The 56464-nt window shown below is 61.5% G+C and carries 55 protein-coding genes and 1 riboswitch (1 of these 56 cut by a window edge); of the genes, 38 read left to right on the plus strand and 17 right to left on the minus strand.

The genetic code is table 11. From position 1 onward, the window contains the following. Positions 1 to 105 precede the first annotated feature (105 nt). From ACRDT3_RS11565 to ACRDT3_RS11580, 4 genes are all read right to left on the minus strand, one after another. Entirely contained in the window at positions 106 to 1164 is a 1059-nt protein-coding gene (locus ACRDT3_RS11565; RefSeq protein ID WP_431493114.1) for a PQQ-dependent sugar dehydrogenase, read from the minus strand. 7 nt (positions 1165 to 1171) lie between these two features. Next, positions 1172 to 1762 (minus strand): dihydrofolate reductase family protein, encoded by a 591-nt coding sequence (locus tag ACRDT3_RS11570; RefSeq protein ID WP_431493115.1) that lies wholly within the window; start codon positions 1760 to 1762, stop codon positions 1172 to 1174. A 70-nt stretch (positions 1763 to 1832) separates the two neighbouring features. Continuing rightward, positions 1833 to 2255 carry a PaaI family thioesterase gene (locus ACRDT3_RS11575; RefSeq protein WP_431493116.1) on the minus strand — a complete coding sequence of 141 codons (423 nt, stop codon included), beginning with the start codon at positions 2253 to 2255 and terminating at the stop codon, positions 1833 to 1835. Positions 2256 to 2270: 15 nt separating this feature from the next. Further along, on the minus strand, positions 2271 to 3878 hold the full coding sequence (locus tag ACRDT3_RS11580) for an AMP-binding protein (RefSeq protein ID WP_431493117.1): 1608 nt from the start codon (positions 3876 to 3878) through the stop codon (positions 2271 to 2273). 377 nt (positions 3879 to 4255) lie between these two features. Continuing rightward, positions 4256 to 4372, plus strand: a riboswitch (SAM riboswitch). A gap of 94 nt (positions 4373 to 4466) precedes the next feature. Between ACRDT3_RS11580 and ACRDT3_RS11585 the strand changes: the two genes are divergently transcribed. Then, positions 4467 to 4967, plus strand: coding sequence for a flavin reductase family protein (locus tag ACRDT3_RS11585; RefSeq protein WP_431493118.1), 501 nt, complete (start codon positions 4467 to 4469; stop codon positions 4965 to 4967). Between the two features lie 66 nt (positions 4968 to 5033). Here ACRDT3_RS11585 and ACRDT3_RS11590 read toward each other — a convergent pair whose 3' ends face one another. Further along, positions 5034 to 5210 (minus strand): hypothetical protein, encoded by a 177-nt coding sequence (locus tag ACRDT3_RS11590; RefSeq protein WP_431493119.1) that lies wholly within the window; start codon positions 5208 to 5210, stop codon positions 5034 to 5036. A gap of 828 nt (positions 5211 to 6038) precedes the next feature. Here ACRDT3_RS11590 and dnaB point away from each other — a divergent pair. From dnaB to ACRDT3_RS11605, 3 genes are all read left to right on the plus strand, one after another. Beyond that, on the plus strand, positions 6039 to 7394 hold the full coding sequence (dnaB, locus tag ACRDT3_RS11595; protein ID WP_105656572.1) for a replicative DNA helicase: 1356 nt from the start codon (positions 6039 to 6041) through the stop codon (positions 7392 to 7394). A gap of 61 nt (positions 7395 to 7455) precedes the next feature. Further along, a complete protein-coding gene (locus tag ACRDT3_RS11600; RefSeq protein WP_431493120.1) occupies positions 7456 to 8199 on the plus strand; it encodes a ZIP family metal transporter in 744 nt (247 codons plus the stop codon). Positions 8200 to 8222: 23 nt separating this feature from the next. Further along, positions 8223 to 9605 carry an MFS transporter gene (locus tag ACRDT3_RS11605; RefSeq protein ID WP_431493121.1) on the plus strand — a complete coding sequence of 461 codons (1383 nt, stop codon included), beginning with the start codon at positions 8223 to 8225 and terminating at the stop codon, positions 9603 to 9605. Between the two features lie 28 nt (positions 9606 to 9633). Here ACRDT3_RS11605 and ACRDT3_RS11610 read toward each other — a convergent pair whose 3' ends face one another. After that, positions 9634 to 10806, minus strand: coding sequence for a hypothetical protein (locus tag ACRDT3_RS11610; RefSeq protein ID WP_431493122.1), 1173 nt, complete (start codon positions 10804 to 10806; stop codon positions 9634 to 9636). A gap of 159 nt (positions 10807 to 10965) precedes the next feature. On the opposite strand from ACRDT3_RS11610, the gene ACRDT3_RS11615 reads away from it, so the two are divergent. Beyond that, complete coding sequence (locus tag ACRDT3_RS11615; protein WP_431493123.1) at positions 10966 to 11154, plus strand: hypothetical protein; 189 nt, start codon at positions 10966 to 10968, stop codon at positions 11152 to 11154. Between the two features lie 9 nt (positions 11155 to 11163). On the opposite strand, the gene ACRDT3_RS11620 is transcribed toward ACRDT3_RS11615, so the two are convergent. Together ACRDT3_RS11620 and ACRDT3_RS11625 are read right to left on the minus strand one after the other, a co-directional pair. After that, positions 11164 to 11496, minus strand: coding sequence for a GNAT family N-acetyltransferase (locus tag ACRDT3_RS11620; protein ID WP_431493124.1), 333 nt, complete (start codon positions 11494 to 11496; stop codon positions 11164 to 11166). Positions 11497 to 11513: 17 nt separating this feature from the next. Then, positions 11514 to 12515, minus strand: a complete 1002-nt coding sequence (locus ACRDT3_RS11625; RefSeq protein WP_431493125.1) for a pirin family protein — start codon at positions 12513 to 12515, stop codon at positions 11514 to 11516. 170 nt (positions 12516 to 12685) lie between these two features. Here ACRDT3_RS11625 and ACRDT3_RS11630 point away from each other — a divergent pair, with 170 nt between their 5' ends. The 3 genes from ACRDT3_RS11630 (at position 12686) to ACRDT3_RS11640 (ending at position 13989) form a co-directional block, all read left to right on the plus strand. Next, entirely contained in the window at positions 12686 to 13147 is a 462-nt protein-coding gene (locus ACRDT3_RS11630) for a MarR family winged helix-turn-helix transcriptional regulator (protein WP_431493126.1), read from the plus strand. An 86-nt stretch (positions 13148 to 13233) separates the two neighbouring features. Then, on the plus strand, positions 13234 to 13491 hold the full coding sequence (locus ACRDT3_RS11635; protein WP_431493127.1) for a hypothetical protein: 258 nt from the start codon (positions 13234 to 13236) through the stop codon (positions 13489 to 13491). Between the two features lie 57 nt (positions 13492 to 13548). Then, complete coding sequence (locus tag ACRDT3_RS11640) at positions 13549 to 13989, plus strand: SRPBCC family protein (RefSeq protein ID WP_166650752.1); 441 nt, start codon at positions 13549 to 13551, stop codon at positions 13987 to 13989. On the opposite strand, the gene ACRDT3_RS11645 is transcribed toward ACRDT3_RS11640, so the two are convergent. Both ACRDT3_RS11645 and ACRDT3_RS11650 read right to left on the minus strand, forming a co-directional pair. After that, positions 13986 to 14375: a nuclear transport factor 2 family protein gene (locus ACRDT3_RS11645; RefSeq protein WP_431493128.1), complete on the minus strand. Its 390-nt coding sequence runs from the start codon at positions 14373 to 14375 to the stop codon at positions 13986 to 13988. The genes ACRDT3_RS11640 and ACRDT3_RS11645 overlap by 4 nt on opposite strands. A 29-nt stretch (positions 14376 to 14404) precedes the next feature. Next, entirely contained in the window at positions 14405 to 15169 is a 765-nt protein-coding gene (locus tag ACRDT3_RS11650; RefSeq protein ID WP_431493129.1) for an SDR family oxidoreductase, read from the minus strand. Positions 15170 to 15367: 198 nt separating this feature from the next. Between ACRDT3_RS11650 and ACRDT3_RS11655 the strand changes: the two genes are divergently transcribed. Both ACRDT3_RS11655 and ACRDT3_RS11660 read left to right on the plus strand, forming a co-directional pair. After that, positions 15368 to 16384: an AEC family transporter gene (locus tag ACRDT3_RS11655; protein WP_431493130.1), complete on the plus strand. Its 1017-nt coding sequence runs from the start codon at positions 15368 to 15370 to the stop codon at positions 16382 to 16384. 106 nt (positions 16385 to 16490) lie between these two features. After that, positions 16491 to 16826, plus strand: coding sequence for a LuxR family transcriptional regulator (locus ACRDT3_RS11660; protein WP_431493131.1), 336 nt, complete (start codon positions 16491 to 16493; stop codon positions 16824 to 16826). Positions 16827 to 16895: 69 nt separating this feature from the next. Here the strand turns inward: ACRDT3_RS11660 and ACRDT3_RS11665 are convergent, their stop codons facing one another. Next, on the minus strand, positions 16896 to 19163 hold the full coding sequence (locus ACRDT3_RS11665) for an ABC transporter permease (RefSeq protein WP_431493132.1): 2268 nt from the start codon (positions 19161 to 19163) through the stop codon (positions 16896 to 16898). A 174-nt stretch (positions 19164 to 19337) separates the two neighbouring features. Between ACRDT3_RS11665 and ACRDT3_RS11670 the strand changes: the two genes are divergently transcribed. Further along, entirely contained in the window at positions 19338 to 19991 is a 654-nt protein-coding gene (locus ACRDT3_RS11670; RefSeq protein ID WP_431493133.1) for a TetR/AcrR family transcriptional regulator, read from the plus strand. Between the two features lie 97 nt (positions 19992 to 20088). Here the strand turns inward: ACRDT3_RS11670 and ACRDT3_RS11675 are convergent, their stop codons facing one another. Further along, on the minus strand, positions 20089 to 20283 hold the full coding sequence (locus ACRDT3_RS11675) for a hypothetical protein (RefSeq protein WP_431493134.1): 195 nt from the start codon (positions 20281 to 20283) through the stop codon (positions 20089 to 20091). 322 nt (positions 20284 to 20605) lie between these two features. Here ACRDT3_RS11675 and uraD point away from each other — a divergent pair, with 322 nt between their 5' ends. The 22 genes from uraD (at position 20606) to galE (ending at position 45888) form a co-directional block, all read left to right on the plus strand. Further along, positions 20606 to 21100, plus strand: coding sequence for a 2-oxo-4-hydroxy-4-carboxy-5-ureidoimidazoline decarboxylase (gene uraD, locus ACRDT3_RS11680; protein ID WP_431493135.1), 495 nt, complete (start codon positions 20606 to 20608; stop codon positions 21098 to 21100). 66 nt (positions 21101 to 21166) lie between these two features. Beyond that, positions 21167 to 21523 carry a hydroxyisourate hydrolase gene (gene uraH, locus ACRDT3_RS11685; RefSeq protein WP_105656558.1) on the plus strand — a complete coding sequence of 119 codons (357 nt, stop codon included), beginning with the start codon at positions 21167 to 21169 and terminating at the stop codon, positions 21521 to 21523. 4 nt (positions 21524 to 21527) lie between these two features. After that, positions 21528 to 22451, plus strand: coding sequence for a factor-independent urate hydroxylase (gene pucL / locus ACRDT3_RS11690; RefSeq protein ID WP_431493136.1), 924 nt, complete (start codon positions 21528 to 21530; stop codon positions 22449 to 22451). Between the two features lie 75 nt (positions 22452 to 22526). Beyond that, positions 22527 to 24062 (plus strand): nucleobase:cation symporter-2 family protein, encoded by a 1536-nt coding sequence (locus tag ACRDT3_RS11695; RefSeq protein WP_431493137.1) that lies wholly within the window; start codon positions 22527 to 22529, stop codon positions 24060 to 24062. A gap of 472 nt (positions 24063 to 24534) precedes the next feature. Next, on the plus strand, positions 24535 to 27102 hold the full coding sequence (locus ACRDT3_RS11700) for a hypothetical protein (protein WP_431493138.1): 2568 nt from the start codon (positions 24535 to 24537) through the stop codon (positions 27100 to 27102). 31 nt (positions 27103 to 27133) lie between these two features. Further along, positions 27134 to 28120: a dipeptidase gene (locus tag ACRDT3_RS11705; RefSeq protein WP_431493139.1), complete on the plus strand. Its 987-nt coding sequence runs from the start codon at positions 27134 to 27136 to the stop codon at positions 28118 to 28120. Positions 28121 to 28134: 14 nt separating this feature from the next. Continuing rightward, a complete protein-coding gene (locus ACRDT3_RS11710) occupies positions 28135 to 28947 on the plus strand; it encodes an amino acid ABC transporter ATP-binding protein (protein WP_431493140.1) in 813 nt (270 codons plus the stop codon). Position 28948: 1 nt separating this feature from the next. After that, positions 28949 to 29593 carry an amino acid ABC transporter permease gene (locus ACRDT3_RS11715; protein WP_431493141.1) on the plus strand — a complete coding sequence of 215 codons (645 nt, stop codon included), beginning with the start codon at positions 28949 to 28951 and terminating at the stop codon, positions 29591 to 29593. Continuing rightward, on the plus strand, positions 29590 to 30375 hold the full coding sequence (locus tag ACRDT3_RS11720; RefSeq protein WP_431493142.1) for an amino acid ABC transporter permease: 786 nt from the start codon (positions 29590 to 29592) through the stop codon (positions 30373 to 30375). Before ACRDT3_RS11715 ends, ACRDT3_RS11720 begins: the two co-directional genes overlap by 4 nt. Further along, positions 30372 to 31229, plus strand: a complete 858-nt coding sequence (locus ACRDT3_RS11725) for a substrate-binding periplasmic protein (RefSeq protein WP_431493143.1) — start codon at positions 30372 to 30374, stop codon at positions 31227 to 31229. Before ACRDT3_RS11720 ends, ACRDT3_RS11725 begins: the two co-directional genes overlap by 4 nt. A gap of 70 nt (positions 31230 to 31299) precedes the next feature. Then, a complete protein-coding gene (locus ACRDT3_RS11730; protein WP_431493144.1) occupies positions 31300 to 32016 on the plus strand; it encodes an IclR family transcriptional regulator in 717 nt (238 codons plus the stop codon). A gap of 253 nt (positions 32017 to 32269) precedes the next feature. Beyond that, positions 32270 to 33328 carry a LacI family DNA-binding transcriptional regulator gene (locus tag ACRDT3_RS11735; RefSeq protein ID WP_431493145.1) on the plus strand — a complete coding sequence of 353 codons (1059 nt, stop codon included), beginning with the start codon at positions 32270 to 32272 and terminating at the stop codon, positions 33326 to 33328. Between the two features lie 168 nt (positions 33329 to 33496). Next, positions 33497 to 35110 carry a xylulokinase gene (locus ACRDT3_RS11740; RefSeq protein WP_431493146.1) on the plus strand — a complete coding sequence of 538 codons (1614 nt, stop codon included), beginning with the start codon at positions 33497 to 33499 and terminating at the stop codon, positions 35108 to 35110. A gap of 25 nt (positions 35111 to 35135) precedes the next feature. Further along, a complete protein-coding gene (locus ACRDT3_RS11745) occupies positions 35136 to 35852 on the plus strand; it encodes an L-ribulose-5-phosphate 4-epimerase (RefSeq protein WP_431493147.1) in 717 nt (238 codons plus the stop codon). A 7-nt stretch (positions 35853 to 35859) separates the two neighbouring features. Further along, positions 35860 to 37371: an L-arabinose isomerase gene (gene araA, locus ACRDT3_RS11750; RefSeq protein ID WP_431493148.1), complete on the plus strand. Its 1512-nt coding sequence runs from the start codon at positions 35860 to 35862 to the stop codon at positions 37369 to 37371. Positions 37372 to 37546: 175 nt separating this feature from the next. Then, positions 37547 to 38716: a multiple monosaccharide ABC transporter substrate-binding protein gene (chvE, locus tag ACRDT3_RS11755; RefSeq protein ID WP_431493149.1), complete on the plus strand. Its 1170-nt coding sequence runs from the start codon at positions 37547 to 37549 to the stop codon at positions 38714 to 38716. A 93-nt stretch (positions 38717 to 38809) separates the two neighbouring features. Beyond that, positions 38810 to 40348 (plus strand): multiple monosaccharide ABC transporter ATP-binding protein, encoded by a 1539-nt coding sequence (gene mmsA, locus ACRDT3_RS11760; protein WP_431493150.1) that lies wholly within the window; start codon positions 38810 to 38812, stop codon positions 40346 to 40348. Continuing rightward, on the plus strand, positions 40345 to 41526 hold the full coding sequence (mmsB, locus tag ACRDT3_RS11765; protein ID WP_431493151.1) for a multiple monosaccharide ABC transporter permease: 1182 nt from the start codon (positions 40345 to 40347) through the stop codon (positions 41524 to 41526). The genes mmsA and mmsB overlap by 4 nt, the downstream gene beginning before the upstream one ends. 95 nt (positions 41527 to 41621) lie before the next feature. Next, positions 41622 to 42563: an aldose 1-epimerase family protein gene (locus ACRDT3_RS11770; protein WP_431493152.1), complete on the plus strand. Its 942-nt coding sequence runs from the start codon at positions 41622 to 41624 to the stop codon at positions 42561 to 42563. Positions 42564 to 42626: 63 nt separating this feature from the next. Then, positions 42627 to 43736 carry a galactose-1-phosphate uridylyltransferase gene (gene galT / locus ACRDT3_RS11775; protein WP_431493153.1) on the plus strand — a complete coding sequence of 370 codons (1110 nt, stop codon included), beginning with the start codon at positions 42627 to 42629 and terminating at the stop codon, positions 43734 to 43736. Beyond that, positions 43733 to 44929: a galactokinase gene (galK, locus tag ACRDT3_RS11780; protein WP_431493154.1), complete on the plus strand. Its 1197-nt coding sequence runs from the start codon at positions 43733 to 43735 to the stop codon at positions 44927 to 44929. Before galT ends, galK begins: the two co-directional genes overlap by 4 nt. Beyond that, entirely contained in the window at positions 44926 to 45888 is a 963-nt protein-coding gene (galE, locus tag ACRDT3_RS11785) for a UDP-glucose 4-epimerase GalE (RefSeq protein ID WP_431493155.1), read from the plus strand. The genes galK and galE overlap by 4 nt, the downstream gene beginning before the upstream one ends. Before the next feature lie 34 nt (positions 45889 to 45922). On the opposite strand, the gene ACRDT3_RS11790 is transcribed toward galE, so the two are convergent. Further along, positions 45923 to 46951, minus strand: coding sequence for a Gfo/Idh/MocA family protein (locus ACRDT3_RS11790; protein WP_431493156.1), 1029 nt, complete (start codon positions 46949 to 46951; stop codon positions 45923 to 45925). Between the two features lie 107 nt (positions 46952 to 47058). After that, the gene (locus tag ACRDT3_RS11795; protein ID WP_431493157.1) at positions 47059 to 48702 is read right to left on the minus strand and encodes an amidohydrolase; all 1644 of its coding nucleotides are present in this window, start codon (positions 48700 to 48702) and stop codon (positions 47059 to 47061) included. Between the two features lie 111 nt (positions 48703 to 48813). Between ACRDT3_RS11795 and ACRDT3_RS11800 the strand changes: the two genes are divergently transcribed. From ACRDT3_RS11800 to ACRDT3_RS11810, 3 genes are all read left to right on the plus strand, one after another. After that, positions 48814 to 49479, plus strand: a complete 666-nt coding sequence (locus tag ACRDT3_RS11800; protein ID WP_431493158.1) for a TetR family transcriptional regulator — start codon at positions 48814 to 48816, stop codon at positions 49477 to 49479. A gap of 345 nt (positions 49480 to 49824) precedes the next feature. Then, positions 49825 to 51186, plus strand: coding sequence for an APC family permease (locus ACRDT3_RS11805; RefSeq protein ID WP_431493159.1), 1362 nt, complete (start codon positions 49825 to 49827; stop codon positions 51184 to 51186). A 57-nt stretch (positions 51187 to 51243) separates the two neighbouring features. Further along, the gene (locus ACRDT3_RS11810; RefSeq protein ID WP_431493160.1) at positions 51244 to 52119 is read left to right on the plus strand and encodes an alpha/beta hydrolase family protein; all 876 of its coding nucleotides are present in this window, start codon (positions 51244 to 51246) and stop codon (positions 52117 to 52119) included. A gap of 14 nt (positions 52120 to 52133) precedes the next feature. Here ACRDT3_RS11810 and ACRDT3_RS11815 read toward each other — a convergent pair whose 3' ends face one another. Then, on the minus strand, positions 52134 to 52928 hold the full coding sequence (locus ACRDT3_RS11815) for a carbon-nitrogen hydrolase family protein (protein ID WP_431493161.1): 795 nt from the start codon (positions 52926 to 52928) through the stop codon (positions 52134 to 52136). Between the two features lie 75 nt (positions 52929 to 53003). Further along, positions 53004 to 54032, minus strand: a complete 1029-nt coding sequence (locus ACRDT3_RS11820; RefSeq protein ID WP_431493162.1) for an aldo/keto reductase — start codon at positions 54030 to 54032, stop codon at positions 53004 to 53006. Between the two features lie 193 nt (positions 54033 to 54225). Between ACRDT3_RS11820 and ACRDT3_RS11825 the strand changes: the two genes are divergently transcribed. Continuing rightward, positions 54226 to 54822 carry a TetR family transcriptional regulator gene (locus ACRDT3_RS11825; protein ID WP_431493163.1) on the plus strand — a complete coding sequence of 199 codons (597 nt, stop codon included), beginning with the start codon at positions 54226 to 54228 and terminating at the stop codon, positions 54820 to 54822. A 13-nt stretch (positions 54823 to 54835) separates the two neighbouring features. Here ACRDT3_RS11825 and ACRDT3_RS11830 read toward each other — a convergent pair whose 3' ends face one another. Then, entirely contained in the window at positions 54836 to 55081 is a 246-nt protein-coding gene (locus ACRDT3_RS11830; RefSeq protein WP_431493164.1) for a hypothetical protein, read from the minus strand. Between the two features lie 315 nt (positions 55082 to 55396). Between ACRDT3_RS11830 and ACRDT3_RS11835 the strand changes: the two genes are divergently transcribed. Beyond that, on the plus strand, positions 55397 to 56464 hold the 5' portion of the coding sequence (locus tag ACRDT3_RS11835; RefSeq protein ID WP_431493165.1) for an ABC transporter ATP-binding protein. 786 nt of this gene lie beyond the right edge of the window; 1068 of the gene's 1854 nt are visible here — the first part of the coding sequence; it begins with the start codon at positions 55397 to 55399; its stop codon lies off the right edge, out of view.

The raw sequence follows: 56464 nt of genomic DNA on the forward strand, positions 1-56464 counted from the left end.
GGCCGGCACCACGGTGCCGGCCCTCCGCCTTTGCCGCGAGTGAGAACCAACTACGCGGATTCCTCGAGGCAGAATTCGCGCGCTTGCGAGTTGCAGATGCGCGGATTATCCAGTTGGCGAATGCGTTGCGACCTTGATGCGGACGATCTGATCATCTTGGGGAGTCGGATTGCCGCGGCCGTCGGTATTGTTGGTCAAGATCAGAAGGTCCCCATTCTCTGACAGCAACGCATCGCGCAGTCTTCCGTGTTCCCCCTTCAGCAGTTCCTCTTGGTCGGAGGGTGAATCCAGGCGGACGCTGCGCAATAGCTGTCCACGCAGATTCGACATGTACAAGGTGTCTTGGACAATCGCAATTCCACTTGGGCTCGCTTCGGACGGCGCCCATTGCGCGATCGGATCAATGTGCAGATCCGTAGTGCCTGCGGATCCCTCAACCAGCGGCCAGCCGTAATTCCCGCCGGCTTCGATAATGTTCAGCTCATCCCAGGTGTTCTGCCCGAACTCGCTGGCATACATCGTCCCATTCGAGCTCCAGGCCATGCCCTGTACGTTGCGATGCCCATAGCTGTAGACATAGGAACCTGCGAACGGATTATCTTCCGGGATGCTCCCATCCGGTGCCATGCGCAGAATCTTGCCGCCCAATTGATGAATGTCCTGGGCTTGCTCGGAATTCGCTGCGTCTCCGACGGAGGCATAGAGCATTCCATCAGGACCCACTGCCAGCCGTCCGCCATTATGAATGCTCGCCGACGGCAAAGCGTCGAGCAGTGTGCGCGGGGGCGAGAGCGAAAGGCTTCCAGGGGTGCCCTGCAGGGTGAACTGCTGGATGCGGTTACCCGAACCACCGGTGGAGTAGGCGTAGAGCTGGTCCGGGGCGAGGAAGGCCAGGCCGAGCAACCCGCCCTCGCCCTTCGCAGCAACGCCATCGAGCCGAGCCACTTCCCGGAGCTGCCCGGAATCCAAGATTTCCAGGATCCTCCCCGAATCCCTTTCACTGACCAGCAAGCTGCCTTGGGCATAGACCATTGACCAGGGTGCTTCCAGGCCAGTGGCCAGTGCAGCGGAGGAGCTTCCAGGCTGATCGCTGACGGTAGGTGTGGCGCATCCATTGAGCAGGATCATGCCAGCAAGTACCCAAGGCCCGAGGACGCGCCGCATGGTGTTGCTAGCTGTGCGCCGGGTGGTGGCGCGTCGGGCGATAGGTCAGTTCCTGTATTCGGCCATCCAGTAGCTTGGAATCGACAAGTTCCAGGTCATAGTCATCGACCCCTCCCAGGACGGGAGCGGAGCCGCTGTGCCCGGTCAGTACCGGGAAGATGGTCACCTGGATGAAGTCCACCAGTCCTGCCGCCAGCAAGGAGTGGTTCATTGCCAGGGAGCCGTGGGAGCGCAGCGGCACATCTGAGGTTTCCTTGAGCTGTGCGACGACTTCCAGTGCATCAGCGCGCTCCAGCGTGGGGTTTGGCCATGACAGCGGCTCTTCCAAGGTGGTGGAGATGACGGTGGCGGGCTTGTCGTGCAAAGCCACGCCCCACGCGTCTTCAACCTCGGGATTCATCTCGATTTCCGCCCAGAAGCGGCTGAATAGGCGGAAGGTGTTTGCCCCGAAAACCATGCGGCAAGCCGGAGTGTAGAGCGCGAGGCGATGGGCCAACAGCTCCGGCCCTTGCTTTCCCCAGTAGCCATCCCAATCGCCACCGGCGCTGCCGAAGCCGTCGAGGCTGCTGAACACATCGAAGGTATAGGTCGCACTCATGGCGAATCTCCTGAAGCTTGAGCGTTAGATGCCACCTACCGTACGCCCGTGCTCGCAGTGGGAAAACCAGTTAGGCGTGATTCTCAGGCAAATTCACATTTTGGGTGCGCAACTGGCCGCGGGATAGCTGCTTGCCGGTGGATTCATCGGTGATGATGACCTCCCAGAGCTGCTGGGTGCGCCCTTGGAATAGCGCGGTGGCGATCACCTGGACCCGTGATCCGGTGGAGGGGCGCAGGAAGTCGGTGGCGTTGTGCACGCCGACTGCGAATTGCCCGCGTTCGGCCACCGCGTAGCTGGCGCCGACCGAACCTGCGCTCTCGATGATCGAGGCGTACACGCCGCCATGGACCACGCCCCAGGGGGTGTGGTGGTTCTCGTCCAACTGCGCGTGGCCGCGTACTTCAGTGGCCGTGATTTCATCGAATTCCAATCCGATGCTTTCGCTGAATCGGCTCGACTTGTTGGGAATCCGTGGTGCTGGGTTATCCAATTGGTGATCCTCGGGCTAGTTCGGCGTGCTGGCTTCGAGCGCCTGGGCGCGCAGGACATTCTTTTGCACTTTACCAGTGGAGGTACGCGGCAGATCCTGCGGGAAGACGATGGTGCGCGGCACCTTGAAACCGGCAAGCTTTTCGCGGGCGAATTCAATCAGGGTTTGGGCATCCAGGGAGGATCCGCTGGAGCGGATGACATAAGCCACCGGACGCTCGCCCCATTTCTCATCGGCGATGCCGATTACGGCCAGGTCCAGCACCTCTGGGTGCGAAGCGAGGGCCTGCTCTACCTCGATGGTGGAGATGTTCTCGCCACCGGAAATGATGATGTCCTTGGCCCGGTCGCGCACCTGGATGTAGCCGTCCGGGTGCATTACGCCGAGATCGCCGGTGTGGAACCAGCCGCCATGGAAAGCTTGGGTGGTGGCCGCTTCATCGCGGTAGTAGCCGATCATGACGTTATTGCCGCGCAGCACGATTTCGCCCATGGTCTGCCCATCCGCTGGGACATCGTTCATGTTCTCATCAACAATGCGCGCGGACTCGGCGGTAATCATGCCTACGCCTTGGCGGGCGAGCTTCGCGGCCCGGCCCGGGCCATCGAGGGCATCCCACTCATCCTGGTACTCGCACACCGTGTACGGTCCGTATACCTCGGTAAGGCCATATACATGGACTACCTCGATGCCCAGCTTCTGCAGCTTGGAGATGATTGCAGGGGACGGGGGAGCGCCTGCGGTGGTGATGCGCAGTGGCGCATCGAGCTGGTGGGCACGGGTGGAGTCAGCGATGATAGAGCAGACGGTCGGAGCGCCGCACAAGTGGGTGGTCCCAAGATTCTCGATGGCATCCCAAACGGCATTTTCGCGCACCCCGCGCAGGCACAAATGGGTTCCTCCCGCTGCGGTGACGGCCCACGGAGTGCACCAGCCGTTGCAGTGGAACATCGGCAGGGTCCACAAGTAGCGGGTCTTGGCGGTGAAGCCCTGGTGGTGCGCTTCGCCCAATGAGTTCAGGTAGCTGCCGCGGTGCGAGTAGAGCACGCCCTTTGGCTTGCCGGTGGTGCCCGAAGTGTAGTTCAGGGTGATCGGAGCCCGCTCGTCAGCGATGGCGTAGGGAAGCTTTTCATCCGCGGCTTCTGCGATCAGTTCGTCCAAGGTGGCGTCGACCAGTACCTCGGGACGCTCTCCGTCGAACTGGTCATCGGTGATCTCGATGAGCGCTTCCAGTGTTGGGTTCTCCTGGCGCAGAGTCTTGGTGTTCTCCAGCAGTTCGGTGTCGGCAAGCATCAGCTTGGCGGCAGAATGATCAACGATGTACTGCAGCTCGTGGGCCGAGAGGCGGGTGTTCAGGGCAATGAGTACTCCGCCAGCTAACGGCACGGCATAATGCGCCATGAGCATCTCGGGAGTATTCGGTGCCAGCACGGCTACGCGGTCGCCTGGCTCAATGCGTGATTTCAGCGCCTGGGCAAAGCGGTGCACCCGTGCTTCAAATTCTTCATAGGAGAAGCTGCGAGTTCCATGGATTACGGCGGTCTTCTTCGGATAGGCCTCGGCTGTGCGTTCCAAGAAACGCAGTGGGGTCAATTCTGAATGGTTGGCCTGAATCTCTACCATGGTGTGGCTATTCCTCAATCGTCATCGATGGTTACGGAGAACAATAAGCGAGAGTGTGACTCAACGCACTCCATGAACAATAGTGACATGAACCTCAGCGTCATGCCGAGAAACCAAGTTTCATTACGGTGGGCGGTAGGGAATTCGCGGCAGGACTCTGAGCTTGGGGGAGGCGTTGGTATTCTGCCGAATCAAGATCGGCAGAAGCCTGCTGCGATCCATTAAGCCAATGGGCCCAATAAGCGCGGCATGTTGCGAATAAAAGACTGCCCAAGGGTCCAGTGCGGGGCATTGGATCGAATATTTCGTCGAATATTGCGATTTGCGAAGTGAAATGTTTGACGGCTGTTCGCCATGAGCCATATCGTTTTAAACAGAATCAAGAGCATCAGCTATAAGCCCTGGCTTGCTGATCGGCAACCCTCTCAACGGTAGTGGGGTGCTCCAGGTGAGGATTCGGTTCCACACAAAATGTGCTGGAACAAGTACCGCACACGGCGCGGAACTTCAGCCCAAGCGGCTTCGAGTAACGAGAAGCCAATGCTTGCTGGCTACTGCGCGGTGGGCAAGACCCAAAGGAATCGAGCCATGTCATTGAATCTTGAACTTGACCCGTTGACCCTGCGCAAGGTTTTCGCTCAGCATCCATCAGGCGTAGCCGCCCTCTGTGCAGAACTGGATGGCGAGAAGACCGGCATTGTCGCTTCATCGTTTACCGTGGGTGTTTCCCTCGAACCTGCACTGGTGATGTTCGCAGTGCAGAAGTCCTCGAACACTTGGCCAAAGCTGCGCGATGCCGGCCGCATCGGCGTCTCAGTGCTGAGTGAACGCAATGAAGGTGTCTGCGCTCAGATTGCATCGAAGAATGGCGACCGGTTCCGCGGAATCGATACCTATTCCTCGGATCAGGGCGCGCTCTTCGTCAACGACTCCACGCTGTGGCTGGAGACTTCTATTTACAACGAGGTCGAAGCGGGGGATCACTGGGTAGTCCTGATGGAAGTCCATGGGCACCGCACCTCGGAGCACTCGCCACAGATCTTCCATGATTCGCGGTTCCATTCGCTGCCGGTTCCTGAGCTCGTATAAGCGCTTCGCAACTTGCAAGGCTTCGGCCAGATCAAAACATTGATCTGGCCGATTCCTTTTTGAATTTCAGGTCGGCGGGTTGAGCCATTCCTTGCAGCCACGTCCGCCGGCAATGCCGGATTTCTCACGCCACCCTGAAGGCTTGGGGAGATGGCTGGCGATCTCCGAGCCTGCCTCTTGTGCCAGCCGCCCCAGGCATTCGGAGATGTCCTGCTCATCAAAGTATCTGGCGCTAGAAACCACCTTGAACCCTCCTTGTTCGCCACCCGCCTGGGCCGCGGAACAAGGCCACGCTGAAAGCTCGTTGAACCTCGCTGCACGCTGGACCGGAGCGGCAGCGAATTGCCGGCAAACCTCGGATGGGGTTTCCGCGCCATGTCCAAGTCGCGCATCACGAGGGTACCGGACGCATTATGGCGCGTTCGCTACGGCGGGCCGCGGAAGTGAGTTGGCGAGAGTGCGCCGGCAACCCAGTCGCTGATCCAGGTTCGCACGTCGAGTCGTTGCACACATTAAGTTATCCACCGCCCCGAATGGAGAAATCCTGGCTGATTGTGGACTACTAGAAGATCCGGGCCCTGTTGGCGAATTTAATCCACGGTGACTTAGGGTTTTATGAATTCATCAGTATCCACAGCGTTATCCACAAAACTGTGGACGAGACGTGGGCAAATGTGCACAAAGGGTGAAAAACCCCGGAAACTGGGCGATTGAGGGTGTTGATAACCTTGGCCCGGTTGGCGTGAGCTTCAAGGAATTAAGTTTCTGTCCACAGGTGTGAGAATGCAAATTCCCAAGTCAGAAGATATTACTGATACGTAGAGTGGGGTAATCCACAGAGTTCTCCCCAGACTGTGAACAGGGAACTCCACAGGTAGAGGGGTGTTATCCACACATTCTGTGGATAATGAGGTTTACGCCTGTTAATAACAGCCCTAGTGTTGGCTTCGGGAGAGAAATATCCACAGGCGCCTAACATCCAAATGTCCGTATTGACTGACATGATGAAGCGTTGCCATGAGGCAAGGATAATTTTTCCCAGCGGGTCAATAGGGGATGGAAGTGTCTGCAATGAGTGCTGAGCCGGTTTACGAAGGACGAGATTCCGACGCAGGGCGCAAGCCGCCACAGGATATCGAGGCCGAGATGTCGGTCCTTGGTGGCATGATGCTTTCCAAGGACGCCATTGCCGACGTCGTTGAATCCATTCGCGGCACCGACTTCTACCGTCCCTCCCACGAATCCATTTACGAGGCAATTGTCGACCTCTACGGTCGTGGCGAACCAGCCGATGCGGTTACCGTAGCCGACTTGCTGACCAAGCGCGGCGAAATCTCGCGCATCGGTGGCGCCGCCTACCTGCACAATCTCATCCAGCAAGTTCCAACTGCAGCCAACGCCGGGTACTACGCAGAAATCGTGCGCGAACGCGCCGTGCTGCGCCGATTGGTTGACGCAGGAACGCGCATTGTCCAGATGGGCTACTCGCCAGATGGTGAAGTTGACGCGATCGTCAATGAAGCCCAGGCAGAGGTCTACAAGGTTGCCGAGAACCGCAGCAGTGAAGACTACGTGCGCCTTTCGGACATCATCGAAGACACCGTTGATGAAATCGAGAACGCAGCCAACGCAGGCGACGGCATTACCGGTGTGCCCACCGGATTCTACGAATTCGACGAGCTCACCCAGGGCCTGAAGGGCGGCCAGATGATCATCATCGCTGCCCGTCCTGCGGTGGGTAAGTCAACCTTCGCGCTGGACTTCGCCCGTTCTGCTGCCATCAAGCACAATATGGCCACCGTGTTCTTCTCCTTGGAAATGGGCCGCAATGAAATTGCGATGCGCCTGCTCTCGGCGGAAGCGTCCATCCAGCTCCAGGATCTGCGCAAGGGCTCGGTAGAAGACGCGCAATGGACCAAGATCGCCACGACCATGGGCCGGCTGAACGAAGCCCCGTTGTTCATTGATGATTCGCCGAACATGTCCATGATGGAAATCCGTGCCAAGTGCCGTCGCCTCAAGCAGCGCAACGAGCTGCGCATGATCATCCTGGACTACCTGCAGCTGATGAGCTCGGGCAAGCGTGTGGAATCGCGCCAGCAGGAAGTTTCCGAGTTCTCGCGTAACCTCAAGCTGCTCGCCAAGGAACTCGACGTTCCGTTGATTGCTCTGTCGCAGCTGAACCGTGGTTCCGAGCAGCGTACCGACAAGAAGCCAATGGTTTCGGACCTTCGCGAATCGGGCTCGATTGAGCAGGACGCCGACATGGTTATCTTGCTGCACCGTGATGACGTTTACGACAAGGAAAACCGTCCGGGTGAAGCTGACGTGATTATCGCGAAGCACCGTGCTGGTCCGACCAAGACCATCACCGTGGCCTTCCAGGGCCACTACTCACGCTTCAATAACATGTCCACCGAGGGTTAGTCCCAGTCAGAACCTATATGGCACCTACTAAGTCAGCGAATTGCTGGCTATAGTGGGTGCCATGTTCGCTTCGTTGCAGGCTTTGCTTTGGGGCACTGTGGCCGGTTCGGCCCTGCTGCTGGGATCCGGCGCGGCTTGGTGGCTGAAGATCCCGAAGATCTGGGTCAGTGCCATCATGGCCTTCGGTGCCGGGGTCCTGATCAGCGCACTGACCTTTGAGCTGGTGCTGGAAGCCTATGAAACCGGTGGCCTTGCTGCAACGCTGGGCGGCGTGATCGTGGGCGCTGCCCTGTATTTCGGTGCGAACCGGCTGCTGGGCTGGCGGACCGGAAAGCGGCAAGCGAGGCGAGCAGGAACCGGCGAACAAGAATCTTCTGGAACAGCGCTCGCTGTCGGTGCGCTCATCGACGGCATTCCCGAATCCGTGGCCCTGGGACTCTCCGTGGTTGCCAGTGCGAGCATTAATCCCGCGATGCTCATCGCCATTTTCGTCTCCAACGTCCCCGAGGGCCTGGCCAGTACCGCCCAGATGAAAGCGTCCGGGCGCAAAGGGCTCTCCATAGCCTTGCTCTGGGGCTCGATAGCAATTTCCTGCGGCATCGCGGCCTTCCTCGGAGCGCTGCTGCTGGAATCCATGCCCGGTGAAGTGCTGGCCTTCGCCACCGCGGTCGCTGCCGGAGGCATCCTGACGATGATCGCCGACACCATGGTTCCCGAGGCCTACGAGGTGGAGCACGACTACACCGGACTGCTGGTGACTTCTGGCTTCCTGGCGGCCTTCAGCCTGCACGTGATCGGCGGCTAAGCGAAACCTGACATCATGGATGCATGCCCCTGAACCGTCGCAGCCAGTCAGCTGAGCGCGCAGATCCCACCATCTATGCTCCGCAGTATCTTGCCACCACCCTTGGCATGTTCGTTCTCGTCTTCTTGGTCGCCTTCGAATCCATGGCCGTGACCACGGTAATGCCACTGGTCAGCGAGCTGCTGGGTGGTGAACGCTACTTCGCTCTGGCATTTGCCGCGCCAATCGCCAGTGGCATGCTGGGCATGGTTGCCGCCGGTGAAATCACTGACCGGTGGGGGCCAAAGCATCCGCAGTTCATCGCCGTTGCCGTTTTCTGCGTTGGCCTGCTGATCTGCGGTTCAGCGGAAAACATGCAGATGCTCATTGCCGGACGCATCTTGCAGGGAGTTGGCGGTGGCGCGATCACCGTCGCCATTTACGTGCTCATCGCTCGTGCCTATCCCGGGCATCTGCACTCCAAGATCTTTGCCCTGTTCGCCACCGCCTGGGTGGTCCCGGCAATGGTCGGCCCTTGGCTGGCTGGCCTGATTGCCGTGCACCTCGGTTGGCGCTGGGTGTTCTCCGGCGTGGCAGTCCTGGTGATTCTCGCGTTTTCCGGAATCGTGCCCGTGCTGAAGTCGCTGAGCTCCAAGCGGAACTCGGAATTGGGGCCGATTTCCACCAAGCGGCTGATTCTGGCCGGGCTGACCGGGCTTGCGGTTATTTGCATGAACCTGCTCGGCAATGCCCAGAGCCGGTGGTCCCTTCTCGGGCTGGTTCTGGCACTGGCGGTAGCCCTTATTGCGATTCGCCCGCTGCTGCCGAAGGGCACTTTCACCTTGGGCAGGGGGCTGCCGTCCACCATCATGACCCGCATATTCGTGACCGGCGCCTTCTTTGGCGTGGAAGTCTACCTGCCATACCTGTTGCGTGAAGATTACCAGTTGGGTCCTGACCGGGCGGGCCTGATCCTTACGGCCTCGGCATTGTGCTGGTCGCTGGGTTCATGGCTGCAAGGAAAGCTGGGGGAGAAGGTGGAATCCTCCACCTGCATTACCGTGGGTGCCGTCGCCGGCAGCGTAGCGATTTCAACCGCATTGGCGACCGCGATCTTCCATCCGCCGGTATTCGTGCTGGTCTGCGGATGGGCTGTGGGCGGATTCGGCATGGGCATGATCTTCCCGCGTCAAAACGTGAACATGCTGGCCCTGTCCGCGAAGCAGGAACAGGGATTCAACTCATCGGCAATGACGGTGGCAGACTCCTTGGGCAACGCCGGAACCACCGCCATCGGTGGCGTCATCTTCGCGATGGCCGCCACCGGCATGGGGTTCATCTCGGTCTTCGGCTTTAGCCTCTTGCTGATTCTGGTCCTGATCGCGATATCACCGCGCACCAAACCTGTTGCGCGGCCAGCAGCCTGACTACGTTGGGACGATGTGAATCCGAAGATCAGACTCGTTCGATCTCTAGTGCTTTGGCGATTCTGCGTTGACCAAGATTGACAATGACGCCAAGAACGATGGCTCCGATGGTCAAGATTGGGCCAACGCCTGGAACGGCCGCAAACAATAATCCGAGAATCGCAAAGATCACGATTGCCGAGATTCCTGCCATGCGATAAGTGCCTGGGCTGTAGCGGCGTTGCTTGTCGCCAATCGTGACAGATTTATTGCCAACCTGATAAGTCGATTGATTACCTCCAAACTGGCCTGAACTTGCCTGTCTTGGTCCTCTGGACGAGGTTCTTGCCGAGGGTCTATCCGGAGTATAAGCATTGGGCACGTCGTAGTGATCAGCCTCAGCGACAAATGATGGGAGCACTGGCATGGAGCGCAACCACTTGTCCGACAAGTCCGTGGCGCGAGCACCATAGATAACAAGTTCCGCGGCAACCCCGGAACCTTTGAGCTTGGCCCAGACCCCAAGAGCCTTGCCCATATCCTCCGCATGCCGAATCGTTGCTAAGTAGTGCTGCGAAGTCGTCGGGGTTAATTGCCCAACGCGCTCACCATCCAGACGAACTTCAACCAGTTCTTTCACAGTACCGTTCCGGAGGACATGTTCTAGACGATGCATCGTCAAAACAACCATGCCTTCACCACGAGCCGGCACGTACTCGAAAAGATGCTCAAAATGATCTTCTTCCTTGGTCACCTGTAGTGCACCACCCCAAGGAAGAATCGAAACGAGTTCAAGTGGACCGACGTTTAACGGAAGTAGCATGTCAGGCTCAGGCAGGCCCACGCGGATATTCAACTCCACTTCAGTATTTTGCGGCCCGCTCTGATCCCATTTGCGGCGGTTGTAGGCAAAAATATTGCCATTAGTAATCGCAGTGGCGCCTGATGCAGTAATACGCTGAATCACATTGCTCCACTTACGAGCATCGGCGGACGATAGGTAGCCAACAAGCTGTCCTCCAACGCGCGCGCTAATCGCGTCACCATTAGGGCTATGCGGATTATCAGGCTCAGGAACAAGTTCCACCTTGATATCCGCACGCAGCGGCTCATCGTCAGAAGGGCGGTCGCCGGCAATCTGCAGGATCTTATCCTGCCGATAATACTCACCGACCAGATCCACGTCATGCGAAGAACCCGTAGGCAACAAAAACTCAAACATAACTACCCCCTAAAGAACGGCCAATGCCTAAGGATGATCTGTGTCGTGCCAAATGCCTTAGAAACATCATGTCCGCGCTTCATTTAGAAAACAGGTTCATCTTCGTATCAATTTCAAGATTGCAAAAAATGGCACAACAGACCTGACTACGCTGGGATCATGGACACCGAGCTTCCGAAGACCAGCAACCCCGCCGCCAGGGCCTTCGAGCAGGCCGGCATCACCAGTCTCGAGCAGGCGGGGCAGGCCGGCGCCGCGGCACTGCTCGCGTTGCACGGCGTTGGCCCGAAAGCCATTCGCATTCTGAGCCAAGAGCTGGCCGCGCGCGGCTTGGAGATGAAGCCCTGAGAGGTCCGGCTAGCCGCGCGGCAGGATGCTCAGGTGGTCTTTTTTCGGTTCCACGATATGCTGCGCGTACTCGGTGTGCTTGGCAACATAGGCCTTCACATACGGGCAGACCGGAACGATCCTGGCACCGCTGGCGATGGTGTTCTCCAACGCGAATTTCACCATGACGCTGGCTAGCCCCTGCCCGCCATATTCCTCATCCACGGTGGTGTGGAAGAAGATCCGCTCGACGCCTTCGGCCCCATCAAAATCGCGGTAGTGCGCCGCGCCGATGATCTTGCCGTCATCGTCGAGGGCGAAGCGCTGGCGCTCGGGCAGGAATACTGGTTTGATATCGCTCATTGGGAGTTCCTTGATGGTTAGGCGGGGTTCACGCGCGGGCGCAGGCGAACGGTAGGAAGTGCTGGAGCAGGCAAGGCTGCCGGAGTATTCGGCGGGAAAGGCCCGAAGCGATCCTCGGAGGCATCCCCGGGCTCCGCCCCGATCTCGGCCTGCCACTGCGCACGGAACGCGAGGACTTCCTCATGGGTGCGGCCTACGAAGTTCCACCACATCAGGATGTCTTCCTTCAGCGGTTCACCGCCGATGAGCAGCGCCAGAACCGGCTGGTCCCCGGACTTCAGGCGTAGGGTCTTGCAGCCGGCTCGCACGAACCCGAGATCGCGTGGAGCGAGTTCATGGCCGTTGACTTCAAGCTTGCCGGAGTCCAGGAGGATCCCGTGCTCATGGTGCCCGGGAACAACCACCTCAATCTCGGTATTCGGTTCAAGGCGCAATTCCGCGCCACCGAGCTCGGTGTGGGTCTTCACCGGGGAAGTGGAAGACCTGCCCGATACCCCGTAGGTGCCAAGGAAGACTGACAGCGACCAGCCGGGAGCGGTGAGCGCTTCCGGGCGGTAGTTCTCAAAAGTATGTTCCATGTCCCGCGCATGATCGGGCAGGGCGGTCCATAACTGGGCACCGTGAAGGATGGTGGTGTCCTCGGTGAGGATCTCCGAATGGCTGATTCCGTGCCCGGCGGTCATCAGATTGACCTCGCCGGGGCGCACGGTCGCCTTGAATCCGGCTGAATCCATATGGTTGATCTCGCCGGTGAAGAGCCACGAGACAGTCTGCAGTCCGGTGTGCGGGTGACGAGGCACGTTCATCCCGCCGGTGACTTTGACGTCGTCAGGACCGTAATGGTCCAAGAAGCACCAAGCGCCGATCAGGCTGCGCTGCTTTTGCGGCAGCGTCCGGAAGACCGTCATTGCCCGCGGACCGCCCAAGGGCACTTCGCGTGGTTCCAGGATTTCAACCTCTGCCTGGGAGCGTACTGCACTGCAGTCGATCTCCTCCGGGCTGTGCTCAAGATTGCTCATGTGCCAAGGCTATTCACTGTGGCCCGTTTTGACTACTCGCGCCACCCATTGCCATGCAACCGGAATTTGCGTCCTTGCCCAGGTGCAGCCAACCGCTGGGCCACGAGGTTTTCGACCGGGGTACGATCAATGCAGTGGTATTAGGCATCTTTCAAGGAGCTTGCGGCAACGTGGACAGTGCAATTCTTCGGGACGAAGATCTTCTCAAGCTGGAAAAGCAGGTCTGCTTCGGCCTGGCCGTAGCCTCGCGCTCGGTGATCTCGGCGTACAAGCCCGTGCTGGATCCGCTGGGGCTGACCCATCCGCAGTACCTGGTGATGCTGGCCTTATGGGACCTGGGGCCGATCAGCGCCCGTGCCCTCAGCGGGCATCTGCATCTGGATCCGGGAACGCTTTCACCATTGGTCAAACGGCTCGAAACTGCCGGTTTGGTGGCAAAGACGAAGAACCCGGATGACGAGCGGGCCGTAGTCATTCAGCCCACCGAGAAGGGCGCCGCGCTGCGTAGTGAAGCGGTGAAGGTGCCGCGCGAAATGATGGCCCGGCTTGCCCTGTCCGACAAGGATGTGCTGGAGCTGCGCGGCATCCTGGACCGCATGATTGCTGCAGGTTCGAACGCTCCGAAGAGCTAGAACCCCATTTAGTTGGTGCACCAACTAATGACGTATGATTGAAGCGCTAGTACTCGCAATCCCAATGACCGAAGAGGACGACGATCATGGATGAATCACCCCTGCCGATCATTTCCGATACAACCGGGCTAAGCGTCAGCTACCGCATATTCTGGCGTCTGAAGTACTTGGGATTGTCGATCTTCGGTCCAGCCGAGCGCCGTGTCCTCGCCAGCCCTCGCGAACGCATCAAATGGGACCGCGCAATGAAGGTCATGCGTGCCCATGAAGCTGCCGGAACCTTGCCGGATGAACAAACGCTGTACACCGTGAGCCGCATGGAGCCTCGCCGTCCGCAGGGGTAGCCGCCCCCGCATGCGAACCTGGTGGCGGGCCACGATAATATTGAACTTATGGAATCGATGACTGAGCTTGTAGTCGCCCGACAGTTTTCCGCACCGAAGAACGCCGTTTGGGCTGCCTTCGTCGAGCCGGAAATCATCGCCCAGTGGTGGGGTCCCGATGGCTGGCTTGTCGAGGAAGATTCCGTCGTATTCGAAGCCAAGGTCGGCGGCCGGCATGAGCTGAACATGGTGCAGGCTGATAACCCGGATGCCAAGGTGCCGCTCAAGGCGGTGCTGACGTCCTTCGACGAGTACGAGTGCCTGGTCAGTGCCGACGGCCCGCATGAAATGACCTTGGACCTCGTGATTGAAACCCGCATCGAATTCAAGGAATTCGCCGGGCAGACAATGCTGACGCTGACCCAAACCCCATTGCCTTACGAGGTTATCGAGTCCAGCACCAAGGCATGGAATTCCGCTTTTGCGAAGCTCGAGGCGCTGCTGGCGGAATTCTTCTAGGCCTTTTGCCCGGCAGGGGAAGAACCAGCAAAGTAGCTGCGAACGGCTACCAGCTTCGCGGTCTTGCCGGCGGAGGCAAAGCGCAGCACGTGGCTGAAAGGCGTTTCCTTGCCGCCACTGGCCAAGACCCCGTCGGCGCTTCCTTCCTTGCCGTGGGTGAGGACGCTCAGGAATTGCAATCTGGTGGCCTCGGGGAGCGTTTGGGCCCATTGCTCCACCGCATCGCGCCCACGGAGAGTCTGCTCACCCGGGAACTCCCACACCACATCATCGGCGAGCCACTGGCGCAGTTCTGGCAGGTTCTTGCCGTGTAGTGCAACCAGAAGCCCCAAGGTGATCTGATGGCGCGGAGCATTGCCGCACGTAGCCGGAGTATCTACTTGCAAGCCAGTGCCTCCCTCCCGTTGCCCGTGGCCTAGCCTCGCCCGATGTAGGGCATGCCGCCAGCGGTGATGGTGAATTGGTTGATGGACGTACCGAGTGGAACCCCGGCGATGTACGCAACGGCTTCGGCGGCTTGGGCCAGCGGGAATGTAGGCTCGACGAGCCGCTGGCCGCCCGGTTGCAAGGCTCCTTGGGTGGCACCGAAATCATCGAGCAGGTCACTGGCGGTGTTGCCGATATCGAGCTGCGTGGCCCTGATCCGGTGCTCCCGTCCATCAAGTTCTAGGCATTTGGTCAGGCCGGCGATGCCGTGCTTGGTGACGGTATAGGCAACGGAGTTCACGCGCGGAACCTGCGCTGAAATCGATCCATTGTTGATGATGCGTCCCCCGCCGTTGGCCTTGAAATGGGCGAACGCGGCGCGGGCGGCATTGATGGCCCCGGTGAGGTTGATCCGGCAAACCTCATCCCACTGAGCCGGGCTCAGCTCATCAATTGCTGCCGAGGGCCCGAAAATCCCGGCATTATTGAACAGTGCATTGACCGTGCCGAAACGCTGCGCCGCTTCGGCAAACAGGCGTTCCACGGCCAGCGGATCACTTACATCTGTGGGGACCACCAAGGCAGAGCCATGTTCTTGCGCCGTCTCATGCAAGTTAGCCGCGGTGCGCCCGGCGAGCACCACATTCCATCCCTGCGCTAGCAGCAGGCGGGCGGTGGCGCGGCCAATGCCTGATCCTGCGCCGGTGATGGCAATCGTGCGCGGGGCATGCGGGACTCCAGATGCGTGGGACATCAATTCTCCTTGCGGAAAGCTCAACAGTATTGGGACGAGGCGCGTGATCTCATCCTAGGAATTTGCGCCGCCAAACCCCAGTTTTCGCCTGCATGTTGCGAAGTACCCCCGAGCGCATTTCCCGGATCAGCCTGGCAAGCAACTAACCTTGAAGTGCCCGGTCCCGCATTCCCGGCCGGACATCCCCTAAGGAGGCTCGTGTTCCTCGACGTGCTCTATGGCGTGCTGCCGCTGTTCTTCGTCATGCTCATTGGCTACGGCGCCAGCCATGCACCCAAATTCCCCGCCAGCGTGGAACCGGCACTCAATGTGTTCGTCTTCTATGTCGCCTTGCCTGCCCTGCTCTACAAGGTGGTAGCCCGAGCGGACATCAGTGAAGGCGTGCCGCTTGCATTCCTGTGGATCAGCATCGTCTCAGCACTGCTTTTTGCCCTGCTCAGCTGGCTAGCTTTCCGCTATCTGCTGCGCGCAACCCGGGCACGGGCGCTCGCCGGCATGCTGACCACCAGCTTTGGCAACGTGTCGTACTTGGGCATCCCGATTATCCTCGGCGTCATGGGCGCCGAAGCCGGGTTCGCCGCGGGCATGGGGCAACTGGTCCACAACATCATCTTCATGGTCGGATTCCCCATCCTCGCCCAAATTCTTTTGCCCAACGGCAAAGGAGACCAGCACCCGGCAAGCGCAGCGCGCATCGCCCGGACCATCCGCAATGCCCTGGCTTACAGCCCGGTCACCTGGGCCATGCTCCTCGGCGGCGCGGTAGCCATCCTCGGTGTGCCCGTGCCCCGGCCGGTGGACGACACCGTGGACCTGATATCCGCCGCGGCCGCCCCGGGAGCGCTCTTCGTCATTGGCATGTCGCTGAAGCGGACCATTGGCCGTTCGCGTGCCAGGCGGCATGCACCGGTTGCTCCGGATGGCACTGCGGCTGCCGCCAGTTGGGCGAGAACCTCGATCGCGGCCATGGTGCTGGGCAAGCTCGTGGCATTGCCATTGCTGACGGTGGCCATGCTGCTCGTTTTCGCCCCTGATCTGGACCGCATCTGGTTCAATGCCGCGGTGCTCATGGCGGCCATGCCGGTTAGCGCGACCGCCTACATCATGGCCCAGAACGACACCGGGGATGGCGAGCCGACCGCGCTGGCCATCGTCATCACCTGCGTTTTGTCGGTCATTGCCCTGCCGGTGCTGGCCCAGCTGGTGCTGAAGTAGCCTCCGCGCTGTCCTTGACCTTTGCCCCGGTGCGGGGACAGTCTTGTAGCATCACAGGCTAAGCGGCCCGGAGTTTCCGGCCCGAGAGATGAGATGCAGGGATTTGATGAAGAAGTTTTCGCTGACCGCCATCGCCCGGACCCAGCTGAGAGAAGCCGCGGATGCAACCAATGGCCGAGCCGCCAGCACGGTTTTCGGCGGACACGAGCACACCCTGCGCCAAACCATCATCGGGCTCAGGGCCGGCACCGAGCTGCAAGAACATGTGAACCCCGGCGAAGCGACATTGCTGATCCTCCAAGGCAGGGTCACCGTTTCATCCATGGGCAACCAGTGGGAGGGGCGCAGCCAGGATCTCATTGTGCTTCCCGAAGGGCGGCTGAAAATCAGCGCCACGCAGGATTCCAGCGTGCTGCTCACCGTAGCCAAGATCGATCGCTAGGGGGAGCAGCGAAATGCGGGCCAGTTCAAATCCATGAACTGGCCCGCATCTGCAGGGGAGAAGGACTGACTAGACGCTGACCGCGTCCTTCTCCCGGTCTTCAGCTGCGCTTCCGCCGGCTTCGGCGTCTGCCAAGTCCACGGCTTCGGCGTCGATGGCATCTGCGGATGCAGCGGCTTCGCTCGCCTTGGCTTCAAGCGCCCGGCCCTGCAGCGCGGCGAGCTCCTCGGCGGAAATCGGGTGGCTGGAGGTCTGCACCGGCTTGAGCTGGTCGATGACCAGGGTCAGCGCCAGGCAGGCCAGGGCCCAGATGCCCAGGACCACCAGATGGGATGAGACTCCGGCGCCGTCGAAGTAGACGATCGCGCGGATCGCCTCAACCGCCGCGGGCATGGGCAGGACGTCGTGCAGGATGGTGAAGATGCGCGGTTCCATGTAGATGGACAGCGCCCCGTTGGAGGCCGGGACACCCAGGAACATCACGATCAGCATGGTCGGGATCAGGCAGACCATGCCCATGAGCCGATTGAACACGGTGGTGAGCATGGCCACCGAGAAGATCGCGAGCATGCCGGTGCCGAACAACTGCCAGAAGTGGCCCTCGACCGCACCGGTGAACGGTCCGGCAATCAGGTAGAGCACGGCTGACATGAAGGCGGAGTACACGGCCACCAGCGGGATCAGATTCTGCAGCGGGCGCAGGTGCGGTGCCGCAGTAGAACCCACCATGATGACCATGAAGCCTGCCATCACCCAGCCCATGCCCAGATACATGGCCACGGTGCCCATGTTGTCATGTTCCGGAAGCGGAGCCAGTTCCTGGTGGTCCACGGCCATTTCCTGGGACTGGCCGATCTGGGTGAATACCTGCACAACTACCTGAGAGGCGGCGTTGCCGGAAGCCTGGGCAGTGTAGATGCTCGCCTCCGGGCTATGCGCCGACGGCAGCACGAACGCTCCGGTCAGCTCCTGCGATTCGACCAGGTAGCGGGCGTCATCGGCGTTGTCCATGGCGGTGAAGACGAACTGGTCCTCCATGGATTCCTTCAGCGAATCCACCGTCTGCTGGGCCTGCTCCATGGAGGAACCCACGACGGCTACCGGCATCTCGCGTGGAGCAGGGGTCTGCATCGCGCCCAGCATTGCGCTGAGCATGATGGCGATCATGCCGAAAGGCACCGCAGCCAGGGTGATGTAGCGCCAGGCCTTGTTCTTCGGGCGCGGCCCGCCGTGCAGGGAAGCGACATTGACCTGGGTCGGGATATCGCTCTTGCCCTTGGCGATGCGCAGTGCGTCGATCAGGGCGACCAGCAGCAGGGCCGCCACGGCTCCGCCGGCAAGGATCAGGATATGCACGCCCGCGCCGTCGCCATCGAAGTACAGCACCGAGCGCATGGCTTCGCCCAGGGCGGGCATCGGCAGGAACTGGTGCAGGAACGGGAAGATCTTCGGCAGGGTGTAGACCGACATGCCCATATTGGAGGCCGGCTGGCCCAGCACCATGAACAGGAGCATTCCCGGGATGACGGCCATGGCGCCGAATATGCGGGTCAGCAGCAGCTGCCCGGCGCCCACGGCGAAGACGCCCAGGGCCAGGGTTGACCACGCCGGCAGGGTGCTCGCGGCGGGGATCACGCCCAGGATCGGGCCGCCGACGAGGATGCCCAGCCCGGAGAGCAGGATTGACCATCCGCCCAGCAGCGGCAGTGCGCGGCGGCGCTTGAGCAGCTCGGGGGAGTTCGAGAAGGCCAGCGACCAGGGCATGTAGCCGGCGGTGATCATCGCGGTGGCCAGCAGCATGGCGCCCATGCCCATGGAGTCGTTCTCCGGCAGCGGCGCCAGGTCCTGGGAGGACAGTTCCAGCGACTGCTCCACGATGACCGGCGTGAGCACGGCCGTGATGGCCGATGTGGCGGACATGCCGGCACTGCTGGCGGTGTACAACGTGGCAGCATCGCCATCGAGGTCCACTGCCGCGGTGACCTCGCGGTCGTAGACCAGCTCGCGGGCTTCGCGGGCCGAGTCCACGATGCGCAGATCAACGGCATCGGCATTTTCCGCCTCCAGCGCCCGGGCAAAGTCCCCGGCCGCTGCGCTGCTGGTGGCCGAAATGGCCACCGGCATGTTCGTGGCCGACTGGTGGTGCATGGCCCCCAGGTAGCCCCAGATCATCATGCCCACGATCATCAATGGCATGATGAAGACTGCGACAGTCCTGCCGATCTTCTCGGCCTTGGCTCGTTTGGCAGCCGCTTCCTGCTGAGAAAGTGGCTGCTTCTCGTGCTTGGCCCTGCGGGAGGGCGGCGGGTTTTCAGTGACTGCGGCGTCGTTGCTCAACTACGCATGCTCCTTGGATTCTCGATCGGAGGCGGGATGCGCGGCAACCCGCCAAGGTCTTTAGTTGAATACTAACAACTAATTTACGCCACATGGCGTAAAATTATCTGCAACTGTGCCGAGGTTCACTCCCTGGGCTCTTGGGCGAGATGATGCGAGGGAAAGGCGGGAACGGTGAGCCGACACGGCGATAAGGCGCGGGAGGTCTTGCTCGATGCGGCAGAAGAGCTCTTCGCGAGTCACGGAATAGACGCCGTATCTAATCGGAAAATTGCCGAGCATGCGGGTACAGCCAACCATTCGGCGATCAAGTACCATTTCGGGAGCCGTGAGGACCTGCTGCAGGCCATGCTCCAGCGGGCGCTGGGCGAGATGCGCAGCTGCCGCGACCGCCTGCCATCCGTTGCCGGCGGGCCGGAGGCGAGCCTGCGCGAGGTGGTCACCGTGCGGACCCTTCCCTGGGTCTATTCCTTCGACGCGCTGCCACGGCCCTCCTGGCGGGCGCAATTCCTCTACCAGGCGCGGCTGCATCCAGGCCTGCCGGCGATCGTGGGCGACAGCCTGCGCGAAGAGGTGCTGAGCGTGGAGGGTCCAGGGCAGGCTCGCAAGGAGTTCGAAGGCATTCCGGAGGTTGTGGTCAGGTCGCGTGCATTGATCCTCGGCCCGATGTTCCTGGGGCTGTGCGCGCAGTACGAGCGCACGGTCAATGAAGGCAAGCAGCGGGGCAATTGGGAGTCGCTGGGATACTTCCTGGTTGATTCCATGGTGGGCATGCTGGCGGCGCCAAGCACCGCGGCGGCCGACTTCATGGGATTCGGCGGGGACTAGCCGGGCTGGCGCGCGGCGCTGCGGCCCGGATTAAAAAACGCAGAGGCCAGGTCCCGACGCCTCAGGGGTTGGCCTCTGCGCGGTCTTGGGTGGATGCCTAGCGCCCTTGGTGCTGGCCGAACAGGCGGCTCCACAGCGAGGGGACCTCGCGGGTGATCCGCGGCTGGCGGGCAATATCGGGATCCAGGTTCTCGATGGGCTGGAACAGCCCGGTGCGCAACGCGTCGGTGGTGGCAATGAGGCGCTGGCCCTCCGGTGTGCAGTTGATCTTGCCTGGGTTGATAGCGGTCATTGTGACCCTCCTTCACGATTTCGCATTTCCATAATATGGAAATTATCTTCTGTCTTGTGAAACCATTATGTGCGCTACGTCGGAGTGTTTGCAATAGCTGGGCGCAAAATTTTCTATCCACAATATGGAAACCAGCAAAAAGTCACACTTGTTAAAGTTTTTCCGGCTTTCGCTTGACTGCCACGCTGTGAGGTGGATTACAGTGGTCACACAAGGTTCCACGAAACCAGCATCGAGTCGAAGCCGAAGTCTCCTTCGGTGGTAAGGGTGTTCAGCCAAGGTCCGTGGAAAGAACGACCGTTTGAAAAGAGCTGATCACCCGATGCGTTTAGACGTATTCAACCAATTGCCCGCAGCCGAGGCCGCAAATTTCCTGCGCCCCTGCGTCGATGTCGACCGCTGGATCGATGCACTTGTTTCCGCCCGACCTTTCAGCAGCTTCGATGCGCTATCCAGCTTTGCGCTCCAGGACGTCGCGCCCTTCAGCCGCGAGGAAATTGCCGCTGCCCTGGCCCACCATCCGCGCATCGGCGAACAGGCGCAGGGGAGCAGCAAGGAGGCGGACCTCTCCCGCGGCGAGCAGGCAGGCCTGGCCCTTGATGGCGATGCCACCGACCGCCTGGCAGCAGCCAACCGGGCCTACGAGCAGCGCTTCAACAGGGTCTTCCTCATCCGCGCCGCCGGCCGCAGCTCCGAAGAGATCCTTGCCGAATGCGAACGCCGCCTGGCCAACGACGATCAAGCCGAACTCCTTGAAGTAGCCGAGCAGCTGCGCCAGATCGCGCTGCTGCGGCTGAAGAACTCGGTGGACAACTAAGCCAATGCCCGGGGTGAACCCTGCGCATTTATCAATCCCAATCCCTCCGACAGCCAGGAGATGAACATGGCAGATGGAAACGGCGAACGCAGCCACATCACCACCCACATACTCGACACCGGGACCGGGAGGCCTGCCTCCGGTGTCAAGGCCACGCTGGAAGCCAAGACGGCATCCGGCTGGCAAGAAATCGGCTCGGGTTCCACGGATGCCGATGGCCGCATCAAGAACCTCGGACCGATACAGGTTGAAGCCGGCCGATACCGGATTTCCTTTGAAACCGGCGGCTACTTCGGGAAGCAGGGAACGGAAAGCTTCTTCCCCGCGGTAAGCATCGATTTCTTCGTCAACGACGTCGACGAGCACTACCACGTACCTCTTCTTATCAGCCCGTTTGCATATTCCACGTACCGAGGGAGTTAGAACAATGACTACCGAAATCACCGCCCCAGCAGATACCAAGATCGTGCTGGGCTCCAACCAATACGGCAAGGCCGAAGTCCGCCTGGTCAAGATCACCCGCGACACCGTTCGCCACCAGATCCAGGACCTGAACGTCACCAGCCAGCTGCACGGCGACTTCACCGCCGCGCACCAGGACGGCGACAACGGCCGCGTCGTGGCCACCGACACCCAGAAGAACACCGTCTATGGCCTGGCCCGCAACGGCGTGGGCGCCATCGAGGAATTCCTGGTGCAGCTGGGAAACCACTTCACCGGCGAATTCGAGTGGATCACCGGCGGCCGCTGGGCAGCCCAGCAGTTCTTCTGGGACCGCATCAACGACCATGACCATGCCTTCTCGCAGAACAAGTCCGAAGTGCGCACCGCCGTGCTGGAAATCGACGCCGAAGGCAAGAAGTCCATCGTTGCCGGCCTGGAGGACCTCACCGTCCTGAAGTCCACGGGCAGCGAGTTCCATGGTTTCCCGGTGGACAAGTACACGACCCTGAAGGAAACCACCGACCGCATCCTGGCTACCGACGTGACCGCGCGCTGGCGCTACACCGACCAGGCCATCGCCCAGGGCATCGACTTCGACGCGGTCTACACCTCGGTGCGCCACCTGCTGCTGACCCGCTTCGCCGACACCCACTCGTACGCGTTGCAGCAGACCATGTTCCAGATGGGGCAGGCAGTGCTCGAAGCGCATCCGGAAATCGCCGAGATCAAGATGTCGCTGCCGAACAAGCACCACTTCCTGGTGGACCTGGAAGTCTTCGGCCAGGACAACCCGAATGAGGTCTTCTTCGCCGCGGATCGCCCGTACGGCCTGATCGAAGCGACGATCACCCGCGAAGGCACCGAGGCGAACCACCCCATCTGGGCCAATATTCCGGCATTTATCTAATTGAACGGCGTTGAAGGTGTGCCGGTGCTGACACACCGGCACACCTTTGGCAGCGACTGACGTAGGAGGTCAGCCTTGAGCGCTACACAAGATGAATCTATCAAAGGCAATCGTCCCGAGGACGCGAAGCTCTCTCTGGGGAAGTCCTTTGCCTATGGTCTGCAGCATGTCCTGACGATGTACGGCGGCATTATCGCCCCGCCACTGATCATCGGAAACGCTGCAGGCTTGGCTCCGGACGAGGTTGGCCTGCTGGTCGCATGCTGCCTGTTTGTCGGCGGGCTGGCCACCATCCTGCAAACCGTGGGCATCCCGTTCTTCGGGGCGCAGCTGCCGCTGGTCCAGGGCACGTCCTTCGCTTCCGTGGCTACCATGGTGGCCATCGTCAATGGTGGCGGCGGAATCCAGGCGGTCTTCGGGGCCGTGCTCGTCGCGGCCTTGATCGGCTTCCTCATCGCTCCCTTCTTCGCCCGCATTATCAGATTCTTCCCGCCGGTGGTCACCGGCGTGGTCATCACGATGATCGGCATCTCGCTGACCCCGGTCGCGGCCAACTGGGCCATGGGCGGGGACGCCAAGGCCGATGACTACGGGTCGCTGGCCAACATCGGCCTGGCCGCCGGAACGCTGCTGGTGGTCCTGCTGCTGTCCAAGGTCGGAAATGCAGCGATCTCCCGCATGTCGATCCTGCTGGCCATCGTGCTGGGCACCGTCGCCGCAGCGCTGCTGGGCATGGCCGATTTCTCGCAGGTCGGACACGGCGCGATCTTCGCCTTCCCGCAACCGCTGGCCTTCGGCATGCCGGTATTCGAAATCGGCGGCATCATCTCGATGACCATCGTGGTGCTGGTGATCCTCACCGAAACCACCGCAGACATTCTTGCGGTGGGCGAGATCGCCGGATCGAAGGTGGATTCCAAGCGCATTGCCGCCGGCCTGCGTGCCGACATGGCGTCTTCCGCGGTGGCTCCGATTTTCAACACCTTCACCCAGTCGGCCTTTGCGCAGAATGTCGGGTTGGTGGCCATCACGGGAATCACCAGCCGCTTCGTGGTCGCTGCTGGCGGCGGCATCCTCGTCGTGCTCGGCTTGCTGCCGATCCTCGGACGCGTAGTCGCTGCCATCCCGACTCCGGTTCTGGGCGGCGCAGGCATCGTGCTCTTCGGCACCGTCGCCGCTTCCGGGATCCGGACCCTGTCCAAGGTGAAGTACGACGGCATGAACCTGGTGATTGTCGCGGCATCGATTGCCTTTGGCTGCATCCCGATTGTGAAGCCGGACTTCTACGCTGGATTCCCCACTTGGTTCGAGACGATCTTCCACTCCGGAATTTCCTCGGCGGCGATCATGGCTGTGCTGCTGAATCTTCTTTTCAATGAATTCCAATTTGGGAATACAAAGAACAGTTCAGTCTTCTCTGCAGCCCCGCCTCGCATGGTCAAGCGGGAGGAGATCTGCGGATTGATCGAAGGTGACCACTTCGAAGGCGGCAAGCTCATCGATAAGGAAGGCTACGAAATCCCGGTGGTCACGCCGGAAGAATTCGAGCAGATCCAGACCGGGGCCATCCAGATGCCTGTACCCAGGCTTGCCGAGACATCGGGGCACTGAGGTGTCGGAGGAACCCGATCCCGACGCATACGACGAGCTCGATAACGAGAAGAATTAAAACGCACGCAAGTGCCCGCAAACCCTGGTTTGCGGGCACTTTCTTTGCATTCCAGCCCATTGGCGGCTGCGTTCGGGGATGCAGCAGGGTGCGTCGTGACACAGGCAGTCCCCTGTTTTATACGGCCGGTTGGTTCAAAGGGGATCTCGCTGGCTGACCTGAGGGCATTGGGCCAGCTGCAGTGCTGCACTTGCGGGCGGCGCAATCGGGGCACACTGGCTGTCCCAGGGCGAAGGTTACTGGCTTTGCATCGGGTCATGGGATTCAGGATTCACGAGGAAGTTAAATTCCGGCAGAAAATGTGATCTAGATCTATTCAATTGGTGCACCTTTTGCTAACCTCATAGCAACGTCAACACAAAATATATGACTGTCAAAAATTACTTGACGCAATATCGAGAAGTGGAGCACCCTGTGGCACGTCGACAACTCATCTCTATCGAAGATCCATTCCTGGTAATGGATCCTCGGAACCTTGGCGCAATGCAGCCAAATCGGCTCTCAGCTTCACGGAGCTTCATTGCCAAGATGATCCGCGAGCAATGGAAAATCGAACGCGAAGTATTCGACGTTGACATCCGCGGCAATGGGCAAGCACGATATTCGGTTTCAACACCGAATGGATCCCTGACGTTCCTCGCATTCATGCAAGAGCCTTCGGGGGAAAACCGGACAGGACGCATCATCGGCACGAGCTGGGACATGGTTGGCGCACTGCTCGACGGCGTGGCAACAGCTGACGATGTCAAGAAGACGAGCGAAGAGCTGCCGCGCCTGTATGAAGGACGCGCCACCAGCAACACCTTGGTCTGGTTCCGCTCGAACCAGAGCCTGAGGATTTTCCGAGAAGTTCGCGAAGCGTTGGCGCACGGGCGCCAGCCAGATACCGATGCGCTGCGCAAGGTCGGATACCTCATGCGCAATACTGGCCTTGACGGCAATGGCACATTCGGGACAATGCCGTTTGCCGCTATCCCGGAGAACCATCCGCTGAAGACTTCCTACCATGCGCAGATGCTTTCGGCGTACTTGATGCGGGAGCTCTCAGTTGACCTGGTGGAGGAACTGGCGAAACTTGACGCTCCGGGAACAGCGGCCCAGCTGGTGCCCAGCGTCAAGCGCCAGATCGGCGTGGGCAACGGTTCTGCCCTTGGGCTGGCCATGCTCTTCTACAATCGCCCGATCATGGTCAACGCATATATTTCGGCTTACCTGAAGGTGATTGACCATGTGCTCGCAGACCAAGCACTGGACACCAGTGGAACTTATCAGCAACTAGAGCAGCACTTGAACAGGGCAATCACCTACCGCTCCTTCCTCAAGACGTCATACCGTTTCTTCACGTCCAATATGGAGATTGTCGGAGACCTGCGGCGAATCCGGGCCAAGGTCCGTGCGGCAGCTCGTGGGGAGTTCAGCGGCCTCGAAGGCGAGACCAGTCTTGGACGCATATACCGGGAAGCTATTACGCAGGCGAGCAAGGAAGCATTGCACAGCTTTGGAACCCTGCTTCTAGAGCTTGCTCCCGATTACTGCGATTCAGTGGCCCGAGAGGAATTGCAATTCGATGAGCAGCTTGCACTGGATCCAACGGCGCCAGTGGCGGTCCTGGCAGATTTGGTCGAGTCGCGCTATCGCTGGGCGCTGGATTTCCCGTTGAACGACAAGCAGCATGCCGATCGGGTTTGGTACCAGTCTCGGGCGGCGGAAGAACCGAGGTCAGGACCGCGTGAAGAAGTTCCCGAGGCCCATGAACTCGTGCAGAACTACCCGCTCCAGATTCGTTCACTGTGGCATGCCATCAAGTCGTTGACGGAGATCGACACGGTAGGCAAGCTGGTTGAGGTGAAACCAGAGCTGGAATACATTGCCCGGCTGGTCATGGCGTTGCAGCAGAGGCCGTACGCGACGTCATATGTAGACCCTCATGATGCCGACTTCGTTCCTGTATGGGTCATCAGATTCGTGAATTCCTTCATCCATGGGCTGGACCGAACCGAAGACCATATGGGACGGGATGTCCGCGGATTGATATTCGAATCAGCACCATACCGCGAGGAACTGCCCACGGCCGACGCAGCCACATGGTGGTGGAATTACGAGAAACCGGCAGTCCCAGCAGCTCTGGTGGCATCTGTGCATCCTGCCCTCCAAGCATCTGAAGCCCCGCGTGCTAAGCCAGTCCAATCCGTCCTGACCCCAATACAAACGCCTTTGGACCCACCCGCAGCCCATGCGACTGAATTCATCGACATGAAGTTCCGCGAATTGAGGCTGATGGCTGGACGTGCCTATCAGGCGTTGAATTTGCCCGAGGGCTCCTGGCAGGGAGCGCGGGAGTTCGTGGCAGTGGCAATTGCCGCGGATTTCGACTGCGCGGACGCCTACGGAGACCTGTTGATACGGAGCATCGACGGACAGAGCGGAACGGCGCAGCCTTGGCTGCCGCCGATCACAGTGTCGCGCGGCCACGAGATCACCATCGACAATCGGGAGCAGAGCTTGCTGCTTACGGGCCATCTGCTGGTCAACATCCTCGGAGGAAGGGCAACCCGGACGCCGGTGCGGGTTCGGATCGAGAACGCGACGTCGGATCATGCTGTAGCAGGAATCCAGCTCGAGCTGAAACGCTACGGCGTGGAATTCGAAGTGGCAGAGAGCGGCGAAAGCATTAGCGGATCCGTGAGTGCCTCAGCGAAGCCCGATGAACTCAAAACCCAGTATGCGGAGATCAAAGAGCAGTTCCTTGAACAAGGCCAGCGAGTGTCAGCGCGAACGTTCTGGAACATTTACTACCGGGCCAGTGCGGGCCTTGATGTGGACACGCCCATTTCACGCCAGCATACCGGAGGAACCGTCTTGGAAGTCCTCCGACCGGGCGAGCAGATCACCAAGCAGTTCAGCCTGGAGGAGCTGCAGCTACTGAGTGATCCGGATGATATGGACAACCAAAACCTTGCCGAAATCCTCGCAAACCGCTGACCAAGGCAACACCAACCAAAGGATACGAACAATGCTGTATGTCGATAGCTTGCTGTGCACGCCGCTGGAAAAGGAGCGTATTGACCATCGCCCGGCACTGGAACAAATCCGGGCAGGAAAGATTGGCTGCGCCACCGTTACCGTAGGTTTCTGGGAAGACGCAACCGAGTCCATGGACCAGATTGTCAAATGGCGAAATATGGCCGAGGACAACAACGACCTAGTTGAAATCGCCTACACAGCGCAGGACATCACCAGAATCTCGGATTCGGGCAGGTGCGCGATCCTGCTCGGCTTTCAAAACGTCTCGTTCTTGCAAGGTCGTTTGGGTTACGTCGAGCTTTTCGCCCGCATGGGTACCCGGATAGGGCAGCTGACGTACAACATCCAATCGGATATCGGAGGATCATGCTATGAGGACCGGGATTCCGGCCTGACGCGATATGGAAAATATGTGGTTCGCGAAATGAACCGTTGCGGAATGGTCATCGATCTTTCGCATGTCGGCAACCAGACGACGCTTGATGCGATACGTCATTCAGCTGATCCGGTCGCGATCACGCATTCCAATCCTGCTGCCCTGGCTCCGCACCCGCGCAACAAGCCCAATTCGGTGCTTGATGCGCTGAAAGACAATGACGGGGTCATCGGCCTATCCGTTTACCGCAACATAGCCGGCGAATACACGACTGCAGAGAAGTGGTCCGAACTAGTGGCATGGACCGTCGACCGAATTGGCATCGAACATGTAGGCATCGGCACTGATTTCGACCAGACCGGCGGGATGGAATACCTGGAATGGATGCGCCAAGGGCGGTGGGCCCGGGAAATCCAATACGGTGCCGGATCGAAAACCAACTCCGGACCACAGCCCCGCTTGGGCTGGTTTGACGATCCATCGCAGTTTCCCAATGCGGAGTCCTGCCTGCGCGCCCGAGGATTCGATGAAGTCGAAGTTGCCAAGATCATGGGAGAAAACTGGCTGAACTTCTACCGCAGAACTTTCAAAGAACTATAGGAGAAAGGCTGATCATGTCGAATTCCCAGTTATCCCTCCACGGCATCGCTCGCAAGGAAGAAGATTCTTCGATGGACACATCATTTGTCTCTGTAGCAGGGCTGTCCAAGTGCTTTGGTGAACACAAAGCAGTGAATGACGTGGGCATGTCAGTAGCGAAGGGTGAAGTCGTATCGATTATCGGTCCCTCGGGCGCCGGTAAGTCCAGTTTCATCCGTTGCCTGAACCTCTTGGAGGTGCCGGATCAAGGAACGCTGCGAATAGGTACCGAGCAAATCAGATTCGACGAGGGATCTCCCAACAGAGCAGCGGTGCGGAGTCTGCGCCAAAAGACCGGAATGGTATTCCAGTCATTCAACCTCTTCCCGCATTTCACGGCCTTGAAGAATGTTGCACTTCCGCAGATGCGAGTCCACAAGAGGTCGAGGCAGGAAGCCGAGAGCAGGGCGATGGAGGAGCTTCGCCGTGTAGGCCTGGAAAGCAAAGCCAATGCCTATCCCAGCCAGTGTTCGGGAGGACAGCAGCAACGCATAGCCATCGCACGCGCACTGGCCATGGATCCTGAACTGATGCTGTTCGATGAGCCGACGTCCGGTCTCGATCCAGAAATTGGAGCGGAAATCCTCCAAGTTATGAGGCAACTGGCCAATGACGACATGACAATGCTCGTGGTAACCCATGAAATGGAATTCGCCCGGCACGTCTCAAACCAGGTGGTGGTCATGGTAGACGGCTCAATTATCGAGAAGGGAACGCCCGAGCAAATCATGACAGCGCCAAGCCACGAGCGGACCCAGAAGTTCCTCTCGGCAGTTCTGGGACGCTGACATGCTGGAAATACTTTTCTATATAGCCATGGGCGCCGGCTGGACTGTGGCCATCACCCTTGGATCAGCGGCTGTCGGCATGATACTGGGGGCGCCGCTGCTAGTGCTGTCGACAAGTAAATTCGCTGCCGTCCGCGGAATCTACAGTGCTGTCGTCCATGTAGTGAGGGGAGTCCCGACCTTGGTATGGCTGTTCATCGCATATTTCGGCGTCGGCCAGTTGGGTCTCACACTATCGCCTGTCATGGCGTCGTTGCTGGCGCTGTCGATTATCGCCACCGCATACATGGCGGAGATCTACCGCGGCGGATTGCAGGCGATTCCAAACGGACAGTGGGAAGCGGCTGGAGCTCTCAACTTGGATCGCTTCTCCACGCTTAGGTTCGTGATTTCACCACAGGTGTTCCGCGCCGCCAGCCCCTCCATTGCGACGCAAATCATCGGCCTCCTCAAAGACTCGGCCCTGGTTTCCACAGTGGGCGTAGCCGATCTGGTATTCAGAGCCGGTGTCATGACGCAATATCACGCTGACGGACTCTACATGTTCGGATTTGCCGGATTGATCTATCTGCTGTTGAGCCTTCCGATAGCCATATTCTCGCGAAAGATTCATTCCCGGCTGAAGCGAAAGTACGTGATTGCATGAGTGACATGATCTGGTTATACGACTGGCCACAGTACATTCCCGATCTCCTGCCCGGAGTATGGAAGGCGATGACGCTGACAGTAATTTCTTGCTTCTTCGGGTATCTGATCGGAATGTTCCTGGCCTTGCTGGTTGAAGTCCCTCGCAAATCGATACGGTACGCAGCCCTGGCAATTGTGGAAATTGGACGCGGAGTGCCGATTCTGGTGCTGCTGTTCGTCTTCTACCAGGGCTTGCCCCAACTGGGCCTGCTTCTGGATCCATACCCGGCCGCGGTTCTTGCCCTGACTCTGTCAGCGGCTGGCTATTCATCCGAGATGATTCGAGCCGGGCTTAACTCTGTTCCTAAAGGGCAGAGCGAAGCGGCCAACTCGCTTTCGATGTCTTTAATTGACAACTACCGGTTTGTCGTCATTCCGCAAGCAGCGCGGATTTCCATTCCACCTCTGGTCAACTTGACGATCATCATGTTCCAGGCGACGTCGCTGGCGACAGTTATCACCGTGCCGGAGATCATGCAATTTGCGGGAATCATGGGATCGGCAACTTTCGAGTACATGTCGATCTACATTGCAGCCGCAGTGCTTTACCTGTGCGTCACCATACCCGGGGGAGTGCTCAGCTCCTACTTGGAAAAGCGAATGGGAGCACCCAAAAAGCGCTCGACGCGCCACGTGCTCATGGCTCGGTTCCGAATTTCCAAGACGGTGGCTATGGGCAAGACCGATTCTGCGTCCGGACGGATGGAGAATAACCTATTTCTGACGAAGGAGTCATCATGAAATCTTATTTCAAGCCAGCTGCATTGGGAATCATTGCGATTTTGGCAATGAGTGCATGCAGTTCAACTCCGCCAGGCGCGGCCGATTCGGTTTCGGATGACTGCCAGCCGCTGCACCAGGATCTGAAAACCCTGGAAGAAGGAGTGCTGACGGTCGCACAGTACGAGTACGTCCCATTTTCGATGTCTGAAGGCCCGGGAACCCTCACCGGCCTCGAAGGCGATGTCCTGACACGATTCGCCGAGCTCGAATGCCTTGACCTGAAAATCAACAAGGGCGACTCCGCGGCAATGATCACCTCGGTGGCAACAGGCCGTGCGGATACGACGCTCGGGTCCTGGTACCGTACTGAGCAAAGAGCGCAAAAAGTGCGGCTGTCGGCGCCTATCGTCACCTCTCCGTTGTCATCGATAACTAAGGAAGGCGCGGAGACCGTTGATGATCTGACAGAGATGTCCATCGGGGTAGGACAAGGATTGATCGGCGTGGATGAGCTGAAGGAGATCTTTGGTGGTAGCTTGAAGATCTACCAGAATGACGATGCAGTTTACGAAGATATCAAGTCTGGCCGGATTGACGGTTCCGTTCAGGGCTATATTGCGGGCAACGAGTATCTGAAGAAGCACGGCATCGAAGGCTTCAAAGTCGTGCCGCTGGAAGCTGACTCAAGGTTGACCAGTACCAAAGCCGCCGGACAGACGAACTTTCCGGTCAGCAAGGATAATTCCCAGCTCGGCACGGCGATCGATGAAGTGATCGCGCAGATGCGGGAATCTGGAGAACTGAATGAAATAGCAGAAAAGTACGGGCTCGACACGCAGATCATGCACCCGGGCGAGCCCAACCTGCTGTAATTTTACTGGGGCCTTGCCCAGTAGCGTCCCACTACTGGGCAAGTCGTTCCTGAGGAGAGATAAGACCACCATGAGCCTGCAATCTGTCAGCAAGACGATCCGTGTCCTTGAAACCTTTCTTACTTTTCCAGAAGGCCGCAGCAGTGTATCGGAGCTGTCAAAGGTCCTGGGCTGGTCCAGGGCCGCTACGCATCAATACGTGTCCACGCTCGCAGAGTCCGGTTGGCTGATGCAAAACGAGAGGCGGGACTATCAGCTGTCACCGAGGGCCGCGGTTTTCGGACGCTTCGCCATCGAATACTCGGGTGTGCCCATGGAAATCAGCAACGCAATGAAATCCCTGGTCGAGGAGCTTAACGAGCCGATTTCCTACGCCGTTCTGAATGGCAACGAAGCAATTATCATTGAGCGCCATGAACCAACCCGCCCGTTCTCGATTTCACGTGCGGCTGAACCGCATTTGGATCTGAAGACTTCTGCGTCGGGCATGGTCCTCCTGGCTTTCGATGCTCACGTCGAGCGATCGCGCCGTGAGGGCATCGAGGAGTACTTGCAAGAAGTCCGGCAGCAGGGATATGCCCACACGCATTCAGAATGGCTGGGAGATGTAGTCGACGTAGTCGCAGTGCCCATAATGTCGGCTGGAGAATGTCTGGGTGCGCTTAGCGTTATCGCACCGTCGGGGCGGCTTGATATTCCCACCGCGTGCGCCTCGCTGCTGCATGCACGGAAGAAAGTCGAGAACTCTCGGCTTGATACTGCGCAATCGGTGGCATCCGTTGATTGACCAGCAAGGATCTGCCGTTGATTGGCTAGGTAGTTTGCCCAGTGCGGTGTGCAGGGGCTCTATCGGCTGAGGACTTATTCCATCAGCTATTTTGCGAATCATGGCAGAACTAGTGATTTGCGGAAGCGGGTCGCCGGCTACCAGAGCGCTCAGTCACCCCATACCGGAACCTTGCCCGGGAACCAGCTACTCCGGCTGAAAGATGAACTGTGAATTGCACCGGAACGACTCTAGTGCGCAGGTGTTTGCAATAATGGCGAATGTGAATACCGTTCAGCCTGCATCAGGGCATGCCCTAAGTCGTCCGCCATCGATGGCCGACGTGGCCGCAGTGGCCGGGGTCTCGCATCAAACCGTCTCCCGGGTCTTGAACGATCACCCCAACGTCCGCGAAGGAACCCGCAAGCGCGTCCATGAGGCCATTGAAGAGCTGGGATACCGGCGCAATCGAGCGGCCCGCACCCTGGCCACATCGCACTCCAGCACGGTCGGCATCCTGACCATCGGCAGCGAGTTCTTCGGCCCGCAATCCACGGTCCTGGCCGTGGAAGCCGCGGCCCGCGCCGAGGGGTATTTCGTCACGGTGACGGCCATGGAAGACTACGATGTCCAGTCCTCATTCCAGGCGCTGAGCCACCTGATCGACCAGGGCGTGGATGGCGTAGTTGTCGTGGCGCCATTCGAAGGCACCACCGATGCCCTCGACGCTGCAGCCCTGAAAATTCCCGTGGTCGTCGTCGCGGCGCGCACCGACGTCCCCGCGGCGGATCCGGCGCATTACGTATATGTGGACCAGCGCGAAGGCGCTCGGCTGGCCACCGGACACCTGCTGGAACTGGGCCACCGCAAGATTGCCCATGTCTCGGGCCCCACCGGCTGGTTTGATGCCACCGAACGCAAGATCGGCTGGTTGGAAACCATGGCTGGAGTCGACTCCTCGCCATTGGAGATCCCTGCCGAATCATGGCTGGTCCCCAGCGGCTACGACGCCGGCCAGCGCCTCGTTGAGCATGTGCGAGCAGGGGAGGTGACCGCGGTGTTCGCTGCCAATGATTACCTGGCCATCGGCGTGATGCGCGCGTTCTGGGAAGCCGGAATCAAGGTTCCGGAAGACGTGTCGGTCATCGGCTTCGATGACCTGCAGGTGGCCGATTACCTGATTCCCACGCTGAGCACGGTGCGCCAGCCCTTCCGCGAAATCGGCCGGACCGCATTGGCCGAGCTCCTTGCCGGGCAGCCGGGCGATAACACCCCGAAGGTGATTGCGCCGTCGCTGGTTCCCCGTGCCAGCACCGCCGCTGTGGAGCAGTAGCCGAAACCCCCATTGTGTCCTGGGTCAACCACCCGAGTGTTGCGCATCGCATTTTGTTAGCGCTAACATTGTGTCGAAGTTCCCGCCGGCAATTCTCCGAGGCATCTCGGAGGGCTGCTGGCAACGCTAAGACATTGCCCACGAAGCTGGGCTGAGGACGGAGAGTTCATGGCAAATGCGCCCCAGGTTGCACCTGCAGCTCAGTTGATCGCCGAAGGAAGCACCGTCCTTGGCATCGAACTGGGCTCCACCAACATCAAGGCAAGCCTGATCGGCCCGGACTTCCAGCAGCTGGCCAGCGGCAGCCACCAGTGGGAGAACCAGTTCGCCGGCCAACTGTGGACCTACTCGCTGGATGCGATACATGCCGGCCTGCAGGAGTGCTTCGCCGCTTTGCTTGCCGACTCCCGCCAGCGCTACGGCGTCGCCCCAACCGGCTTCGCCTCGATGGGCGTCTCGGCCATGATGCACGGCTACATGGCTTTTGGCGAGAACGGCGACCTGCTGGTTCCCTTCCGCACCTGGCGCAACACCAACACCCAAGTTGCTGCCGAGCAGCTCACCGGCGCCTTCGGCTTCAACATCCCGCTGCGCTGGTCCGTCGCCCACTATTTCCAGGCCATGATCGATGGCGAGGAGCATGCGGCGCAGGTTGCGCACCTGACCACCCTGGCCGGATACGTCCACACGCAGCTCACCGGCGAAAAAGTGCTGGGCATCGGCGATGCCTCGGGCATGTTCCCCATCGACACCGCCACCGGCAACTACGATGCCGCGATGCTTGAAACCTTTGGCGAAATCTCCGCCCAGTACCGGGCCAAGCAGCCCCTGGCTGAGCTGCTGCCAGCAGTCCTGCCAGCCGGCGCGGCGGCGGGAACCCTGAGCGAGGCAGGTGCCCGCCTGCTTGATCCCACCGGCCAGCTGCAAGCCGGCGCACCCTTCTGCCCGCCCGAAGGCGATGCGGGAACCGGCATGGTGGCCACCAACTCGGTGGCCGTGCGCACCGGCAACGTCTCGGCCGGCACCTCGATCTTCGCCATGCTGGTCCTGGACCAGCCGCTGGCCAGCCTGCACCACGAAATCGACGTGGTCACCACCCCGGCCGGCGACAGCGTCGCGATGGTGCACTGCAATAACGGTGCTAGCGAAATCGGTGTTTGGGCAGGAGTTTTCCGTGATTTCGCGATTGCCCTCGGCATGGATGCTTCCAGCGACCAGGTCTTCGAGGCGCTGCTCGGCTCGGCGCTGAACGGCCAGCCCGACGGGGCGGGCCTGCTGGCCTACAACAACTTGTCCGGCGAGCCGGTCACCGGCCTGGATCAGGGCCGCCCGCTGATCATCCGCACCCCCGATTCCTCGCTGAACCTGGCCAACCTGATGCGTGCGCAGGTCTACGGCATGTTCGCCACACTGAGCCTGGGCATGAAGGTGCTGGCCGCTGAAGGAGTCAAGGCGGAGAAGATGTACGCCCATGGCGGCATCTTCCGCACCGCCGGTGTAGCCCAGCGCTTCCTGGCGGCCGCACTGGACACCCCGGTGAGCGTCTCGGAAACCGCCGGGCACGGCGGCCCATGGGGCATCGCGGTGCTGGCAAGCTTCCGCCAGTTCATGGAATCCAATCCGCAGGCCACCTTGGATACCTTCCTGGGCGAGCAGGTCTTCGCCGATGCCGCGGCCAGGGAAGTTTCCCCATTGCCCGAGGATGTCATCGGCTACAACGCCTGGTTGCAGAACTACGAATCCGGTTTGGCCATTCAGCACGCGGCCATTGCCGCCCTGTAATTTTCGAGTAGAAAGCCAAGAAATCATGAGTGAGCTCAAGTCGCTGGCGGATTACCCGCAGTCGATGCAAGACGAGGTGGCCACGGTCCGCCAGATAGTCGCCGGCCTGCACGCCGAATTGCCGCGCTACGAGCTGGTGGTCTGGACCGCCGGCAACGTCTCGCAGCGCGTGCGCCACCCGGAAATCGCCGACGGCTCCGCGGACCTGTTCGTGATCAAGCCATCGGGCGTCGCCTACGACGAGCTGACCGCGCAGTCCATGGTGGTTTGCACCTTGGACGGCAAGCTGCTGGACGGCACCCGCGCCCCGTCCTCGGACACCGCGGCCCACGCCTACACCTATGAGCACATGCCGCAGGTGGGCGGCGTGGTGCATACCCACTCCACCTACGCCACCGCGTGGGCGGCGCGCGGCGAGGAAATTCCCTGCGTGCTGACCATGATGGCCGACGAATTCGGCGGCCCGATCCCGGTAGGCCCATTCGCCATCATTGGCGATGACTCGATTGGCCGCGGCATTGTTTCCACGCTGAGCGAGTCCCGCAGCCCTGCCGTGCTGATGCGCAACCACGGTCCTTTCACCATCGGAAAGGACGCCAGGGCCGCGGTCAAGGCCGCGGTGATGTGCGAGGAAGTGGCCCGCACCGTGCACATCTCGCGCCAGCTGGGCAACCCGGTCGCGATCGACCAGAAGCATATCGACTCGCTCTACGAGCGCTACCAGAACGTCTACGGACAGTAAGGACATCATGGCCAAGGCATACAACACCCAAGAAATCTGGTTCTTCACCGGCAGCCAGGACCTGTACGGCGAGGACACCCTGCGCCAGGTTGCGCAGCAGTCCACCGAGGTCGCGCAGGCGCTGGATGCGTCCGCCGACGTTCCGGCAAGGATCGTCTGGAAGCCGGTCCTGAAGGACTCCGAATCGATCCGCCGCGCAATGCTGGAGGCGAACTCGGATGACAAGGTGCTGGGTGTCATCACCTGGATGCACACCTTCAGCCCGGCCAAGATGTGGATCAATGGCCTCAAGGCCCTGCAAAAGCCGCTCTTGCACCTGCACACCCAGGCCAATGTCGAACTGCCCTGGGATTCGATCGACTTCGACTTCATGAACCTGAACCAGGCCGCGCACGGCGACCGCGAGTACGCCTACCTGGCCACCCGACTGGGCGCGGCTCGCACCACCGTGGTCGGCCACGTCTCCAACCCGGCCGTGTCCCGCCGCGTGGGCACCTGGATCCGCGGGGCTGCCGGCTTCAACGCCGTGCAGAACCTGAACCTGGTCCGCTTCGGCGACAACATGCGCAACGTCGCGGTGACCGAGGGGGACAAGACCGAGGCGGAGATCCGCTTCGGCGTATCGGTGAACACCTGGGCGGTCAACGACCTGGTCGAAGCCCTCCAGGCCGTGGCCGAGGCCGACATCGATGCGCTGGTCGCCGAGTACGAGCGCGAATACGACGTCGTTGCCGAACTGCGCGCCGGAGGTGCCCGCCACGATTCGCTGCGCTATGCCGCGTCCCAGGAAATCGCGCTGGAAGCGTTCCTGGCCAACGCCGGCGCCATGGCGTTCACGACCAACTTCGAGGACCTAGGCGGGCTCAAGCAGCTGCCGGGCCTGGCCGTGCAGCGCCTGATGGGCAAGGGCTACGGCTTCGGCGCCGAAGGCGACTGGAAGACCGCAGTGCTGGTGCGCGCCGCCAAGGTGATGGGCGAGGGCCTGCCCGGCGGCGCCTCGCTGATGGAGGACTACACCTACGACCTGACTCCCGGCAAGGAGCTGATCCTCGGCGCCCACATGCTCGAGGTCTGCCCGTCGCTGACCACCGCCAAGCCACGGGTCGAAATCCACCCGCTGGGCATTGGCGGCCGCGAGGATCCGGTGCGCATGGTGTTCAACGCGGACGCTTGCGACGGCGCGGTGGTCGTGTCCATGGCCGATATGCGCGAGCGCTTCCGCCTGACCGCCAACGTGGTGGATGTGATCACCCCGCCGGCTGACCTGCCGAACCTGCCGGTGGCGCGCGCGGTGTGGAGCCCGCGGCCGGACTTCAATATTTCTGCCGAGTCCTGGCTCGCGGCCGGCGGGGCGCACCACACGGTGATGTCCACCGCCGCGGGGATCGAGGCTTTCGAGATCTTCGCCGAGATCGCGGGCACCGAGCTGCTGGTTATCGACGGGGAAACCACCCGCCGGAACTTCGCGCAGCAGATTCGCGTAAACCAGAGCTACTACCGTTTGGCGCAGGGTTTCTAGCGGTTTGAAGGACGCTTGCCCAGGTAATGCGCGCCCCTTGACCGGGCGTGCATTACCAATGAGTAAGGAATCTTAATTTATTTACATCGAGGGTGGCCGAAATCACTGTGTTAGCGCTAACATGGTGTGAGCCCAGTCTCACTCGCAGATATGGCAACCTTTCAAGGAGGAAAAGATGGCATGGAATAATTGGACCCGCAAGGCCGCGGCGACCGTGGGATCGCTGGCGCTGGTCGGAGCATTGGCAGCTTGCAGCGGCGGTGGCGCTGGCGGCGGAGCCGGAGCCGGCGGCGGCGAGTCGACCGCCCCTGAAGACATCCAGGTGGGCGTGGCAATGCCAACCGAGACTTCCGAGCGCTGGATTGCCGACGGCGAAGCCGTCAAGTCCCAGCTGGAAGCAGCTGGCTTCGAAGTCGACCTGCAGTTCGCGAATGACGACATCCCGACCCAGCAGCAGCAGATCGACCAGATGATCACCAAGGGCAGTGACATCCTGGTCGTCGCCTCCATCGACGGCACCGCGCTGTCCACCCAGCTGCAGGCCGCAGCGGACCAGAACATCCCGATCATCTCCTATGACCGCTTGATCAACGGCACCGAGAACGTCGACTTCTACGTCACCTTCGACAACTACAACGTCGGCGTCCAGCAGGCGACCTCGCTGCTGACCGGCATGGGCCTGGCCGATGCGGAAGGCAAGCGCACCGACAAGAAGGGCAAGTTCAACATCGAGCTCTTCGCCGGTTCGATCGACGACAACAACGCGCACTTCTTCTGGAAGGGCGCCATGGATACCCTCAAGCCGTACCTGGATGACAAGACCCTGACCGTCAAGTCCGGCCAGACCAAGATCGAACAGGCCGCCACCCTGCGCTGGAGCCAGGAAGAAGCCCAGTCGCGCATGGAAGACCTGATCACCGCCCACTACCAGGGCGGCAAGACCCAGATCGACGGCATCCTCTCGCCATTCGACGGCATTTCCCGCGGCATCATCACCGCGCTGTCCAACGCCGGGTACGGCAAATCCATCGAGGGCGGCCTGCCAATCATCTCCGGCCAGGACGCGGAAATCGCTTCGGTGAAGCTGATTGACGACGGGGTGCAGTACGCAACCATCTTCAAGGACACCCGCAAGCTGGCCACCCAGGCCGTTGAAGCCGTGAAGGCCTACGCTGGCGGCGGCGAGCCGGAAGCAAATGACACCGAAAGCTACGACAACGGCAAGAAGGTCGTTCCTTCGTTCCTGCTGAACTCGGACATCGTGGTCAAGGACAACATCGCCTCCCTGCTGGTTGATTCCGAGTACTACACCGCCGAGGAAGTCAAGGCCGGCCAGACCAAGTAGTCTCCCAGGCCGCAATCGGGTTGGCGGGAGGGCGCGAAGCGCTCCCGCCAACCAGATGCACCGCTCACAGCACACACCAAGGACGTCTGCACTATGGACACCACGATCCTGCGCATGCAGGAGATCACCAAGACTTTTCCCGGAGTCAAGGCGCTGGACGGCGTCAACCTTTCGGTTAGCAAGGGCGAGATCCACGCTATCTGCGGAGAGAACGGCGCCGGAAAATCCACCCTCATGAAGGTGCTGTCCGGGGTTTACCCGCACGGCAGCTACGAGGGCCAGATCATTTTCGAGGGCGAAGAGCTCAAGGCCTCGAACATCAAGGATTCCGAAGCCCAGGGCATCGTGATCATCCACCAGGAGCTGGCCCTGGTGCCGTACCTGTCGGTGGCCGAGAACATCTTCCTCGGCAATGAGACCGCCCGCGGCGGCTTCATCGACTGGAACGAGACCAACCACCGCGCCGCCGACCTGCTGGCGCGCGTTGGCCTGGATGAACTGCCGATCACCCCGGTAGGCCAGCTGGGTGTTGGCAAGCAGCAGCTGGTGGAAATCGCCAAGGCGCTGAGCAAGAACGTCAAGCTGCTGATCCTGGACGAACCGACCGCCGCCTTGAACGACGACGACTCCGAGCACCTGCTGAACCTGCTGCGCGGACTGCGCGAGCAGGGCATCACCTCGATCATCATTTCGCACAAGCTCGGCGAGATCGAGGACATCGCCAACACCACCACCATCATCCGCGACGGCCAGTCCATCGAAGCCCTGGACATGTCCGATCCCGCCTCCAACCAGAACCGCATCATCCGCGGCATGGTCGGCCGCGAGCTCTCCGCCCGCTACCCCGCGCGTGAGCCGCAGATCGGCGACGTGGTCTTCGAGGTGCGCGACTGGTCGGTCCAGCACCCGGTCCAGCAGGACCGCACCGTGGTGGAAAAAGCCGACCTCCAGGTGCGCGCCGGCGAAATCGTCGGCATCGCCGGGCTCATGGGAGCCGGCCGCACCGAGCTGGCGATGAGCATCTTCGGGCACAGCTACGGCCGGAACATCACCGGCACCGTGCTGATGGACGGCAAGCCCGTGGACACCTCCACGGTGGGCAAGGCCATCAACGCCGGCATCGCCTACGTCTCGGAGGACCGCAAGAAGTTCGGGCTGAACCTCATCGAGGATATCCGGGTGAACACCACCGCGGCAGGGCTGGGCAAGATCTCCTCGAAGGGCTTCGTGGATGGCAACAGGGAAATCCAGATTGCCGAGCACTACCGCAAGTCCATGCGGATCAAGACCCCGAACGTCATGGCGAAGGTCGGCAACCTCTCGGGCGGCAACCAGCAGAAGGTCGTGCTGGGCAAGTGGCTGCACACCGCACCCGAACTGCTGATCCTCGACGAGCCCACCCGCGGCATCGACGTCGGCGCCAAATACGAGATCTACACCATCATCAACGAGCTGGCCGCGGCCGGCAAGGCCGTGCTGGTGATCTCCTCCGAACTACCAGAGCTGCTGGGCATATGCGACCGGATCTACACCCTGGCCTACGGCCGGATGACCGGCCAGCTGCCGCGCAGCGAAGCCACCCAGGAACGCCTCATGGAACTCATGACCATCGAGAAGGAAAGCACCCGATGACCATCACAAACGAGCTGAAGGATATCTTCACCAAGAACTTGCGCACCTCGGGCATCTACATTGCCTTCGTGCTCATCGTGGTGCTGTTCACCATCCTGACCAATGGGCTGCTGCTCAGCCCGATCAACATCACCAACATCATCCTGCAGTACTCCTATGTGCTGATCCTGGCGCTGGGCATGATCATCGTGATCGTGGCCGGGCACATCGACCTGTCGGTCGGTTCGCTGGTCGCCCTGACCGGCGCGGTCTCCGCGGTGCTGGTGATCAAGGGCGATATGCCATGGTGGGCCGGCATGCTCGCCGGCATTGCGGTGGGCGCGCTGTGCGGCTTGTGGCAGGGCTTCTGGGTTGCGTACGTGGGAATTCCCGCGTTCATCGTGACGCTGGCCGGCATGCTGCTCTTCCGCGGGCTGACCTACGAAGTGCTCAGCAACGTTTCACTCTCGCCGTTCCCCGGCGAATACGGCCAGATTGCCGGCGGCTTCCTCAACGGCCTGCTGGGCGGCAACGGCTTCGACCTGTTCACCGTGATCATCGGCGTGATCGCCGTGGTGGGGCTGTTCTACTCGCAGTGGCGCAACCGCGCAGGCCGGGCCAAGTACGCCCAGAGTGTCGAGTCGATGGCCATGTTCCTGGCCAAGAACATCATCACGGGCATCATCATCCTCTGGTTCTTCTGGCAGATCGCCACCAGCCGCGGCATGCCGATCGTGCTGATCATCCTGGCCGCCCTGATCCTGGGCTACCACGTGTTGACCACCAAGACCGTGTTCGGCCGCCACGTCTACGCCATCGGCGGCAACCTGTCCGCCGCGAAGCTCTCAGGCGTGAACGTGAAGCGCATCAACATGTGGATCTTCATCAACATGGGCCTGCTTTCGGGCGTGGCCGGCGTGGTCTTCTCCTCGCGTTCCAACGGCGCCCAGCCGGGTGCCGGCAACATGTTCGAGCTGGACGCCATCGCGGCCTGCTTCATCGGCGGCGCGTCGACCACCGGCGGCGTGGGCCGGGTGACCGGCGCGATCGTCGGCGGCCTGGTGATGGCGGTGCTTTCCAACGGCATGCAGCTGATGGGCGTGGGCGCTTCCACCCAGCAGATCGTCAAGGGCGTTGTGCTGCTTCTCGCAGTCGCCTTCGATATCTACAACAAGCGCCGCGCGGGCGCCGGCAACTAGCATTTGACTAGTGCCATGGGCCCTCCCGCACGCGATTGCGGGAGGGCCTGTGCGTGCCCGACGGATTTTTTCGGCCCAGCAAGAAGGATGGACAGATGGCTCGCCTCGCATTGCCCCTGAAGGACACCGCCAACGGAACGGTGCTGGCGCTGCAAGCCCATGGCTTCACCGCGCAAGTGGCCACGATTGGCGCCACCCTGGTTTCCCTTGAATACGGCGGCCGCCCGCTGGTGCGCGCCTTCGACCCCCACGGCCCGCGCCCGGTCTTCGCCGGCGCCATCCTGGCCCCATGGCCCAACCGCGTGATCGACGGGTCCTACCGCTGGGAAGGCCAGGAGCTGCAGCTGCCGCTCACCGAGCCGGAGCGCGGCCACGCGCTGCACGGCCTGGTGGTGGATACCGGCTTCGAGATCACCGCGCACCGCGCCGACTTCGCCCAGCTGCGCACCGTGATCGCCCCGAGCGCCGGCTACCCGTACGAGGTGCAGCTGGTGATCGAATACCGGCTGGAAGCCGGCGGGCTGCGCACCTTCGCCGCCGCCACCAACCTCGGGACGGGCACCGCGCCTTTCGGCTGGGGATCGCACGCCTACCTGGTCGCCCCGGGCAAGAAGGCGGATGAATGGACCTTCACCCTGCCAGCTGGCAAGGTGCATCTGACCGAAGGCCCGCGCCTGCTGCCGCGCGAAGTGGTTGGGGTCGCCGGCACCGAGCTGGATTTCCGCAGCCCGAAGCTCATCGGGGAGGTCTTCATCGATCATGCCTACACTTCCCTGGCGGCCAGCGCCGGTTCCTGCCGTGCGGCGATCACCGACGCCAACGGCGTCGGGTCGCACATCACCTGGGACGAAGCCTGCCCCTGGGTCCAGATCCACACCGCCGACCGCGATGATCCAGCCCTTGACCGCACCGGCCTGGCCATCGAGCCGATGACCTGCCCGCCGGGCGGCTACAACTCCGGCCAGGACGTCATCGCCTTGGCGCCAGGCGCCAGCCACGAAGCCAGCTGGCTGATCGGCCCGGTCCAGCCGCGGTAGAACCGCAGGCGCTGGCGCGCCACCCACCCTTGGAACCACCACGAGTCAACTGGAGAGATTGCAATGCCGCAGGGCTCCGCAGCACATGAACCGACCCACCGGGTCCATCACCTGGCCGATGGCCGCGAAGCGATCTTCTTCGCCGACGCCAATGCCGCCGTGCCCGAACCGGTGGCCGACACCCGGCCGCTGGATCCGCGCGGGGAGCCTGGCCAGCTGCGCTACGACCGGCTGACCGGAGACTGGGTGGCCGTAGCGGCCCACCGCCAGTCGCGCACGTACCTCCCGCCCAAGGAAGAATGCCCGCTGTGCCCCAGCGTGCACGGGCGCCAGAGCGAAATCCCTGCCGAGGATTTCAATGTGGTGGTTTTCGAGAACCGCTTCCCGTCCCTGGGCCCGGCGCTGGGCCGGATTCCAGCGGCCGCACCGGTGCAGCTGCCCGCCCCGGCCTATGGGCGCTGCGAAGTCGTGGTGTTCACCCCCGAGCACACCGGTTCCTTCGCGTCGCTGGATGATACCCGGGCGCGCACCGTCATCGAGGCCTGGGCGCAGCGCACCGCAGCCCTGTCCGCGATGGAGGGCATTGCGCAGGTCTTCGTGTTCGAGAACCGCGGACAGGATATCGGTGTCACCCTGCACCACCCGCATGGGCAGATCTACGCCTACCCGTACCTGACCCCAACCGCCGCCAAGATGGCCGGCCAGGGCATTGCGCACCTGGAGAAGACCGGGCGCACCCTGATGGGCGACATCCTGGACTTCGAGCGCCAGGAAGGCACGCGCATGGTCGCCCAGGGCCAGCACTTCTCCGTGTTCGTGCCCTACGCGGCCCGCTGGCCGTGGGAAGCGCACCTGGTGCCGCACCGCCACGTGCCGGATTTCGCCGCGCTCAATGCCCAGGAGAAAGCCGAGCTGGCCGTGATGTACCGGGATCTGCTGCGCGGCTTCGACGCGCTGTACGATACGCCCACCCCGTACATCGCCGCCTGGCACCAGGCTCCGCTGGAGCCCGGGGCCCGCAAGGCGTCGCGGCTGCACCTGCAGCTGACCAGCCCGCGCCGGGCCGCCGACAAGCTGAAGTTCCTGGCCGGCTCGGAAGCGGCCATGGGTGCCTTCATCAACGACGTCCCGGCCGAGCAGGCTGCGGCACGGCTGCGCGAGGTCATGGCATGAGCATCAGCGGAACGAAGGAAACCGCAGCGCGCGTCAACGCCCTGCGCGAGAAGTTCACCAAGGCCTACGGCCACCACCCGGAAGGCATCTGGCGGGCCCCGGGGCGGGTGAACCTGATCGGCGAGCACACCGACTACAACATGGGCTACGTGCTGCCCTTCGCCATCGACAAGAACGCGCTGGTGGCCGTGCGCCGCAAGTCGCAGCTGGAGCCCGGCAGCCAGGTGCTGGACTTCGCCTCCACCTACGGGGCCGGCGCCGAACCGCCGGTCACCTCGATTACCCTCGATGAGCTGGTGCCCCGCGCGGTGCCCGGCTGGGCCGCCTACCCGGCCGCCGTGCTGTGGGCGCTGAACCAGCTCGATGGCGTGCAGATTGGCGGGCTGGAGCTGATGGTGGACTCCGATGTCCCGGTGGGCTCCGGCCTGTCCTCCTCGCATGCCCTGGAAGTGGCGACCATCGTGGCGCTGGACGATCTCTTTGGCCTGGGCCTGTCCAAGGTGCAGATGGCCCAGCTGACCCAACGCGCCGAGAACGAGTTCGTGGGCGCTCCGACCGGGATCATGGACCAGAGCGCCTCGCTGATGTCCCATGCCCAGCACGCGCTGTTCCTGGATTGCCGTTCCATGGAATCCCAATCCGTGCCGCTGCCGCTGGCGCAGCATGAGGCGGTGGTCCTGGTCATCGATACCCGCGTCGAGCACTCGCACGTGGATGGCGGCTATGCCGCCCGGCGCGCCAGCTGCGAGCAGGCCGCCGCGGTACTGGAAGTGGCGTCGCTGCGCGAGGTGCACAGCGTCGAAGAGCTGGAGGCCATCGAGGATCCGGTGGCCAAGCGCCGCGCCAAGCACATCGTGACTGAGAACCGCCGGGTGCTGGATGCCGTCTTCGCGCTGCGCGAAGGGGATCTGGGCGCGGTAGGCAAGCTGCTGTGCCAGTCCCACGAATCCATGCGCGACGACTACGAGATTTCCAGCGAGGAATTGGACGCCGCCGTGGAAGCGGCCATGGAGGCCGGGGCGATCGGAGCCCGGATGACCGGTGGCGGCTTTGGCGGCAGCGCCATTGCGCTGATCAAGCGCGAGCAGATCGAGCCAGTCAGCCAAGCCGTACGCGAAGCCTTCGACCAGGCCGGCTATGTCGAGCCGGCCATTTTCACCGTAATTGCAGATGAGGGAGCAGGCAGGGCATGAGTTGGCTAGTGACCGGCGGAGCCGGATATATCGGATCGCACGTGGTGCGTTCGCTCCTGGCGGCAGGGCTTGATCCAGTCGTCGTGGACTCGATGTCCAGCGGGGTGCACGGCTTTGTTCCCGAACAGGTGCCGTTCTACCAGCTGAACATCTTGCAGACCGAGAAGCTCGTGGAAATCATGAAGCGCCACGAGGTCACCGGGGTCATCCACCTGGCCGGCTACAAGTACGCCGGTGAATCGGTGAAGCACCCGCTGCTGGCCTTCGAGCAGAATGTCACCGGCACCGCGCACCTGCTCGAAGCCATGGCAACCTCCCGCGTGCACAACATGGTCTTCTCCTCCTCGGCTGCCGTCTACGGCACCCCGGACGAGGATGTGGTGACCGAGGCCACCGGCACCTTCCCGGAATCCCCGTACGGCCAGAGCAAGCTCGTGGGGGAATGGCTGATCCGCGACCAGGCGGTGGCTACCGGGCTGAAGCACACCTCGCTGCGCTACTTCAACGTGGTTGGCTCGGGCAGCGAAGAACTCTACGATGCCAGCCCGCACAACCTGTTCCCGCTGGTGTTCCAGGCGCTGAATGCCGGCAAGGCACCGAAGATCTTCGGCACCGACTACGACACCGAAGACGGCACCTGCGTGCGCGACTACGTGCACGTCGCGGACCTGGCGCTGGCGCACGTCGAGGCGGCCAGGAAGCTGGAAGCCGGCGAGGTTTTGGAACCCGTCTACAACCTGGGTTCCGGCGACGGCGTTTCGGTACGCCAGATCATGGATGCCGTCGCGAAGGCCACCGGCATCGGCTTCACCGCCGTGGAAGAAGCGCGCCGCCCGGGCGACCCGGCGCGCATTGTCGCCGACGGGAAGCTGGCCGCCCGCGACCTGGATTGGCAGATGCGCCATAGCCTGGCGCAGATGGTCCACAGCGCCTGGAAGGCCTCGGCGCAGCGCAGCTGACTGCGGCCAGGCTGAAGCGGGGCGGGCAAGGAAACTAGCTGGTGCGCAGCTTTGCCGCGATCTCATCCATGGTCTGCGCAATCGCCAGCGATTCAGCCAGCGGCATGACCGGGGATTCGGGCAGGCCCCCGGCAATGCACTGGGCCACGTGGGCCGCTTCCCAGCCCAAGCCGGCCGTAGGCGAGGTTTCCGCGAACTCGCGGCTGTCGGCGATCTTGCCGTCGGCACTGCGCAGAACCAATCCGGAACCGCAGCAAATCGGGCGCTGGAGCTCCAAAGTTCCCTGCGTGCCGGCAATCCATGCGCCCTGCGGCGAATCGGTTTCGATGCTGCTGAAGACCGTTGCCGTGGAGCCGTCTTCATTGGCAAGGACCGCGGTGAAGGTGGCATCAACCCCGGTCTTGGCCATGCGTCCCGAAGCGTGCAGAAGCTGCTTGGCAGGGGAGACCATGGCGCTGAAGGCGATGGGATAGACGCCGACATCCAGCAGGGCCCCGCCGCCGAGTGCCGGGTCGTAGATGCGCGAGCCGTAGTCGACCTCGAACTTGGCGCCGAAATCAGCCTGGACGGTGATGATCTGCCCCAGGATTCCGGACTTGACGACCTGCGAGACCACATTGCCGATGGGCAGGAATCGCGACCACATGGCTTCCATGGCGAAAACCCCGGCAGTCTTGGCCGCCTCGATGATCCGGGAAGTTTGCCGGGCGTCCAGGCTCATCGGCTTCTCCACCAGGACATGCTTGCCCGCGGCGATCGCCTGGAGTGCCAGTTCCGCGTGGCCGCTGTGCGGGACGGCGATGTAGACCGCATCCACCGCAGGGTCCCCGAGCACCTCGGCATAGGAGCCGCAGGCCCGGGTTCCAGCGTCTCCGTAGGTGCGCGCGAACTGCTCGGAACGGGCCAAGGTGCGCGAGCCGACTGCTGCGAGCCGGCTGGCGGTCAAGTCGTTCAGTGACGCGGCAAACTGCGAGGCGATCCACCCCGGCCCCAGGATGCCCCAATTCAGCGCCGGAGCCGAGGAGGGATGGGGCAGCGTGGATTCGGGCAAGGCTAGTGGCACTGAAGGCTCCGATGGCAGGCAAGGTCAGATGGCTACTTCTACCCTAGGTGGACAATTGCCCCAGTGGAAGAGCTATCCCAGCAGCGCGGCAGCAGGCGCTTGCCCAGCTACCGGCGCGCGCTCGCCGGCTGAGCGTCGGCTGCCCCAAGCCCGGCGCCCAAGTCCACCAGCTTGCCATCGACATAGGTGCCCAGCACCTCCAGGGCGCAAAGCTCCTCGGGGACCGCCGCCAGCGGATCTGCGGCGAAGATCGTCAGGTCCGCAGGCATCCCGGCTTCCAAGCGGCCGCCGGTGGCCCCGGTGCTTTCGTAGACGTTCACGGTGTAGCCTTCCAGGGCTTCGCGAGCCGACAGGCGATGCCGTGGCTGCACGCTGTCGCTGCCGGGCACTTCGGTGCGCCTGCGGGTCTGCGCGTCCGCCATGATCAGCCGCGGGTCGAAGGGAGCGATGGGCCAGTCGGAGCCCAGCGCCAGCACCATGCCGGCATCCTTGACATCACGCAGGCGGTAGGCGAAGCTGGCGCGCTGCTTGCCCAGCCGCCGGGACCAGGCATCCGATCCGTCGGCGCGGACGAAATGCGTGCAATGCGTGGGCTGCATGCTGATGGTGGCCCCGGAAGCCTTGAGCCGGGCGAAATCCTCGTCGTTGAGTTCTTCGAGATGCTCGATCCGGTGGCGCAGTCCATTGCCGGGCAGCGATGCGATGGCGGATATGACGAAGCCGATGCCCTGGTCGCCGATGGCATGGGTCGTGGTTGTCACCCCGGCCTGTGCAAGGGCGCGCAGGTTGGCCACGTAGCTGCCTGGATCCGGGTAGAGGGATTCGGTGGATTCGCCTTCGCTGTCCGGCTCGTAGAGCCATGCGGTGCCGTTGTCCACCGTCCCGTCGATCATCAGCTTGGCGCCGCGCACCTGCCAGCGGCGCCCGCGTTCTCCCTGCAGCGCGATGAGCTGGTCGAGGGTTTCTGCCGGATCGCTGGCCATGATCCACGGGGCGATGCGCAGCTTGATCGGCATTTCGCCGCGCAGTTCCAGGCGCCGGAAGATCTCCAATGAATCGGGGTCGGCCAGATCCAGCATTTCCCCGCCGGTCAGCCCGCTGGCCGCCATATCCCGCAGCAGCCGGTAGACGGCATCCACCTTGTCGTCGATGCCCAGCACCGGCAGGGCCTTTTCGGCTAGCGCCATGGCCGCGAATTCCCGGAGGAAGCCGGTGGGCCGGCCTTCGGGGTCCACCACGACGCTGGAACCGTCGGCGAAGCTCTCGCTGCCGTCGATGCCCGCGCGCTGGAGCATCGCCGAGGAGGCCACGGCTGAATGCGCATCGAAGCAGGTGGCATAGCTGGCCCGCCCCGGGGCGGCCTCGTCGAGGAACTGCCCGCTGGGCTCCGCCGAGCCGAAGACCGCCACGTTCAGGCCATGGCCGAGCACTACTTCTCCGGGGGCGCAGTCCTGCGCATGCGCTGCGATGAGCCGTTTGGCCTCATCGAGTGTCCTGGCATCGCCGAGGAAGACGCCACGGGCCACTGACTGCCCGAAGACCGGATGGATGTGCGCATCGACGAGCCCCGGGGTAATCGCGGCTTCGCCGTAGTCGATGACCGTGGTTCCGTCTGCGATCCAGCCTTGGGCCTGCTCCCTGGTGCCCACATGCGAGATGCGGCCATCGGTGATCCCCAAAGCGCTGGCAGGGTGTTCCTGGGCCAACGTGTGGATGGTCTTGGCATAGAGCACCGTCTGCGGACCGGTCATCGTTCGACTCCTCAAATTAATAGCATTAATTATTTTTGAGTCTAAACGGAGCTGGCCCAGCTGTCCATGGTTGGATGGAAGCGGATTAACCCACGATGCAGGATGGTTCTCATGTCGCAAAGAGTCGCCGGCCGGCCGGCTACGCCGATCCTGACCCAGCAGGGCATTGTCGATGCGGCCTTTGCGCTGCTCGAGGAAGTCGGGCCAGAGGAGTTCTCCATGGGGCGCCTGGCACGCTCCCTGGGCGTGCGCACGCCTGCGCTCTACAACCACGTGGACAACCGCCAGCACCTGGTGAACCTGATGCGCCGCGACATGGTGCGATCCATTGAGCGGAACATGCTGGCTGACTTGCCGTGGACCGAAGCGCTGTTCCATTTCGCGGTGCTCTTCCGCGAAGCGCTGCTCCGGGTTCCCGCGGCAGTGGAGCTGATTGTCGCCACGCCTATTTCCGAGGAATCGGAATCCGGTGTCATCTATGAGGAAATGGGGCGGATTCTGCGCCGGGCCGGCGTGGCCGTGCCGCGCATTCTCATGGTCATGGTGGCGATCGAGTCGCTGATTGTCGGGGCCGCCTTGGATATCGTCGCCCCGGGGGCCCATGTTGCGACCGTTCCTGCAGACGACCGGGGAACTGTCCGCAGCAGCCACGGCGAGGTGATGGAACTGGGCGAGGCCTATGCGCGGCAGGCTCGCACCAGCGTCAGCTACCAATCCTTTGAGTTCGGGCTCCGAGCGATCATTTCCGCGGTCGAGCGGGAAGTCTCCCAGTCCTAGCGCCCCGTTGATATCTGCAGGCCGATGTTTCCCAGAAATTAATAATATAAATTTATTTTAGCCCGCCGGCACTTCCGAAGCGGGATGCTTCCACCACTTGCCGCGATCAACAAGCTCCAAGTCATGCAGTTGATCCGCCTTGCTCATTCGGGTCCCGCGGCCAATATTCGCCCCGGTTCACCTGCCGGAAACATCGCCTTGCAGGCAAGTGCCTCTTGTTATCGGTGAGCTATGTCACTACATTAAGTGAACGATATTCATTATTTGGGGCAGTGAGCACGGATGCCCTGGAACGTCTGACTCGTCATGCAATGGCGATGGGGCAATTGCACAGAAGGAGCCACCATGAAGCAGGTCCAGCAAGGCGTGCGAAGCGCCGCGGAAGCGCCCGCGCAGATGAACAGGGTCCTCGGGCTGCCTAACCTGGTGCTTTTCGGCATGGTGTACATGGTGCCGCTGACCATCTTCAGCACCTACGGCATTGTCACCGAAATTACCGGCGGCCGGCTTCCGGTGGCCTACGCGATCACCTTGGTCGCGATGCTTTTCACGGCACGATCGTACGGCTTGATGTCGCAGGCTTTCCCGGTAGGCGGATCTGCCTACGTTTACACCCAGCGCTCATTCGGGTCGAACATCGGTTTCATGGCCGGCTGGGCGCTCCTGCTGGATTACCTCTTCCTGCCCATGATCAACTACCTGCTCTTGGGGATCTACCTCAATGAGTTCTTCCCGGTGATCCCGCCCTGGGCCTTCATGCTGGCTGGGATGGTGCTGGTGACAGTCCTTAATATCATTGGCATTGTTTCTGTGGCCAGAACGAACATCGTGATCATCGGCTTCCAGTTCCTGTTCATCATCCTGTTCGTCGGCTTCTCCATTGCCTACCTCCGCGGGCAAGCCACCGTTGACCTCTTTGCCCCGTTGCGCGGTTCCGGGGAGGCGGGCGGATTCGCTCCACTGGCCGCGGGCGCTGCGATCCTCTGCCTCTCCTTCCTCGGCTTCGACTCGATCACGACATTCGCCGAGGAAGCCCGCAATCCGAAGCGCGATTTGCCGCGCGCCATCTTGCTGACGACCTTGATCTGCGGCTTCCTGTTCGTGGCCCTGGCCTACCTCTCGCATCTGGTTTACCCGAGCCATGAATTCGCGAATGCGGATTCGGCGTCCATCCAGGTGGTCTTCACGGCGGGCGGCCAATTCCTCTCCATCTTCTTCACCGCCGGATTCATCTGCGGCGCAATGGGATCGGCACTCGTCTCGCAGGCCTCGGTGTCGCGAATCCTCTACAGCATGGGACGCGACGGCGTCCTTCCCCGACGGGTCTTCGGGTACTTGCACCCCCGCTTCAAGACCCCGACGTTCGTAATCATCATCGTTTCCCTCATTTCGCTGACCGCCCTGTTCGCGAGCCTGGAAATGGTCTCCGCGATGATCAGCTTCGGCGCACTTGTCGCCTTCTCGGCAGTGAACCTCGCCGTGATCAAGTACTTCTTCTTGGCCCACCGCCAGCGCGGAATGGCGGCTACCATCAACTACCTGGTGCTGCCGCTGATTGGCCTGGCCCTGACAATCTGGCTATGGACAAGCCTCAGCGCGCTCTCGCTGGTGATCGGCTTGGCCTGGATCGGGCTGGGCCTGGCATATCTCGCCTACGTGACTGGCGGATTCAAGCGCAAAGCGCCGATGCTGGATCTTGCCGAGTAGCATCCGCGGCCGCGAAAACCCGTTTACTGATCAGTAACATCTGGCTAGGATGGCGGTATGCAGACCCAGGGCATCATCAGTGAATCAGTGCGCATACTCGTCACCGCCAAGGACAGCGTCCAGGGGACGGTTTACAGGCCAGCAGGTGAACCGCGAGGGGTGCTGGTGATTCATCCAGCTACCGCAACACCGCAACGCTTCTACGGCGCCTTCGCTGAATTCGCGACCCGATCCGGGATGATTGCCGTTACCTACGACTACCGCGGAACCGGCCTGTCCGGCTCGCCCAAGGAGCAGTATGGAATGCGGATGCGCGACTGGATCCAGCTCGATATCCCTGCTGTCGCGCAATGGGCGGCCGAGAAATTCGCGGACCTTCCGCACTACGCCGTGGGCCATAGTATCGGAGGGCACGGGCTGATCCTGGATTACGGCACCGGAGCGCTTTCGGCAGCTGTCATTGTCTCCAGCCATGTGGCCGCTTCGCGGACCATTTCTCCATGGCAGGAGCGGGCCCGCGTCACCGCAATTCTGAATATCCTGGGCCCCTTGCTGAGCCGGACCATGGGCTATATGCCCGGGCGGAAACTCGGATTGGGCGAGGACATCCCATCAGGGGCCCTGCTGGAGTGGAGCCGCTGGATCAGGAAGCGCAACTACTTCTTCGACGACCCGAGCATGCAGGCACGGCAGCGTGCTGCGCTAACCAGGATCCCCATCCTGGCTGCCGGCGCCAGCGACGACCTGTGGGCCTCGCCGCAGCAGATGGACCAGCTGACGGGGCAGCTGTCCTCGGCACCGGTGGAACGCCGGACCTACGCACCGGATGCTCTCGGGGTGCCAGCCATCGGGCATCACGGGCTGATGCGCCGGGGCATCGGGGAAGCTGCCTGGCCGGAGTTGCTGGACTGGCTGGCAAGCCCGAACCGCTGAGCCAGCCGCCTTGGCTACAGGTCGACCGCGTTGGCCAGCACCGGCAGCTGCTTGCGGGCGGCCTCGATTAGGCCGAGATCCAGATCGACCACCAGCAGCTCGGGCTCCGTGCCGGCCCGGGCAATAATGCGTCCCAGCGGATCCACCACCATCGAGTGCCCGACGCCCAGAGGTGCCGTACCGGTGATCTTGCGTCCAATGCTCTCAGGATCAGCCTGGTCCACTGCCACCACGAACGTCGTCGAGTCCAAGGCGCGGGCCTGCGCAAGGGTGGTCCACTGCTCGGCCTTGCCCTCGCCCTGGCCCCATGAAGCGCTGACGATGTTGACCGTTGCGCCGGCCTTTGCATGGCGGGTGAACAAGCGCGGGAACCGCAGGTCGTAGCACGTGGCCAAGCCGATAGTCGTCCCCTCGTGCTCGAACTGCACCGGAGAGGCTCCGGGCGTCACCGAATCCGACTCGGCATAGCCGAAGGCGTCGTAGAGATGGATCTTGTCGTAGTGGGTATCTACGCCATTGCCGGCGACCAGCAAGGTGTTGCGTACCCGGCCGCCTTCACCAGGGGTGAACATGCCCACGGCAATGGTGATGCCTATATCCCGCGCCTGCTGGCGGATCAGCGTAGCCCAAGGCCCATCCAGGGGTTGCGCGTACTTGGCGAGATCGTGGCCGAAGGAAACCTGCATGGCCTCGGGAAAGACCACCAGCGTGGCGCCGGCTTCTTTTGCCTGGCGTGCATGATCGCGAACTGTTACCAGATTGCGCTGCGGATCAGCGGTGCTCAGAACCTGCGCCAAAGCGATTCTCATGGGATAGTCCTTTCCTGCTGCCAACTGCTGGCTATGCGCTACCTTCATGACTCTACGCAGTAGCGATCAGCGAAGCTACATCCGGGCCATCTGCACCTCTTCACGGCCCTTTGATACCGACATCACGTCCTTCTGGCGCTCACCGTCCACCTGGGCCGCCAAGGCATCCAGCTCCGACATCGATTCCGGGGACAAACGGACACCCAACGCCTCCAGGTTGTCCTCGAAGTGCGCGCTGAAGCGGGTCCCCGGAATCGGGGAGACGGCCACATTGAATGCGCGTGCTTTTTCATAGACCCAAGCCAGTGACGCCTGGGCGGTGGAGACACCCTCGCGCTGGGCCACTTCGGAGATGACTTGGCGCAATGGACGGTTGTGCTCCATGCGGGCCGCTTCGAAGCGCGGGAAGTTATGGCGGATATCGTTGGCCTCAAGCTGCTCCAGGGAATCCACTTCCCCGGTGAAGTACCCGCGACCCAGTGACGCGTAGGTCACCAGGCCCACGCCAAGTTCGCTGGCGGCTGGCAAAAGCCATTTTTCGATGTCCCGGCTGAAAATCGAGTACTCCATCTGGATCGCGGTAATCGGATGCACCTTGTGGGCTCGACGCAGCTCCTCGGAAGTCACCTCGGACAAGCCGATGTGCCTGGCCTTCCCTGCTTCGACTAGCTCCTTGTAGGCGCCGACAGTTTCCTCGATTGGCACCCGGGAATCCACGCGATGGTAGTAGTACAGGTCAACGTGGTCTACGCCGAGGCGCTGCAGGCTCGCATCCATGCATTTCTTGATGAAGGCCGGGTCGCCGTTGGCGCGTGGGTCTCCAGGGTTCTCCGGACGCACGATGCCCGCCTTGGTTGCCAGCGTGACTTCGCTGCGACGGGTTTTCAGCACCTGCGAGAGCAGGGTTTCGTTGTGCCCTTCGCCGTAGATGTTGGCGGTATCCAGGAACGTGACGCCGCGATCAATGACATGGTTCAGGGTGCGCAGGGATTCGGCGTCGTCGGCCGATCCGTAGGGGCCGCTCAGGGACATGCAGCCAAAACCCTGGGAGGTGGCTTCCAGCCCCTGGCCGAGGTCGATACTGCTTGCGATCTGCTGTGCCATGGTGGTCCTTCGAGTAGTCAGATTCTCTATTCCTGAGCCTAGCGAAGCTAGATTCGCCAGGCATCATGTTCCGTGATTTATTGAGTTCCGTGAACCGCAGCTGAAACGACACACCATAGCTAAAGTGCCAATGATCTGTATAAAGAGACTGCGTCTCACTTTTGCCGATTGATCTCAGAGTAAAATTCTTGCCATGGGCAGCGTGGTTCGCGATCGAGTGCGCGAAAAGATGAAAGTCGAGTTGGCGGAACAGGTCTATGCCGTGGTCGCCGAACGCGGCATGGAGAACGTCACCGCGCAGCAGGCAGCCCAAGCGGTCGGTATTTCCCGTGCCACTTTCTTCCGGTACTTCTCGTCGAAAGAGGACGCGGTAGTAACTGCGTTGCGATCCATGACCGCGCACTTCTCCGACATGGTCAGCTCCCTGGCTTCGCATCCGGGCGAGAGCTTGCTGGAGCTTTTGCGCCGCAGCTTCGAATCGGCAGTAGTATTCGCTGAGCAGGATCCGGCGACGATGAGGGGCCGCATTGAACTGGTCAGGAGCACCCCTGCGCTCCGGGCCAGCTGGCAGGAATCCCGACGTGAGCAGCAGGTAGCGCTGGCCCAGGCGCTCTCGCCCTTCTGCGCGAACCCGCGGCTGGCTGAAACCGCCGCGTTGCTGGGCCTGTCCCTTTATGACCATGCGCTGGCCCGTTGGGTTGGGACGGCTGGCAGCACGCTTCGTGAGATCCTCGACGAGGCTTTCGACTTCGCTGCCATGATCGATGACAACTGGGCGGTAAAAGGCTAGGAACCGCCCCGGGCTACGGCAAGCGAAGCACCTTGAGCGCGGTGGCCAGGTACGGTTCTGGGTTCGGATCAGCAGATTGCGCCCAGCGGATCCACGCAGCAAAAGTCACGGTGCCGAATGCCAATGCCAGATAGGGCGCCGCTTGCGCGCTGACCCCGCCATCTGAGAAATGCCGCAGCACCCGGTCGTTGTCCTTGCCGATCCGCATCGACGCTTGGGCCAGGAGCTCGGGCTGGTCCGCGAGATCGAGGTCGGGCAAGGCGTCATGGTCAATGTCGCTTCGGATACCAGTTGGAGTGCCATCTAGCCAATAGGTGAAAGGCGTCCGGTAGCACCCGCATGCAAGGAGTGCTGCCGGATCCTCCGTCTTGAGAACATGAATGCAAGGAATGAACCCAGGGCGGCAACTGTTCATTGAAGTGTTGCCCGCTTTTGCGTCTCAAGCAATTGCGGTATTCCCAGGCCTCCGGCAGACGTAAGCTGAGCCTACGTAGAAACCGTGGGCGGCTTGTTGGGATCATGATCAAGGTGGAACCCGCCGTTTCCCCTCAAGCAAGATGGAGAGCACTTACTTATGAGCATGGAAAGCGCCGCCTGGCATTCGCTATGGAAGCTGTCAGGAGACAAGGGCAAGGCCTACGCTCCAACCACGCCTAAGCGAGTGCTGAAGTTTGCCGCCAGCTACAAGTCCCGCCTGCTGATATTCGTACTTTTCTCTATTCTGGCTGCAGTTCTCGCGGTGATTACCCCGGTGCTCGCTGGACGGGTGGTCGACGAAATCGTCGCGCAATCCGGGATGCGCACCATCGTCAACTTGGCGCTGATCATGGCGGTGATCGCGATCCTGGACTCCGTGGTTTCGGTGGTAGTTCGCTGGTTTTCCTCGCGGCTAGGCGAGGGAATCATCTACGACTTGCGCACCGCGGTTTTCGACCATGTGCAGAAAATGCCGGTGGCCTTCTTCTCGCGCACCAGAACCGGTGCGCTGGTCAGCCGCTTGAACAATGATGTCATCGGCGCGCAATCCGCCTTCGCGGGAACCCTTTCCGGGCTGGTCTCCAATACCGTGGCGCTGGTGCTCACCGCTGCGGTCATGTTCACCACCTCGTGGCAGGTCACGCTGATCGCGCTGGTCCTGCTGCCGATCTTCCTGCTGCCCGCCCGCCATTTCGGCAAGTCCGTGGCCTTGCTGCGCCGTGAATCCGCGGACCTGAACGCAACCATGGGCAACCAGATGACCGAGCGCTTCTCCGCCCCCGGCGCCACCTTGATCAAGCTTTTCGGCCGCCCCAAGGACGAATCCGAGCAGTTCGCGCTGCGTGCCGGCAAGGTGCGGGATATCGGCGTCAAGATGGCCATGCGCCAGTTCTACTTCGTCGCCGCGCTGACCCTGGTTGCGGCCCTGGCCCTCGCCCTGGTCTACGGCCTGGGCGGCATGTACGCGGTGCGCGGCGATTTGGCCGCCGGCGACGTGGTGGTCCTGGGCATGCTGCTCACCCGCCTCTACACGCCGCTGACCGCCCTGGCCAACGCGCGCGTGGAAATCACCAGCGCGCTGGTCAGCTTCGACCGCGTCTTCGAGGTGCTGGACTTGGAACCGCTGATTGCCGATGCCCCGAACGCCCACCGGCTTCAGGCCGGC

Origin of the sequence: Glutamicibacter sp., assembly GCF_050701915.1 — a bacterium.
GTDB lineage: Bacteria > Actinomycetota > Actinomycetes > Actinomycetales > Micrococcaceae > Glutamicibacter.

What these genes read in the sequence shown, in the direction of transcription:
- ACRDT3_RS11565 (WP_431493114.1), bottom strand. Translation starts at nt 1,164, where the DNA reads ATGCGGCGCGTCCTCGGGCCTTGGGTACTTGCTGGCATGATCCTGCTC.
- ACRDT3_RS11570 (WP_431493115.1), bottom strand. Translation starts at nt 1,762, where the DNA reads ATGAGTGCGACCTATACCTTCGATGTGTTCAGCAGCCTCGACGGCTTC.
- ACRDT3_RS11580 (WP_431493117.1), bottom strand. Translation starts at nt 3,878, where the DNA reads ATGGTAGAGATTCAGGCCAACCATTCAGAATTGACCCCACTGCGTTTC.
- ACRDT3_RS11585 (WP_431493118.1), top strand. Translation starts at nt 4,467, where the DNA reads ATGTCATTGAATCTTGAACTTGACCCGTTGACCCTGCGCAAGGTTTTC.
- dnaB (WP_105656572.1), top strand. Translation starts at nt 6,039, where the DNA reads ATGAGTGCTGAGCCGGTTTACGAAGGACGAGATTCCGACGCAGGGCGC.
- ACRDT3_RS11600 (WP_431493120.1), top strand. Translation starts at nt 7,456, where the DNA reads ATGTTCGCTTCGTTGCAGGCTTTGCTTTGGGGCACTGTGGCCGGTTCG.
- ACRDT3_RS11605 (WP_431493121.1), top strand. Translation starts at nt 8,223, where the DNA reads ATGCCCCTGAACCGTCGCAGCCAGTCAGCTGAGCGCGCAGATCCCACC.
- ACRDT3_RS11610 (WP_431493122.1), bottom strand. Translation starts at nt 10,806, where the DNA reads ATGTTTGAGTTTTTGTTGCCTACGGGTTCTTCGCATGACGTGGATCTG.
- ACRDT3_RS11615 (WP_431493123.1), top strand. Translation starts at nt 10,966, where the DNA reads ATGGACACCGAGCTTCCGAAGACCAGCAACCCCGCCGCCAGGGCCTTC.
- ACRDT3_RS11620 (WP_431493124.1), bottom strand. Translation starts at nt 11,496, where the DNA reads ATGAGCGATATCAAACCAGTATTCCTGCCCGAGCGCCAGCGCTTCGCC.
- ACRDT3_RS11625 (WP_431493125.1), bottom strand. Translation starts at nt 12,515, where the DNA reads ATGAGCAATCTTGAGCACAGCCCGGAGGAGATCGACTGCAGTGCAGTA.
- ACRDT3_RS11635 (WP_431493127.1), top strand. Translation starts at nt 13,234, where the DNA reads ATGGATGAATCACCCCTGCCGATCATTTCCGATACAACCGGGCTAAGC.
- ACRDT3_RS11640 (WP_166650752.1), top strand. Translation starts at nt 13,549, where the DNA reads ATGACTGAGCTTGTAGTCGCCCGACAGTTTTCCGCACCGAAGAACGCC.
- ACRDT3_RS11650 (WP_431493129.1), bottom strand. Translation starts at nt 15,169, where the DNA reads ATGTCCCACGCATCTGGAGTCCCGCATGCCCCGCGCACGATTGCCATC.
- ACRDT3_RS11660 (WP_431493131.1), top strand. Translation starts at nt 16,491, where the DNA reads ATGAAGAAGTTTTCGCTGACCGCCATCGCCCGGACCCAGCTGAGAGAA.
- ACRDT3_RS11675 (WP_431493134.1), bottom strand. Translation starts at nt 20,283, where the DNA reads ATGACCGCTATCAACCCAGGCAAGATCAACTGCACACCGGAGGGCCAG.
- uraD (WP_431493135.1), top strand. Translation starts at nt 20,606, where the DNA reads ATGCGTTTAGACGTATTCAACCAATTGCCCGCAGCCGAGGCCGCAAAT.
- uraH (WP_105656558.1), top strand. Translation starts at nt 21,167, where the DNA reads ATGGCAGATGGAAACGGCGAACGCAGCCACATCACCACCCACATACTC.
- pucL (WP_431493136.1), top strand. Translation starts at nt 21,528, where the DNA reads ATGACTACCGAAATCACCGCCCCAGCAGATACCAAGATCGTGCTGGGC.
- ACRDT3_RS11705 (WP_431493139.1), top strand. Translation starts at nt 27,134, where the DNA reads ATGCTGTATGTCGATAGCTTGCTGTGCACGCCGCTGGAAAAGGAGCGT.
- ACRDT3_RS11710 (WP_431493140.1), top strand. Translation starts at nt 28,135, where the DNA reads ATGTCGAATTCCCAGTTATCCCTCCACGGCATCGCTCGCAAGGAAGAA.
- ACRDT3_RS11715 (WP_431493141.1), top strand. Translation starts at nt 28,949, where the DNA reads ATGCTGGAAATACTTTTCTATATAGCCATGGGCGCCGGCTGGACTGTG.
- ACRDT3_RS11720 (WP_431493142.1), top strand. Translation starts at nt 29,590, where the DNA reads ATGAGTGACATGATCTGGTTATACGACTGGCCACAGTACATTCCCGAT.
- ACRDT3_RS11725 (WP_431493143.1), top strand. Translation starts at nt 30,372, where the DNA reads ATGAAATCTTATTTCAAGCCAGCTGCATTGGGAATCATTGCGATTTTG.
- ACRDT3_RS11730 (WP_431493144.1), top strand. Translation starts at nt 31,300, where the DNA reads ATGAGCCTGCAATCTGTCAGCAAGACGATCCGTGTCCTTGAAACCTTT.
- ACRDT3_RS11735 (WP_431493145.1), top strand. Translation starts at nt 32,270, where the DNA reads ATGGCGAATGTGAATACCGTTCAGCCTGCATCAGGGCATGCCCTAAGT.
- ACRDT3_RS11740 (WP_431493146.1), top strand. Translation starts at nt 33,497, where the DNA reads ATGGCAAATGCGCCCCAGGTTGCACCTGCAGCTCAGTTGATCGCCGAA.
- ACRDT3_RS11745 (WP_431493147.1), top strand. Translation starts at nt 35,136, where the DNA reads ATGAGTGAGCTCAAGTCGCTGGCGGATTACCCGCAGTCGATGCAAGAC.
- araA (WP_431493148.1), top strand. Translation starts at nt 35,860, where the DNA reads ATGGCCAAGGCATACAACACCCAAGAAATCTGGTTCTTCACCGGCAGC.
- chvE (WP_431493149.1), top strand. Translation starts at nt 37,547, where the DNA reads ATGGCATGGAATAATTGGACCCGCAAGGCCGCGGCGACCGTGGGATCG.
- mmsA (WP_431493150.1), top strand. Translation starts at nt 38,810, where the DNA reads ATGGACACCACGATCCTGCGCATGCAGGAGATCACCAAGACTTTTCCC.
- mmsB (WP_431493151.1), top strand. Translation starts at nt 40,345, where the DNA reads ATGACCATCACAAACGAGCTGAAGGATATCTTCACCAAGAACTTGCGC.
- ACRDT3_RS11770 (WP_431493152.1), top strand. Translation starts at nt 41,622, where the DNA reads ATGGCTCGCCTCGCATTGCCCCTGAAGGACACCGCCAACGGAACGGTG.
- galT (WP_431493153.1), top strand. Translation starts at nt 42,627, where the DNA reads ATGCCGCAGGGCTCCGCAGCACATGAACCGACCCACCGGGTCCATCAC.
- galK (WP_431493154.1), top strand. Translation starts at nt 43,733, where the DNA reads ATGAGCATCAGCGGAACGAAGGAAACCGCAGCGCGCGTCAACGCCCTG.
- galE (WP_431493155.1), top strand. Translation starts at nt 44,926, where the DNA reads ATGAGTTGGCTAGTGACCGGCGGAGCCGGATATATCGGATCGCACGTG.
- ACRDT3_RS11795 (WP_431493157.1), bottom strand. Translation starts at nt 48,702, where the DNA reads ATGACCGGTCCGCAGACGGTGCTCTATGCCAAGACCATCCACACGTTG.
- ACRDT3_RS11800 (WP_431493158.1), top strand. Translation starts at nt 48,814, where the DNA reads ATGTCGCAAAGAGTCGCCGGCCGGCCGGCTACGCCGATCCTGACCCAG.
- ACRDT3_RS11805 (WP_431493159.1), top strand. Translation starts at nt 49,825, where the DNA reads ATGAAGCAGGTCCAGCAAGGCGTGCGAAGCGCCGCGGAAGCGCCCGCG.
- ACRDT3_RS11810 (WP_431493160.1), top strand. Translation starts at nt 51,244, where the DNA reads ATGCAGACCCAGGGCATCATCAGTGAATCAGTGCGCATACTCGTCACC.
- ACRDT3_RS11815 (WP_431493161.1), bottom strand. Translation starts at nt 52,928, where the DNA reads ATGAGAATCGCTTTGGCGCAGGTTCTGAGCACCGCTGATCCGCAGCGC.
- ACRDT3_RS11820 (WP_431493162.1), bottom strand. Translation starts at nt 54,032, where the DNA reads ATGGCACAGCAGATCGCAAGCAGTATCGACCTCGGCCAGGGGCTGGAA.
- ACRDT3_RS11825 (WP_431493163.1), top strand. Translation starts at nt 54,226, where the DNA reads ATGGGCAGCGTGGTTCGCGATCGAGTGCGCGAAAAGATGAAAGTCGAG.